58 protein-coding genes and 1 tRNA gene (1 of these 59 running past the window's edge) are annotated in these 55760 nt (G+C 65.6%); 31 read left to right on the top strand and 28 right to left on the bottom strand.

Going from position 1 to position 55760, the window contains the following annotated elements; translation table 11 throughout:
* On the top strand, positions 1 to 242 hold the 3' end of the coding sequence (rpoD, locus tag AUL39_RS08935; RefSeq protein ID WP_082667352.1) for an RNA polymerase sigma factor RpoD. The gene continues 1147 nt to the left of window position 1, outside the view; 242 of the gene's 1389 nt are visible here — the last part of the coding sequence; its start codon lies off the left edge, out of view; the stop codon is at positions 240 to 242.
* Between the two features lie 239 nt (positions 243 to 481).
* Here the strand turns inward: rpoD and AUL39_RS08930 are convergent, their stop codons facing one another.
* Positions 482 to 1249 (bottom strand): YaaA family protein, encoded by a 768-nt coding sequence (locus tag AUL39_RS08930; protein ID WP_059055812.1) that lies wholly within the window; start codon positions 1247 to 1249, stop codon positions 482 to 484.
* 433 nt (positions 1250 to 1682) lie between these two features.
* Here AUL39_RS08930 and AUL39_RS08925 point away from each other — a divergent pair, with 433 nt between their 5' ends.
* The 15 genes from AUL39_RS08925 (at position 1683) to AUL39_RS08855 (ending at position 15258) form a co-directional block, all read left to right on the top strand.
* Positions 1683 to 2150, top strand: coding sequence for a pyridoxamine 5'-phosphate oxidase family protein (locus AUL39_RS08925; RefSeq protein ID WP_059055467.1), 468 nt, complete (start codon positions 1683 to 1685; stop codon positions 2148 to 2150).
* 48 nt (positions 2151 to 2198) lie between these two features.
* The gene (locus AUL39_RS08920) at positions 2199 to 2915 is read left to right on the top strand and encodes a DUF554 domain-containing protein (RefSeq protein WP_059055465.1); all 717 of its coding nucleotides are present in this window, start codon (positions 2199 to 2201) and stop codon (positions 2913 to 2915) included.
* A gap of 487 nt (positions 2916 to 3402) precedes the next feature.
* Positions 3403 to 4245 carry a biotin--[acetyl-CoA-carboxylase] ligase gene (locus AUL39_RS08915; RefSeq protein ID WP_059055463.1) on the top strand — a complete coding sequence of 281 codons (843 nt, stop codon included), beginning with the start codon at positions 3403 to 3405 and terminating at the stop codon, positions 4243 to 4245.
* 166 nt (positions 4246 to 4411) lie between these two features.
* The gene (locus AUL39_RS08910) at positions 4412 to 4999 is read left to right on the top strand and encodes a MarR family winged helix-turn-helix transcriptional regulator (protein WP_059055461.1); all 588 of its coding nucleotides are present in this window, start codon (positions 4412 to 4414) and stop codon (positions 4997 to 4999) included.
* Positions 4999 to 5976, top strand: a complete 978-nt coding sequence (locus tag AUL39_RS08905; RefSeq protein ID WP_059055458.1) for a beta-ketoacyl-ACP synthase III — start codon at positions 4999 to 5001, stop codon at positions 5974 to 5976. Before AUL39_RS08910 ends, AUL39_RS08905 begins: the two co-directional genes overlap by 1 nt.
* 108 nt (positions 5977 to 6084) lie before the next feature.
* Positions 6085 to 6318 carry an acyl carrier protein gene (locus AUL39_RS08900; protein ID WP_059055456.1) on the top strand — a complete coding sequence of 78 codons (234 nt, stop codon included), beginning with the start codon at positions 6085 to 6087 and terminating at the stop codon, positions 6316 to 6318.
* Between the two features lie 72 nt (positions 6319 to 6390).
* Positions 6391 to 7335: a nitronate monooxygenase gene (locus AUL39_RS08895; RefSeq protein WP_059055454.1), complete on the top strand. Its 945-nt coding sequence runs from the start codon at positions 6391 to 6393 to the stop codon at positions 7333 to 7335.
* On the top strand, positions 7323 to 8276 hold the full coding sequence (locus AUL39_RS08890) for an ACP S-malonyltransferase (protein ID WP_059055452.1): 954 nt from the start codon (positions 7323 to 7325) through the stop codon (positions 8274 to 8276). Before AUL39_RS08895 ends, AUL39_RS08890 begins: the two co-directional genes overlap by 13 nt.
* 2 nt (positions 8277 to 8278) lie before the next feature.
* Positions 8279 to 9049 (top strand): 3-oxoacyl-[acyl-carrier-protein] reductase, encoded by a 771-nt coding sequence (gene fabG, locus AUL39_RS08885; RefSeq protein WP_059055451.1) that lies wholly within the window; start codon positions 8279 to 8281, stop codon positions 9047 to 9049.
* Between the two features lie 62 nt (positions 9050 to 9111).
* Positions 9112 to 10359: a beta-ketoacyl-ACP synthase II gene (fabF, locus tag AUL39_RS08880; RefSeq protein ID WP_059055449.1), complete on the top strand. Its 1248-nt coding sequence runs from the start codon at positions 9112 to 9114 to the stop codon at positions 10357 to 10359.
* A 2-nt stretch (positions 10360 to 10361) separates the two neighbouring features.
* Entirely contained in the window at positions 10362 to 10880 is a 519-nt protein-coding gene (accB, locus tag AUL39_RS08875; protein WP_059055447.1) for an acetyl-CoA carboxylase biotin carboxyl carrier protein, read from the top strand.
* Between the two features lie 10 nt (positions 10881 to 10890).
* A complete protein-coding gene (fabZ, locus tag AUL39_RS08870; protein WP_059055445.1) occupies positions 10891 to 11316 on the top strand; it encodes a 3-hydroxyacyl-ACP dehydratase FabZ in 426 nt (141 codons plus the stop codon).
* Positions 11317 to 11322: 6 nt separating this feature from the next.
* Positions 11323 to 12660, top strand: coding sequence for an acetyl-CoA carboxylase biotin carboxylase subunit (locus tag AUL39_RS08865; protein ID WP_059055442.1), 1338 nt, complete (start codon positions 11323 to 11325; stop codon positions 12658 to 12660).
* Positions 12653 to 14389 carry an acetyl-CoA carboxylase carboxyltransferase subunit alpha/beta gene (accA, locus tag AUL39_RS08860; RefSeq protein WP_059055440.1) on the top strand — a complete coding sequence of 579 codons (1737 nt, stop codon included), beginning with the start codon at positions 12653 to 12655 and terminating at the stop codon, positions 14387 to 14389. The genes AUL39_RS08865 and accA overlap by 8 nt, the downstream gene beginning before the upstream one ends.
* On the top strand, positions 14386 to 15258 hold the full coding sequence (locus AUL39_RS08855) for a DegV family protein (protein WP_082667349.1): 873 nt from the start codon (positions 14386 to 14388) through the stop codon (positions 15256 to 15258). The genes accA and AUL39_RS08855 overlap by 4 nt, the downstream gene beginning before the upstream one ends.
* A gap of 278 nt (positions 15259 to 15536) precedes the next feature.
* Here AUL39_RS08855 and AUL39_RS08850 read toward each other — a convergent pair whose 3' ends face one another.
* Positions 15537 to 16433 (bottom strand): LysR family transcriptional regulator, encoded by an 897-nt coding sequence (locus tag AUL39_RS08850; protein ID WP_059055437.1) that lies wholly within the window; start codon positions 16431 to 16433, stop codon positions 15537 to 15539.
* Positions 16434 to 16592: 159 nt separating this feature from the next.
* Here AUL39_RS08850 and AUL39_RS08845 point away from each other — a divergent pair, with 159 nt between their 5' ends.
* From AUL39_RS08845 to AUL39_RS08810, 8 genes are all read left to right on the top strand, one after another.
* Positions 16593 to 17462, top strand: coding sequence for an AzlC family ABC transporter permease (locus AUL39_RS08845; RefSeq protein WP_082667375.1), 870 nt, complete (start codon positions 16593 to 16595; stop codon positions 17460 to 17462).
* On the top strand, positions 17452 to 17760 hold the full coding sequence (locus AUL39_RS08840; protein WP_059055434.1) for an AzlD domain-containing protein: 309 nt from the start codon (positions 17452 to 17454) through the stop codon (positions 17758 to 17760). The genes AUL39_RS08845 and AUL39_RS08840 overlap by 11 nt, the downstream gene beginning before the upstream one ends.
* 292 nt (positions 17761 to 18052) lie before the next feature.
* Complete coding sequence (locus AUL39_RS08835) at positions 18053 to 19264, top strand: MFS transporter (RefSeq protein WP_235810822.1); 1212 nt, start codon at positions 18053 to 18055, stop codon at positions 19262 to 19264.
* A 774-nt stretch (positions 19265 to 20038) separates the two neighbouring features.
* Positions 20039 to 21175, top strand: coding sequence for a tyrosine-type recombinase/integrase (locus tag AUL39_RS08830; protein WP_160327070.1), 1137 nt, complete (start codon positions 20039 to 20041; stop codon positions 21173 to 21175).
* A gap of 135 nt (positions 21176 to 21310) precedes the next feature.
* Entirely contained in the window at positions 21311 to 21901 is a 591-nt protein-coding gene (locus tag AUL39_RS08825) for a type IV toxin-antitoxin system AbiEi family antitoxin domain-containing protein (RefSeq protein ID WP_235810821.1), read from the top strand.
* Entirely contained in the window at positions 21894 to 22718 is an 825-nt protein-coding gene (locus AUL39_RS08820) for a nucleotidyl transferase AbiEii/AbiGii toxin family protein (protein ID WP_059055429.1), read from the top strand. The genes AUL39_RS08825 and AUL39_RS08820 overlap by 8 nt, the downstream gene beginning before the upstream one ends.
* A 261-nt stretch (positions 22719 to 22979) precedes the next feature.
* Positions 22980 to 23195: a hypothetical protein gene (locus tag AUL39_RS08815; protein WP_059055428.1), complete on the top strand. Its 216-nt coding sequence runs from the start codon at positions 22980 to 22982 to the stop codon at positions 23193 to 23195.
* Positions 23196 to 23613: 418 nt separating this feature from the next.
* Entirely contained in the window at positions 23614 to 24021 is a 408-nt protein-coding gene (locus tag AUL39_RS08810) for a PDDEXK family nuclease (protein WP_059055426.1), read from the top strand.
* A gap of 255 nt (positions 24022 to 24276) precedes the next feature.
* Here AUL39_RS08810 and AUL39_RS08805 read toward each other — a convergent pair whose 3' ends face one another.
* The 6 genes from AUL39_RS08805 to AUL39_RS08780 all read right to left on the bottom strand — a co-directional run bounded on the left by AUL39_RS08805 (position 24277) and on the right by AUL39_RS08780 (position 30921).
* Positions 24277 to 24564: a hypothetical protein gene (locus AUL39_RS08805; protein WP_059055423.1), complete on the bottom strand. Its 288-nt coding sequence runs from the start codon at positions 24562 to 24564 to the stop codon at positions 24277 to 24279.
* Positions 24554 to 25144: an AAA family ATPase gene (locus AUL39_RS08800; protein ID WP_059055421.1), complete on the bottom strand. Its 591-nt coding sequence runs from the start codon at positions 25142 to 25144 to the stop codon at positions 24554 to 24556. The genes AUL39_RS08805 and AUL39_RS08800 overlap by 11 nt, the downstream gene beginning before the upstream one ends.
* 182 nt (positions 25145 to 25326) lie before the next feature.
* Positions 25327 to 28509 carry a GIY-YIG nuclease family protein gene (locus AUL39_RS08795; protein ID WP_059055419.1) on the bottom strand — a complete coding sequence of 1061 codons (3183 nt, stop codon included), beginning with the start codon at positions 28507 to 28509 and terminating at the stop codon, positions 25327 to 25329.
* A complete protein-coding gene (locus AUL39_RS08790) occupies positions 28509 to 30020 on the bottom strand; it encodes an Eco57I restriction-modification methylase domain-containing protein (protein ID WP_059055417.1) in 1512 nt (503 codons plus the stop codon). Before AUL39_RS08790 ends, AUL39_RS08795 begins: the two co-directional genes overlap by 1 nt.
* On the bottom strand, positions 30013 to 30714 hold the full coding sequence (locus AUL39_RS08785) for a hypothetical protein (protein ID WP_059055415.1): 702 nt from the start codon (positions 30712 to 30714) through the stop codon (positions 30013 to 30015). The genes AUL39_RS08790 and AUL39_RS08785 overlap by 8 nt, the downstream gene beginning before the upstream one ends.
* 3 nt (positions 30715 to 30717) lie before the next feature.
* Positions 30718 to 30921 carry a YlcI/YnfO family protein gene (locus tag AUL39_RS08780; protein ID WP_059055413.1) on the bottom strand — a complete coding sequence of 68 codons (204 nt, stop codon included), beginning with the start codon at positions 30919 to 30921 and terminating at the stop codon, positions 30718 to 30720.
* A 275-nt stretch (positions 30922 to 31196) separates the two neighbouring features.
* Between AUL39_RS08780 and AUL39_RS11130 the strand changes: the two genes are divergently transcribed.
* The 3 genes from AUL39_RS11130 to AUL39_RS08765 all read left to right on the top strand — a co-directional run bounded on the left by AUL39_RS11130 (position 31197) and on the right by AUL39_RS08765 (position 33417).
* Positions 31197 to 31631 carry a ribbon-helix-helix domain-containing protein gene (locus AUL39_RS11130; RefSeq protein WP_160327068.1) on the top strand — a complete coding sequence of 145 codons (435 nt, stop codon included), beginning with the start codon at positions 31197 to 31199 and terminating at the stop codon, positions 31629 to 31631.
* A 125-nt stretch (positions 31632 to 31756) separates the two neighbouring features.
* The gene (locus tag AUL39_RS08770; RefSeq protein ID WP_153001612.1) at positions 31757 to 32875 is read left to right on the top strand and encodes a relaxase/mobilization nuclease domain-containing protein; all 1119 of its coding nucleotides are present in this window, start codon (positions 31757 to 31759) and stop codon (positions 32873 to 32875) included.
* On the top strand, positions 32872 to 33417 hold the full coding sequence (locus tag AUL39_RS08765) for a hypothetical protein (protein ID WP_059055406.1): 546 nt from the start codon (positions 32872 to 32874) through the stop codon (positions 33415 to 33417). Before AUL39_RS08770 ends, AUL39_RS08765 begins: the two co-directional genes overlap by 4 nt.
* Before the next feature lie 206 nt (positions 33418 to 33623).
* Here AUL39_RS08765 and AUL39_RS08760 read toward each other — a convergent pair whose 3' ends face one another.
* From AUL39_RS08760 to AUL39_RS08710, 12 genes are all read right to left on the bottom strand, one after another.
* Entirely contained in the window at positions 33624 to 34712 is a 1089-nt protein-coding gene (locus AUL39_RS08760; protein ID WP_059055404.1) for an ArdC family protein, read from the bottom strand.
* A 57-nt stretch (positions 34713 to 34769) separates the two neighbouring features.
* Positions 34770 to 34892, bottom strand: coding sequence for a hypothetical protein (locus tag AUL39_RS11570; RefSeq protein ID WP_268233403.1), 123 nt, complete (start codon positions 34890 to 34892; stop codon positions 34770 to 34772).
* Positions 34885 to 38307, bottom strand: coding sequence for a VaFE repeat-containing surface-anchored protein (locus tag AUL39_RS08755; RefSeq protein WP_082667346.1), 3423 nt, complete (start codon positions 38305 to 38307; stop codon positions 34885 to 34887). The genes AUL39_RS11570 and AUL39_RS08755 overlap by 8 nt, the downstream gene beginning before the upstream one ends.
* 8 nt (positions 38308 to 38315) lie before the next feature.
* Positions 38316 to 38840 (bottom strand): hypothetical protein, encoded by a 525-nt coding sequence (locus tag AUL39_RS08750; RefSeq protein WP_059055400.1) that lies wholly within the window; start codon positions 38838 to 38840, stop codon positions 38316 to 38318.
* A gap of 58 nt (positions 38841 to 38898) precedes the next feature.
* Complete coding sequence (locus tag AUL39_RS08745; protein WP_235810820.1) at positions 38899 to 39813, bottom strand: conjugal transfer protein TrbL; 915 nt, start codon at positions 39811 to 39813, stop codon at positions 38899 to 38901.
* 77 nt (positions 39814 to 39890) lie between these two features.
* The gene (locus tag AUL39_RS08740; protein ID WP_153001611.1) at positions 39891 to 40499 is read right to left on the bottom strand and encodes a hypothetical protein; all 609 of its coding nucleotides are present in this window, start codon (positions 40497 to 40499) and stop codon (positions 39891 to 39893) included.
* Positions 40500 to 40669: 170 nt separating this feature from the next.
* Entirely contained in the window at positions 40670 to 41632 is a 963-nt protein-coding gene (locus tag AUL39_RS11480; protein ID WP_235810819.1) for a glucosaminidase domain-containing protein, read from the bottom strand.
* A 749-nt stretch (positions 41633 to 42381) separates the two neighbouring features.
* Positions 42382 to 44880 carry a VirB4-like conjugal transfer ATPase, CD1110 family gene (locus AUL39_RS08730; protein WP_235810818.1) on the bottom strand — a complete coding sequence of 833 codons (2499 nt, stop codon included), beginning with the start codon at positions 44878 to 44880 and terminating at the stop codon, positions 42382 to 42384.
* Positions 44852 to 45274: a PrgI family protein gene (locus AUL39_RS08725; RefSeq protein ID WP_059055392.1), complete on the bottom strand. Its 423-nt coding sequence runs from the start codon at positions 45272 to 45274 to the stop codon at positions 44852 to 44854. The genes AUL39_RS08730 and AUL39_RS08725 overlap by 29 nt, the downstream gene beginning before the upstream one ends.
* A 9-nt stretch (positions 45275 to 45283) precedes the next feature.
* A complete protein-coding gene (locus tag AUL39_RS08720) occupies positions 45284 to 45526 on the bottom strand; it encodes a hypothetical protein (RefSeq protein WP_235810817.1) in 243 nt (80 codons plus the stop codon).
* A 58-nt stretch (positions 45527 to 45584) separates the two neighbouring features.
* Positions 45585 to 47351, bottom strand: coding sequence for a VirD4-like conjugal transfer protein, CD1115 family (locus tag AUL39_RS08715; RefSeq protein WP_059055390.1), 1767 nt, complete (start codon positions 47349 to 47351; stop codon positions 45585 to 45587).
* Entirely contained in the window at positions 47348 to 47962 is a 615-nt protein-coding gene (locus AUL39_RS08710) for a hypothetical protein (RefSeq protein ID WP_059055387.1), read from the bottom strand. Before AUL39_RS08710 ends, AUL39_RS08715 begins: the two co-directional genes overlap by 4 nt.
* A gap of 283 nt (positions 47963 to 48245) precedes the next feature.
* Here AUL39_RS08710 and AUL39_RS08705 point away from each other — a divergent pair, with 283 nt between their 5' ends.
* Positions 48246 to 48698 (top strand): hypothetical protein, encoded by a 453-nt coding sequence (locus AUL39_RS08705; protein WP_059055386.1) that lies wholly within the window; start codon positions 48246 to 48248, stop codon positions 48696 to 48698.
* A 257-nt stretch (positions 48699 to 48955) separates the two neighbouring features.
* The gene (locus AUL39_RS08700; RefSeq protein WP_201783942.1) at positions 48956 to 50020 is read left to right on the top strand and encodes a DUF4236 domain-containing protein; all 1065 of its coding nucleotides are present in this window, start codon (positions 48956 to 48958) and stop codon (positions 50018 to 50020) included.
* Between the two features lie 206 nt (positions 50021 to 50226).
* Here the strand turns inward: AUL39_RS08700 and AUL39_RS08695 are convergent, their stop codons facing one another.
* The 6 genes from AUL39_RS08695 to AUL39_RS08670 all read right to left on the bottom strand — a co-directional run bounded on the left by AUL39_RS08695 (position 50227) and on the right by AUL39_RS08670 (position 53143).
* On the bottom strand, positions 50227 to 51141 hold the full coding sequence (locus AUL39_RS08695; protein ID WP_059055383.1) for an ATP-binding protein: 915 nt from the start codon (positions 51139 to 51141) through the stop codon (positions 50227 to 50229).
* A gap of 31 nt (positions 51142 to 51172) precedes the next feature.
* Complete coding sequence (locus AUL39_RS08690; protein WP_153001609.1) at positions 51173 to 51571, bottom strand: hypothetical protein; 399 nt, start codon at positions 51569 to 51571, stop codon at positions 51173 to 51175.
* A gap of 44 nt (positions 51572 to 51615) precedes the next feature.
* Positions 51616 to 51891: a helix-turn-helix domain-containing protein gene (locus tag AUL39_RS08685; protein ID WP_059055378.1), complete on the bottom strand. Its 276-nt coding sequence runs from the start codon at positions 51889 to 51891 to the stop codon at positions 51616 to 51618.
* A gap of 57 nt (positions 51892 to 51948) precedes the next feature.
* The gene (locus tag AUL39_RS08680) at positions 51949 to 52170 is read right to left on the bottom strand and encodes a helix-turn-helix domain-containing protein (RefSeq protein ID WP_059055376.1); all 222 of its coding nucleotides are present in this window, start codon (positions 52168 to 52170) and stop codon (positions 51949 to 51951) included.
* A gap of 142 nt (positions 52171 to 52312) precedes the next feature.
* Positions 52313 to 52513: a helix-turn-helix domain-containing protein gene (locus AUL39_RS08675; protein ID WP_059055374.1), complete on the bottom strand. Its 201-nt coding sequence runs from the start codon at positions 52511 to 52513 to the stop codon at positions 52313 to 52315.
* A gap of 553 nt (positions 52514 to 53066) precedes the next feature.
* A tRNA-Pro gene (locus tag AUL39_RS08670) sits at positions 53067 to 53143 on the bottom strand.
* Between the two features lie 433 nt (positions 53144 to 53576).
* Here AUL39_RS08670 and AUL39_RS11655 point away from each other — a divergent pair.
* Complete coding sequence (locus AUL39_RS11655) at positions 53577 to 53753, top strand: helix-turn-helix domain-containing protein (protein WP_153001622.1); 177 nt, start codon at positions 53577 to 53579, stop codon at positions 53751 to 53753.
* Positions 53754 to 54063: 310 nt separating this feature from the next.
* Here AUL39_RS11655 and AUL39_RS11255 read toward each other — a convergent pair whose 3' ends face one another.
* Positions 54064 to 54213, bottom strand: coding sequence for a hypothetical protein (locus AUL39_RS11255; protein ID WP_160327065.1), 150 nt, complete (start codon positions 54211 to 54213; stop codon positions 54064 to 54066).
* Between the two features lie 142 nt (positions 54214 to 54355).
* Complete coding sequence (locus tag AUL39_RS11475) at positions 54356 to 54547, bottom strand: DMT family transporter (RefSeq protein ID WP_235810816.1); 192 nt, start codon at positions 54545 to 54547, stop codon at positions 54356 to 54358.
* A gap of 463 nt (positions 54548 to 55010) precedes the next feature.
* Between AUL39_RS11475 and AUL39_RS11250 the strand changes: the two genes are divergently transcribed.
* Positions 55011 to 55202, top strand: coding sequence for a hypothetical protein (locus AUL39_RS11250; protein ID WP_059055372.1), 192 nt, complete (start codon positions 55011 to 55013; stop codon positions 55200 to 55202).
* Positions 55203 to 55760 lie beyond the last annotated feature (558 nt).

Genomic DNA, 55760 nt, shown 5'->3' with positions numbered 1-55760 from the left:
CAGCGAGCGACTCCATGCTCCGCGAGCAGCTTGACCAGGTGCTCGACGGCCTTGCCGACCGCGAGCGCAAGGTCATCAAGTTCCGCTTTGGCCTTGAGGACGGTCACCCCCGCACGCTTGAGGAGGTTGGCCGCGAGTTTGGCGTGACGCGCGAGCGTATTCGCCAGATCGAGTCCAAGACGCTTGCCAAGCTGCGTCATCCCAGCCGCTCCGGCAGGCTTAAGGACTACATGGAGGAGTAGCGCCTCTCGCGTTTGAGCTGGTAGATGTATGTGTGGGCCGTCCCTTTGGCGGCCCGCAATTTTGTAACGCGAGTACTCTCTGCGCGGTTGCGGCGCGGACGGGTCGCCGGTCGTAGTGCCGCCGCCGGTAGGCCCTTTTTGATGCAAATTGCAACAACGCACGCTCTCCGGCGACAAATAGTCGCCGGAAGGCCCAGTTTGGCGACAAAGTCATTCAAAAGGGGCTCTCCGGCGACGTGTTACCCGCGCACGAACGTGAGCGTCTCGGCGTCGGAGCGGCTCCGATTCAAACGGTACCCTCTCTCCGAGAACCCCTCGAGCTGCTCGACCTTCTCGACCCCCTGCTCTGCGCACCACCGTACAAACGTTCCGCGTGCGGCCTTCGCCTCGGTTGCGCGCTGGACAACGCGACCGTCAGAGGCGCGAACCTCCCCAAAAACGCAGGTCACCACAGGTACGCCCGTGCGCTGCGCCCAAGGGACCACGGCCTTTGCGTACTCCTGCGAGGCAACGTTCACGATGACGTCCGTACCGCCGCCGAGGAAGGCGTTTATAAGTCGCCCTCCCCAGAACTCGTAGAGGTCTCGGCACCCGTCAACGGCAAGCTTTGCCTGCATCTCCAGGCGATATGGGATCACGCCGTCAAGTGGACGCAGAATCCCGTACATCCCGGAAAGGATGCGCAGGTGAGACGAGAGCCACATCAGCTCCTTCTCGGTCATGACCTGCGGGGCTAGGTGCTGGTATTGAATGCCCACGTACGTGAGTACGGAAGGGGAGAGTAGCCGAGGTTCTCTCGCCATGTCCTCAGGCATGGTGGTAAGCCGTTCCCAGTTGGGCCGTGCCAGTGTGTCGCTGCATCGCCAGACCCTGCGTGCGCCGTCGTAGTCAAGGGAACGCAGCTTGCGGGCCAGGTGCTGCGCGTCGGCGAGAAACGCGGGCCGAGTTTGGGCGAAGGGCGGGCCTTCGACTACGTCCATCCGCTTCGCCGGCGATATTACGAGCATCAATGCCATGCTGTTCCATTCCGTTGGCTGCCTAAGCCGGCCCGCAAGCGCGGAAAGACGAGAAAGTAACAAAGAAATATTCGAGGAACTGCCCTACGTTACACGATTTTTGAGTTTATTGCGCCGAACTGCCCTTCGTTATATGGGGTTTCTGGAGTTCCTCAAGTATGAGCGCCTGCATATTGTCCTTGCAAGTCTGATAACCACTATATGTTGTAGGCATCTACACGCCGACACTTAGGTGTCCTTCGAAATAGGGTGTAACGAAGGGCAGTTCGATGCAAAGAAACAGAAATTTGTGTAACAAAGGCGAGTTCGATGCAGAACGGAGCCCCTTTCACGCGCAATCTTGACTGCGCTCAAACTGATGAGCCACACAATGACGAATTCGCGCCGCGGGTTGGATCCCCGCGGCTTGCGGGAAGGCGGGGCTATGTTCAGGCAGATGAGACGCTTCAAGCAGCAGCTGGCGCAGGAAGAGTGCGAGAAGATCCTGCTCTCTGAGCGGCGTGGCGTCCTGGCGGTTCACGGCGAGGACGGCTATCCGTACGGCGTTCCCATGGACTACCTGTACGAACAGGGAAAGATCTACTTTCACGGTGCCAAGACTGGCCACAAGATTGATGCCATCAAGGCCGACAATCGCGTCTCGTTCACCGTCTTTGATCAAGGCGTGCCCGTTGAGGGCAAGGTTGGCCCAGACGTGCGAAGTGTCATCGTCTTCGGGCGCATCACGCTTATGAAAACAACCCCGGAGTCCCTCGAGATTGCGCGTCGCCTGGGCGAGAAGTACGACCCATCCGGCTACGTGGCCGACGAGATCAAGCGCACCGCCGAGAGGATCCAGCTGCTTGAGCTTTCCATTGACCACATGAGCGGCAAGCGCGTGAACGAGTCGTAGGTCGACATTAGGCGTGGCGAGTGAACAATCAGGAATCAAGGAGCGAACGTGGTTCTGGTAGGAGCCCTCATAAACGGTTTCGAGGCTGCAGTCGGCGGAGTTCTCGGCCTTTTCTTTAAGGGTCGGGTCTCGGAGCGCTTGGGGGACTTCCTTCTCAAGGGGCAGGGCCTTGCCGTCGTGCTGGTGGCCGTCCAGGGGATGATGCAGGGCGGCAGCGTTGCCATCGTTACGCTTTCGTTGGCGCTTGGCTCCGTGATCGGCCTGGGCATCGACATCGACGCGCGCATTCGTTCGTTGGGTGACTGGGCTCAGCGGTGCCTCAACCAGGCGTTTGCTGGTTCGAAGCGCCTTGGGAACTTCTCGGACGGCTTCGTCACGGCCTCTATCTTCACCTGTACGGGAGCCATGGCCATTGTCGGGTCGCTCTCGAGCGGCATCTTGCTTGACCACTCGACCCTCATCTCGAAGGGCGTCATCGACCTGGCAGTCTGCCTTCCCATGGCAGCGACTATGGGCATCGGCGTGCCCTTTTGCGGCGTGAGCCTTGTCGTCTACGAGGGCATCCTCTCCGTGCTGGCAAGCCTGGTGGGGTCCTTCCTCACCGACGCAGTTGTCACCGAAGTTGCCGTCACCGGCTCCACGCTGCTGCTTGCCGTGGGCACCAACCTCCTTGGCGTGACCGACATCAAGGTTGCAAACCTCATCCCTGCAGCGTTTGCCCCCATCTTTCTCGTCCCCGCGGCGATGGCGCTGGGGTTGATGTAGCCGCCGGGCCGCGCATTTGCGGCAGTGACGCTGGCTGCTCAGATGCTTGTTACCGGCACGTCTCGCATTTGAGAACCCAACTGGGCAAACGCTGCGGCCCCGCGACGAGCCGGTAACAAGGGGGCTTCTCGGCGCCGGCAATAAGAGGCTTCTCATATCACTCGTTGTTACCGGCACGTTCGTAGTTGCGGGCGGCTATCTGGGAAGATGACGCGGCGGTTCGACGAGCCGGTAACAAGGGAGCTTCTCGGCCCGTGCGTTGTTACCGACACGTTTGGCGTAAGATTGCCCAACAGGGCAAACGATGAGAACCTCGAACGGCCCGGTAACAACGATTCGCGACCCCAGCATCCCACGGAGTCTATTGGTATCTCCTAATCGGCTGCTGTATGAGCCCAGCTGGTGCATGATGGGTCAAAGGGACATAGATAAACTCTGGGGAAGGTCCGGTCGGTCGGAACAGAGGACCAGGGAGAGGGGAGAGCGCATGGCGAGAGGAACGGGGTTTCCCGCGGTCACGATTGTCGACGTGACCGAGTCAACCAATAATGACGTCATGCGCCTCGGTCGCGAGGGAGCGTCCCACGGTGCTGCCGTCGCCGCGCGCCGCCAGACCCTGGGCCGCGGCCGCAGGGGCCACGTGTGGGTCTCGCCCAAGGGAGGCCTGTACTTCTCGGTTCTGGTGCGTCCGCAGGTTCCGCGTGCGAGCTTCTCGGCCATCCCCGCAGCGTGCGGGCTTGGCGTGCTCGACGCGTGCCACGCGCTTGGCGCCCGGGACGTCGCACTCAAGTGGCCAAACGACATCATTGCGCTTACGGGCGAGAAGGACGGCTCCAAGCTGGGCGGAATTCTCGTCGAGGTGGGGGAGTCCGCGGCTGGCGCGTTTGCCGTGTGCGGCATTGGCGTGAACCTCACGCGCCCGTTGCGCGAGGTCATTCGCCCCGCCGCGGTCCACGACGGCATGGTAGGGGCGCTTCCGCCGGCCTACCTGGACGAGTGCCTTGATGGCACCGCGGCTAGTGCGGCAGGCGACTTTGAGGCGCTTGCCACGACCTTCCGAGACGCCGTCATCTCCCGCGTGGACGCGTGGGCGCAGGCGCTGGCCGCTCAGTCCCAGGCGGAAGGTCCGCTTGCGCCGCTCCTCGAAGACTACCAGGTGTCGCTGGCGCTTCTCGGCCACGCGGTGCAGGTTGTCTCGCCTTCGGGCGAGCTGCTCGGTGAGGGAACCTTTGCTGCCGTGGACGCGCTCGGACGCGCCTTTGTGCTCCAGGCCAATGGCCATGAGCTGCGCTTCTCCTCCGAGCAGGCCTCGCTCCGCGCGCGGGATTGATTTGCCGGGCAACGGAATCCCATTGCGGGGCAACGGGATTCCATCGTGCAGATTGCGTGAATGTGTCGGCATAACAGCGCATTGCGGAGAATTCGCTACACTGTAAATAATTAGTTAGACTAACTAATTAATTCCAACATCGTCGCCAACGCGATCGGGGGGTCACGTGGGCAAGTCGTATGAGAGGCACGCGCAGGAGCCGGGGCTCGCCGTCGCAAGCGGCCCGGAGGACGTCGACGTTAACGACGAAGTCGCCTTTGTCGCCGAGATCTCGCGCCTTCTGAGCAACACCTACGACTCGATTGACCGCCTTGAGGACCTCACGCGCCGCTCGCACGGTATCGACCTCTCGGTGGCCGAGCTCAACCTCATCGAGGTCGTTGGCCGCACGACCTTCCACACCGATGAGACCATCAGCGTCTCGGACATTGCCCGCGCGCTCGACATCAAGGTCCCCTCGGCCACCACGGCAGTGAACCGGCTCGTGCGAAAGGGCTACGTCGAGAAGTGCCGCGACCCCAGGGACGCGCGGCGCGTCAACGTGAGTCTCACCCGCCGCGGCGAGCGCGTCTTTAGGCTCCATGCGGTCTTCAACCGCCACATGTCCGAGGAGGTCTCGCTCGGCCTCACGATCCCCGAGCGCCAGGTTCTGCTCGACGGCATCCGCCGCCTCGAGCACTTCTACGCGGAGGCCCAGCGTGCCCAGCGCGAGGAGCTTGAGAAGATCCTGGCCGAGAAGGGCGGCGTTGCGTAATGTCCTACACGATCATCGGGACGGGCTCGGCGCTGCCCACCCGCAGTGTCACCAACGACGAGCTCTCCACCTTCCTCGACACCAGCGACGAGTGGATTCGCACACGCACGGGCATTCGCGAGCGCCGCGTCTGCACCACCGAGTCGCTCGACGACCTTGCGGAGCAGGCCTCGCGCAACGCCCTCGAGTCCGCGGGCATTGCCCCAAAGGACCTGGACCTCATCGTCTGCTCCACCACCACGGCAGACCACCTCATGCCCGCCGAGGCCTGCGCCGTGGCTGAGCGCCTGGGCGCCACCTGCCCCGCGTTCGACGTCTCGGCCGCGTGCTCCGGCTTTGTCTTCGCGCTCGACGTGGCAGACGGCTACCTTGCCCGCGGCCGCGCCAAGCGCGCGCTGGTGCTCTCTGCCGAGAAGTGCTCGCGCATCATGGATTGGACCGACCGCACCACCTGCGTGCTCTTTGGCGACGCCGCGGCCGCCGTGGTGGTAGAGGCCGGCGGCGAGAGTCCGCTCTGGACGCGCCTGCGCACCATCCCCAACGTGGCCGCGCTGGACGTGTCGGGAGTTGCCGGCACGAGCCCCTTTGACCCCACGCGCGAGGCCGCCAAGCCCAGCGCGCTCTCGATGAAGGGCAGGAGCGTCTACCACTTTGCCGTCACCGAGGTCACGCGCGAGCTGCGTGACATGTCCGCCGAGACGGGCGTCGCCCTCGCGGACATCGACCACTTCGTGCTCCACCAGGCCAACGAGCGCATCATCGATGCCGTCTGCACCCACTTGGGCCTCGACCGTGCGCGCGTGACCGTGAACCTTGCAATCACCGGCAACGTCTCGAGCGCCTGCATCCCGCTTGCGCTCGACGGCATGAGCCGCGCGGGCGAGCTTTCCCCCGGCGACCTCGTGGCGCTCGTGGGCTTTGGCGCCGGCCTCGACGTTGCCTCGACCCTCGTGCGCTGGGAGGCCAGCCCTAGCTAGCCCCGTCGCAAGTCCGCCGCACGGCGCGGCGGCACCTACGGTATCCCGGGCGTCGCCAGGCGCCCTCGTCCGCGCCGGGACCCCGGCGCCAGAAGAAGGAGAAGAACCATGGCAGAGTCCACTTTCGATCGCGTCGTCGCCATCCTCAAGGACCAGGAGGGCCTGGACGACGTCGAGCTCACCCGCGACACCAACCTCGCCGAGGTCGGCCTTGACTCCATGGCCACCGTCGAGGCCGTCATGGCCTGCGAGGACGAGTTTGGCATCGAGATCGACCCCGAGGCCAACCCCAAGACCGTCGGCGAGTTCGTCGACCTCGTCGATGGCCTTCTCGCCAAGTAGCACGGCCACCCCACGCGGGGGGAACGCACAAGAGCCGGGAGCGCCGGAGCCAAGACTAAGGACCAACCTCACATGATCAAGACACCCCTCTGTGACCTGGTGGGCATCGAGAAGCCCATCTTCCAGGGCGGCATGGCGTGGATCGCCGACGCGAGCCTCGCCTCCGCCGTCTCCGAAGCCGGCGGCCTCGGCATCATCTCGGCCATGAACGCGGGAGCCGACTGGGTGCGCGACCAGATTCGCGAGTGCCGCGAGCGCACGGAGAAGCCCTTTGGCGTCAACGTGATGCTCCAGAGCCCCTTTGCGGCGGACGTCGCGAGCGTCGTGGCCGAGGAGCACGTGCCCGTCGTGGTGACGGGCGCCGGCAACCCCAGCAAGTACATGGCAGACTGGAAGGCCGCGGGCGTGAAGGTGATCCCCGTGGTCTCCTCGGTGGCGCTTGCCCGCCTCCTCGAGCGCGCGGGGGCAGACGCCCTCGTGGCCGAGGGCGGCGAGTCCGGCGGCCACATCGGTGACCTCTCGACCATGGTCCTCGTGCCTCAGGTGGTCGACGCCGTGAAGGTGCCGGTCCTTGCCGCCGGCGGCATCGCCGACGGGCGTCAGGTTGCCGCGGCCTTCATGCTGGGCGCCGTGGGCGTCCAAGTGGGGACCCGCTTCCTGGTGGCGCGCGAGTGCACCGTGAGCCAGGAGTACAAGAACCGCATCCTCAAGGCCAAGGACCTCTCGACCATCGTGACCGGCCGCAGCATGAACGGTGCCGTGCGCTGCCTCAAGACGCCCTTGTCGCAGGAGTTCGCCCGCCGCGAGCGCACTGGCGCAACCCCCGAGGAGCTGGGCAAGTTTGGCGCCGGCAGCCTGCGTAAGGCCGCCAAGGACGGCAACTACGAGGAGGGCTCCTTCATGGCCGGCGAGGTTGCCGCCATGGTCCACGAGGAGCAGACGGCCCAGGAGATCGTCGACGACCTCATGGACGGCGCCGAGAAGTACCTGGGGGAGGCAACCAAATGGATCGCGTAGACACCGCAGCCGGGCGCCCCAACGTGGCCTTCCTCTTTGCGGGTCAGGGCTCGCAGAAGTCCGGCATGGGGCATGACCTCTACGAGGCAAGCCTTGCCGCCCGCACCGTCTTTGACGCGGTGGAGAAGGTCCGCCCCGGCACGCGCGAGCAGTGCTTCTCGGGCACCAAGGAGGAGCTCTCGCTCACCAAGAACACCCAGCCCTGCGTCTTTGCCGTCGACCTTGCCTGCGCCTGCGCCCTGCGCGAGCGCGGCATTGCGCCGGCGGCCGTGGCGGGCCACTCGCTCGGCGAGGTCGCGGCGCTGGCGTTTGCCGGCGCGTTTGACGTGGCTGCCGCAACGCGCCTGGTCCAGGAGCGCGCCCGCCTCATGACGGCGTGCTGCGACGAGCACCCCGGCGCCATGCGCGCCGTGCTCAAGCTCGACGCGGCTACCGTGGAGGGCCTCGCCGCCCAGGCACGCGAGGCCTGGCCGGTGAACTACAACAGCCCGCTCCAGACCGTGGTCGCCGGCTCGCCGGAGGCGTGCGAGAAGCTCGACGCCCTGGTGCGCGAGGCTCACGGCCGCTCGATGGCGGTTGCCGTCTCCGGCGCGTTCCACAGCCCGTACATGGCGGCGGCAACAGACGGCCTTGCCGCTTACCTTGCGGCAAACCCGCCGCAGGTACCGAGCGTGACCGCATGGGCAAACCTCACTGGCGATCCCTACGCGGACACGCCGGCCCAGATTGCCCAGACCCTCTCCGCGCAGGTCTCGCACCCCGTCCGCTGGGTGGACGAGCTCCATGGGCTTCAGGCTGCGGGCATCGACACCTTTGTGGAGGTGGGACCCGGCCACACGCTCACGGGCCTCGTGAAGCGCACACTCGAGGGCGTGACCACCTACAACGTCGAGACGCCGGACCAGCTCGAAGAGGTCGTTCAGGCGCTTGGGGAGGCGTAGCCATGGCTGAGAAGACCGCAGGGACTGGCGAGAAGGACACCCGCCGCGTGGCCCTTGTCACCGGCGGCTCGCGCGGCATTGGCCGCGCCTGCGCCGAAAGGCTCGCGCGCGACGGCTTTGACGTGGCCATCATCTACGCGGGCAACGAGGAGGCCGCCACAAGCTGCGTACGCGCCCTCGAGGGCCTTGGCGCCCGCGCGGCGGCATATCGCTGCGACGTGGCGGACGCCGATGCCGTCAAGGAGACGGTCGCCAAGGTCACCAAGGACTTCGGTCCCGTGTGGGCGCTCGTGAACAGCGCCGGCATCACGCGCGACGGGCTCTTTGCTCGCATGCGCGACGAGGACTTCGACCGCGTGCTCGACGTGAACCTCAAGGGCACCTTCAACATGGTGCGTGCGCTCGCGAGAAACTTCGTGCGCCAGCGCGGCGGCCGCATTGTGAACGTGAGCTCCGTCGTGGGCCTGCACGGCAATGCGGGGCAGGTCAACTATGCCGCGTCCAAGGCGGGCGTGGTGGGTCTCACCAAGTCTGTGGCGCAAGAGCTCGCCGGTCGCGGCGTCACCGCAAACGCCGTGGCGCCCGGCTTCATCGACACCGACATGACCGAGAAGCTCCCGCAGGAGGCTCGCGACACCTATGTCGCCCGCATCCCGCTGGGAAGGCTCGGCTCTGCCGAGGAGGTGGCCGGCGTGGTGGCGTTTCTCGTCTCCGACGCCGCAAGCTACGTGACGGGCGAGGTCATTCGCATCGACGGCGGGCTGTGCATGTAGGCTCTGCCTGCTGCTCGCGTTACCTGGGGCTGCGGCGGGGCCGCACGCCAGAAGGGGGAAAGATGGATCGCAGGGTAGTCATCACGGGCATGGGGGCCATTACCCCCGTGGGCAATACGGCCGAGGAGAGCTGGGACGCCCTTGTCGCGGGCAAGTGCGGCATTGGCACCATCACGGCCTTCGATACCACCGGCTTCCGCGTGAGCGTGGCCGCCGAGGTCAAGGACTTTGACCCGGTCGCGGCGCTCGGCAAGCCCGACACGCTCCACAACGACCGCAACGTCCAGTTTGCGCTCGTCGCCTCGGACGAGGCCATGAAGTCCTCGGGCCTCGATGCCGAGGGCGCCATCGACCCCGAGCGCCTGGGCGTCTACGTGGGCTCTGGCGTGGGCGGCATTGGCACCACCGAGGCGCAGGTCACCCGCTGCAACGAGGGTGGCGCGCGCAAGGTCTCGCCGTTTTTCGTGCCCATGATGATCGCGAACATGGCCGCGGGGCAGGTCTCGATTCGCCACCACGCGCTCGGCCCCACGCTGCCCGTGGTCACGGCATGCGCCACCAGCACAAACGCCATCGGCGAGGCGTACCGCGCCATCCGCTACGGCTATGCCGACGCCATTCTCGCCGGCGGCACCGAGGCGGCCATCGTGCCGGTCTCCATTGCTGGCTTCACCAACTGCCGTGCCCTCACCACCAACCCCGACCCGGCCACGGCCTGCCGTCCCTTCGACGCCAACCGCGACGGCTTTGTGATGGGCGAGGGTGCCTGCATCCTGGTGCTCGAGGAGCTGGAGCACGCCCTTGCGCGTGGCGCCAACATCGTGGCAGAGGTCTGCGGCTACGGCAACACCGCCGACGCCTACCACATCACGAGTCCCGACCCCACGGCCTGCGGCATCACGCGCGCCATCAAGCAGGCCGTCGCCGAGTCCGGCATGGACACAGACGAAGGTCTCTACATCAACGCGCACGGCACCTCGACCAAGCTCAACGACAAGACCGAGACCATGGGCATCAAACAGGCGCTGGGCGAGAAGGCCGCGCATGCCGCGCACATATCGTCCACCAAGTCGATGACCGGCCACATGCTGGGAGCCACCGGCGCCGTTGAGGCCATGGCCTGCGCCTGCGCGCTGCGCGACTCGGTGGTGCCGCCCACTATCGGCCTGGCCGAGCCCGACGCGGACTGCGACCTTGACTACACGCCCGGCCACTCGGTGCCGTTTGACGGCAGGTGGGCCATGTCCACCTCGCTGGGCTTTGGCGGCCACAACGCCGTGGTCGTGCTTCGCCGCTACGAGGGGGAGTAGGAATGGACACCAGCAGTTCTCGCGTGGACGCGCTCGCGCAGGTGATGCAGGAGCGCGGCCTGGCACGCATTCGCATCGAGGAGGGCGACTCCTCCATCGAGATGGAGCGCCCCGAGGCGTTCCCGGCTCCCGTTGCGGCCGCCGCCCCGGCTCCGCTTGCCGCTGCCGTCCCAGCACCGGCCGCGCCTGCCGCCCCGGCGCCCGCCCCGGCCGCAGCCGACGGCGAGGACGCCGCCCCCGCAGACGCGGACTCCACCGACGCCGGCAAGCCCCTCGATATGACCAAGGTCATCGCCGTGCGCGCACCCATGGTGGGCGTCTTCTACGCTGCCGCCTCGCCCGGCGCCGAGCCCTTCGTGCGCGTGGGCTCCAAGGTCAAGAAGGGCGACACGCTCTGCGTGATCGAGGCCATGAAGGCCATGAACGAGGTGACCGCCGAGGCAGACGGCGAGGTCGTGGACATCTGCGTGAGCGACGGCGAGCTCGTCGAGTACGACTGCGTCCTCATGAAGATCTACTAGGAGGCTCAAGATGAACAGGGAAGAGATCGAGGGCATCCTGCCGCACCGTCCGCCCATGCTGCTCATCGACGACTGCGAGCTGGTTGACGGTCACGCGGTGGGCCACACTCACGTGACGGGCGACGAGTTCTTCCTCCAGGGGCACTTCCCCGGCAACCCTGTGGTGCCGGGCGTGATCCTCTGCGAGATGCTCGCCCAGAACTGCTGCGTGCTTCTCGCCCAGGGCGGCGCCGCCAAGGACGCCACGCCCTACTATACGAGCCTCGACAAGGTGCGCTTCAAGCACCCCGTGCGCCCCGGCGACACCGTGGAGCTCACCTGCGAGATCACCCGCTCGCACGGCATGTTCCACTTTGCGCACGGCGTGGCAAAGGTGGGCCAGGACATCTGCTGCGTCGCGGACATGTCGTTTGCCCTGGTGCCCCAGAAGGACTGATGGCTCATGTTCCAGAAGGTCCTTATCGCAAACAGGGGAGAGGTCGCCGTCCGCGTGATTCGCGCGTGCAAGGAGATGGGCGTCAAGACAGTCGCCGTGTACTCCACGGCCGACAGCGAGGCGCTGCATGCCACGCTGGCTGACGAGGCCTACTGCATTGGCGGGCCGCGCGCGAGCGAGAGCTACCTCAACACCGACGCCATCCTCACGGTGGCGCTTGAGTCCGGTGCATCGGCCATTCACCCAGGCTACGGCTTCCTCTCCGAGAACGTCGAGTTTGCGCAGGAGTGCAACGACCACGGCCTGGTGTTCGTCGGCCCCTCGCCCGAGGTCATGCGCCGCATGGGCGACAAGGACGAGGCGCGCCGCACCGCTCGCGCGGCGGGCGTCCCCGTGGTGCCTGGCTGCGACCTCCTCGAGTCCGCCGAGCAGGCGCGCGAGGAGGCCGAGAGGATCGGCTGCCCCGTGCTGGTGAAGGCGCGCGCGGGCGGCGGCGGGCGCGGCATCCGCAAGGTCGAGCGCCCGGAGGACGCGCCGGCCGCGTTCGAGACCGCAAGCGCCGAGGCCGAGGCCGCCTTTGGCGACGGCAAGTGCTACATGGAGAAGTTCGTCTCGCCCGCGCACCACGTCGAGGTGCAGGTTATTGGCGACAAGTACGGCAACGTGCTATCGCTCGGCGAGCGCGAGTGCTCAGTGCAGCGGAGAAACCAGAAGCTCCTTGAGGAGAGCCCCAGCCCGTGCCCGGCGCTCACCGAGGACGTGCGCCTGCACATGGAGGCCTGCGCCCGCGACCTCGCCCGCTCCGTGGGCTACGAGGGCGTTGGCACCATCGAGTTCCTGCTCGACGACAACGGCAACTTCTGGTTCATGGAAATGAACACGCGCCTGCAGGTGGAGCACCCCGTGACGGAGTTCGTGACTGGCAAAGACCTGGTCAAGTGGCAGCTCCGCGTGGCAGCAGGCGTGCCGTTGGAGTCCTCGCAGGAGGACATCCGCGTGACGGGGCACGCCATTGAGTGCCGCATCAACGCGGAGACCTCGGACTTCAGGCCGTCCTGCGGCGGCATTACGATGCTCCACGTGCCCAACGGCCCGTGGGTGCGCTTTGACTCCGCGCTCTACGTGGGCTGCGTCGTGCCGCCCTACTACGACTCGCTCCTGGGCAAGCTCGTGGTCTACAGCCCCACGCGCGAGGAGGCCATCCGCAAGATGCGTTCGGCCTTGGGCGAGCTCGTGATCGAGGGCGTGGAGTGCAACGCCGACCTTCAGCTGGACATCCTCTCGAACGAGGAGTTCCTCTCCGGGAACTACCACACCAACCTGATGGGGCACCTCTATGAGTAGCACGCGCGACAAGAGCGAGAACGAGCTCGAGGGGCCGGTCACCGAGGTCCCCATAGACGTGCCTCCCCGCATGGTGCTGGTGCGCTGCCCGCACTGCCGCCACGTGGTGGAGGCAACGGTCCTCTCGCGCGAGCTGGACGTGTGCCCGCGCTGCGGCCACCACATGCGCCTCTCGGCCAGGCGGCGCATCAAGCTCACCGTTGACGCCGGGAGCTTTGTGGAGTGGGACGCGGAGGTAGCTCCGCACGACGTGCTGGACTTCCCCGGCTACCAGGAGAAGCTCTCTGCCGCAAATGCCGCCTCGCACGAGCGCGAGGCCGTGGTGTGCGGCGAGGCCACCATTGGCGGCGAGCGCTGCGCCCTCTTTGTGATGAACTCCGCCTTCATGATGGGCTCCATGGGCAGTGCCGTGGGCGAGAAGATCACGTGCTGCTTCGAGCGCGCGACCCAGGCCGGCCTGCCCGTGGTGGGCTTCACGGTCTCCGGAGGCGCCCGCATGCAGGAGGGCGTGACCTCGCTCATGCAGATGGCCAAGGTCACCAATGCCGTGCGTCGTCACGGCGACGCCGGGCTTCTCTACATCGCTGTGCTCACGGACCCAACCACCGGTGGCGTCACGGCGAGCTTTGCCATGGAGGCAGACATCTGCCTGGCCGAGCCGGACGCCCTTGTGGCCTTCGCCGGGCCGCGCGTGGTCGAGCAGACCACCCACAAGCGCCTGCCGGCGGGCTTCCAGCGTGCCGAGTTCCTTCTCGACCATGGGTTTGTGGACATGGTCGTGGCGCGCGTGGAGCTTCCTGCCACCCTGGCGTACCTGCTCTTCCTTCATGACCGCGCGGCCTTGGGCGACGTCTCGCACGAGGTGCCGCAGTGCCCGGCGGCCTTCCCGGAAGAGCCCCGCTGGCCGGCGCCAAAGCATCCGCAGGCGGCTGTCGAGGTAGACTCCGTCACGCCGTACGACCTGGTCCGTCGCGTGCGCGACACCAACCGGGCAAGCGTCCCCACGGTAGCCGAGCAGGCCTTCTCGGGCCTCATCGAGCTTCACGGCGACCACCTCTTTGGTGATGACCCCGCCGTGATGGGAGGCATCGCACTTCTCGGCAGGCGCCCTGTGACCGTTATCTGCACGGACCGCGGCCGCACCACCAAGGAGCGCGTGGCCAGAAACTTTGGCTCGCCGGAGCCCGAGGGCTACCGCAAGGCGCTTCGTCTCATGAGGCAGGCCGAGAAGTTCGGCCGGCCCGTGGTGTGCCTTGTGGACACCTCCGGAGCATATCCCGGCATGGAGGCCGAGGAGCGCGGCCAGGGTGCCGCCATCGCCGACGACATCATGGCCATGAGTGGGCTGCGCGTGCCCGAGGTGAGTGTCATCATGGGAGAGGGCGGCTCCGGCGGGGCGATTGCCCTTGCCACGGCCGACCGCGTGCTCATGCTCTCGGACGCCGTGTACTCGGTGGTGAGCCCCGAGGCCTGTGCGTCAATCCTCTGGAAGACGCCCAAGCGCGCGGGGGAGGCTGCCGAGGCGCTTGGGATCACGGCGCCAACGCTGGAGCGACTTGGCATCGTCGATGGGGAGATCGACGCTGCTGGCCTGGGCACGCCCGAGTTCGCCGCGCGCCTTGCGGCCAGGCTCCGCGAGGAGCTTGCCGCGCTTGAGGGCAAGGACGGCGATGAGCTTGTCTCGGCGCGCTATGAGAGGTTCCGTCGGATGGGGAGGTTCGACGCATGAGTGAGGACGTACCTGCTAGACCCATAGGAATCGTGTGCGACAGCTCCGCCCCGCTCAAGCGGGCCGAGGCCGCGGCGCTTGGCTGCACGCTTGTCTCGATGCACTATCAGGTGGACGGCGTGCGCCGCGCCGAGGTCTACGAGGGCGAGAACGACGACTACGACACGCTCTTCCGCAACGGTAAGATCCTGGGCACCGAGGCGGTCTTCCAGTCCGCGTGGGCCAAGGCGTTCCGGCGACTCCTCGAGGGTGGCTCGGACGTGCTGTGCATCACCATGTCGTCGAGGCTCTCGGGAACGTACAGGAGCGCCAAGGAGGCCCGTGCGCAGCTCATAGCTGAGGGCTTCGATGGCGAGAGGATCGCGCTGCTCGACTCGTGGACCACCTCGGGCGGGCTAGTCTTTCTCGTCCAGCGCGCGCGGCGGCTCATCGTGGGCGGCGCCACGCTCGAGGAGACCCTCTCCGAGCTTGAGGGTGCGCGTGCGCGGCAAGGAATCGTCTTTACGGTGCCGCGTCTCGACGTGCTCAAGCGGTCCGGGCGGCTGGGCGCCACACGGCGCGCCGTTGCCGGCAAGCTCGACCGCTACCTCATCATGATGCTTGACCAGGGCGGCATTCGCGACGTGGATGTGGCGCACGGCACCACGGCCGTGGCGAGGTCGCTTGTTAAGCAGGTGCCCGAGGGCGCGCGCGACGGGCTGCTCATCGTGACCGGGTACGGCAACTCTGCAGCTACCGGCGCTGTGGTCGAGTGCATCAAGCGGAGGCTCCCGCAGGCGGAGGTCTCGGTGCGTGACGGCGGTCCGGTTGTCTCGCTGCACCTGGGCGTGGGCTCCGTGAGCCTTGCCTGGGACGTGCCGGGGGAGTAGAGGCGCTCGCGAGCAAAGCCGGGCCGGGACCCTAGAACTGATGCGGTTGCGCGTTGTTACCGGGCCGTGGCGATGCCCGGGTGTTTTCCCAGATAACAGCAAAGGCTCCTTATCGTGCCGGTAACAACGCCACTGATGCAACAGCGCGTTGTTACCGGCCCGTGGCTTCTGCCAGACCTTATCTGCGAAAACGCTCGCGAGCAAAGACGGGCCGGTAACAACGAACGCGCGGGCGCCAGGGGGCGTGCTTGCCGGCCCCACCCCAGCCCGCGGCGCGGCTACCCCAGTTCGCGTATGAGGTATTCCGCAAAGCGCCGCGCCGCCAGCGGCAGCGTGGCAGAGTTGCGCCAGCCCAGCGTGATGGTGCGCCGCGGCTCCTCGCGAATGGGCCGCACCACCACGCCGGACTCAAAGCCCACGAGCATCATCTCGTAGAGGATCGTGACGCCCAGTCCCTGGCGAACCATGGCGAGAATCGAATAGTCGTCTGTGACCTCGTAGCACACGCGTGGCGAGAGGCCCGCCTGCTCAAACGCGTGCAGCGTCACGGATTCGCGGCCCTCGTCTAGGAGTATGAACGGCTGCGTGGCGAGGTCGGCAAGCGTGAGCTCGTCCTTCTCGGCAAGCGGGTTTTCGGGAGGCACCACGGCCATCATGCGGTCGGGGCCAAACGAGTGGGACTCCAGACCCGCGGACTCTGCGTCTGCCAGGTTGGTGAAGCCCAGGTCGCACTCCCCATTGCGCACCCACTCCGCAATCGAGGTGTACTCGCTCTGGCGCAGGTTGAAGCGGACGGAGGGGTACAGGCGCCTGAATTCGAGCATGGGGCGGGGGAGAAGGTTCCTGCTCACGCTGGTGAAGGTGCCAATCGTGATGGAGGCGCGTCCCAGGCCCTGGACCTCGCGCTGCTTCTCGGCAAGCGCTCGCTCGTCGCGAGCGACCGCCTGCAGGTAGGGCATGAACTGCTGCCCGTCCTTGGTGAGGGTGACGCCGTCGCGGCCTCGCTCCACAAGCGTGCACCCAAGCTCGCGCTCCAGGGCCTTGACCGTCTGCGAGACGGCGCTCTGCGTGTAGCCAATGCGGTTGGCGACCTTGGTGAAGCTGCCCTCCTCGACAACGTCGACAAAGACTGAGTAGCGAGAGTAGCGTGCCTGTGCGTCCGGCTGCTGAGGCATGTGCGGCCCTTTCTTCAGTTGTTTCCTCGAGTTTCTAGTTATTAGTATAGCTACTCAACTAATTAGAATCATTCGTTTTACTAATAACTAAATCTGTTGCTTAATGTGCTCAGAACGCTTTGAGCGGAGAAGTCCGAGCAGGTTTGGCGGGTGATTCTTGTGGAGTTTGCAGAGACGAGAAACGCGTTTGCCACGGGCGCGCTTGCGAGTGGCGAGCGTCGGGCCCACCGTGGGGCGGGGCTTCTCGCCCGCCATGGCGAGGCGCTGCGCGAGGGTGTTCGCGACGGCGTTCCCATTGCCCTGGGATACCTGGCCGTCTCGTTCTCGCTGGGAATCGCCGCCCGCAAGGTGGGGCTCGATGCGGTGCAGGGCTTCTTTGCGAGCCTCTTCAACAACGCGTCGGCAGGGGAGTACGCCGGCTTTGCCGTGATTGGCGCAGGCGGGTCGCTTCTCGAGATGGCCGTGGTGATGCTTGTGGCCAATGCCCGCTACCTGCTTATGAGCTGCTCGATGGCACAGCGTTTCTCGCCCAAGACGCCGCTCATCCATCGCGTGCTGGTGGGTTTTGACCTCACCGACGAGCTTTTTGGCATCGCGATTGCGCGGCCGGGCGTGGCCGACCCGTACTACAGCTACGGCGCCATGGTCGTGGCGCTTCCCGGATGGGCGCTTGGCGGCATGGCGGGCGTGATTGCCGGCAGCGTGCTTCCCGAGCGCGTCGTGAGTGCGCTTTCCGTGGCGCTCTTTGGGATGTTCCTTGCCATCATCATCCCTCCCGCGCGCAAGAGCCGCGTGATTGCGGGGCTGGTGCTGGCCGGCTTTGCTACCAGCGCTTTGTTTGCATGGACACCACTGCTCTCGGGAGTCTCCGAGGGCACGCGCACCATCATTCTCACCGTGGCGCTCTCGGCGCTTGCGGCGGCGCTCTTCCCGGTGGACGAGCAGGACGGCGGTAGCGAGAAGGCAGGAGACGCGGACTCCGCGATTGCGGTGCCTGCTCCAGAGGGGGACGCCTGCCGTGCGGCCTAGCATCGTTGCCTATCTTGCGGTGATGTCGGCGGTCACGCTGGGGACCAGGATCTTGCCGCTCACGCTCATCCGGCGGCCGATCACCAACCGGTTCCTGCGGTCGTTTCTCTACTACGTGCCATACGTGACGCTTGCCGTGATGACCTTCCCTGCGATTCTCTCTGCGACGGATTCGCTGCTTGCCGGTGCGACGGCGCTGGTCGTAGGCATTGTGGCCGCGTGGCTTGGGGCGAGCCTCCCGCAGGTTGCGGCTGGATGCTGCGGCGTTGTGTTTGCGCTGGAACTGCTGCTCGCGTAGGGGGCGCGTTTCGGTGCCGTGCTTCAGCCCTGTTGGCTCCTCAGCCCCTGCTGCTGAGAAGTAAATCGACATTTTCCTTCCCCGATTGGCCGATTCTGTCCAAATTGTTCTCAACAGTCACCGATGACACTGACGATCTGCCAGAATCGCAGGTCTCCTGAGCTTGCACACATGTGGCCGTTTTGCTCAGCCATGCCCTAACTGCTTCCCACGCTCTCCCAACCGCCCATACTAGACACCTCACAACTAATACGACTGCAGGCACCAAAACGCTTGAAGGGCTGGAAGCATAGTGGGTTCAATCAGCAAGACGCAGGGGAATGACGACAAAGTTACGCGCGGTCAATGGCTGGCGCTGGCGGGACTGGCAGTTTCTGCTTTTATCTTCAACACCTCCGAGTTCATTCCCATTGGCCTTCTCAGCGACATCGGCCAGACCTTCTCGCTCACCGAGGCCCAGACCGGTATCATGATCTCTGTCTACGCGTGGGGCGTGATGCTCTTCTCGCTGCCGCTCATGGTCTTTGCGTCGCGCTTTGACTTCCGCCGACTGCTGCTGGGACTCATCGCCATCTTTGCCACGGGCCAGTTCCTCTCGGCGATTTCGCCCACCTACGTGCTGCTCATTTGCTCGCGTCTGGTGGTGGCCACGTCCCATGCGGTCTTCTGGTCCATCGTGATGGTGGTAGCCGCGCGCGTGGTGAGCCCGCGGCATGCCTCTGCGGCTATGGGCGTTGTTGCCACGGGAAGCTCCATCGCGCAGATTTTTGGCCTGCCGCTGGGTCGCGCAATTGGGCTTGCGCTTGGGTGGCGCATGACCTTTGCCGTGGTGGGGCTGGTCGCGGTTGCAAGCTTTGTGTATCTTGCCGTGGTCTTTCCGCCGCTCAGCGCCGGCGAGAAGTTCACGCTGGACAAGCTCCCCGAGCTCTTCCGCAATGGGCCGCTGGTCTCGCTCTACGTGGCAATCGTGTTTCTCGCCACCGGGCAGTACGTGGCATACAGCTACGTCGAGCCGTTCCTTTCGCAGACGGTCGCCCTGAGCGCGCAGGGCGTGACGGCGGCGCTGGTTGTGATTGGCGCCGCCGGCTTGCTGGGCAGCTATCTCTTCTCGCGCTTCTACGACGGTCACAAGAAGGGCTTCATCGCAGCGTCGCTGGTGGGGGAGACGCTTGCCCTACTGGCGCTGCTACCTGCGGCGACCTCGCTGGGCGCCACCGTTGTCGTGCTTGTGGTGTGGGGTGCGTGCGAGATGGGCTTCTGCGTGGCTCTGCAGTCGATTCTCATCCACATTACCGAGAAGGACCAGGCGTCGGTGGCGATGTCGATTTATTCTGGGCTCTTTAACCTAGGCATTGGCGCGGGTTCGGCCATTGGCGGCGCTACGGTGACGCAGCTGGGTGTGGGTGCCGTTGGCCTTGTGGGCGGCGCGATTGCCGCTGTGGGGACCGCAGTCACCGTTGGCGTGATGTTCACGCTGATGCGCCGGAAGGGTGTGCGGGGGTAGCGGCCCCATTGGACTTCCGGTTGGCAGCAGTTTTGGTGAGAATCCCTATGTGACTGCGACACAGTGGCAATTCGCTGACCTGCGGTTTATCAGACTTTGGATCGCTTTATACTCGGTGTATCCCCGAAAAATCGTAGCCCAACCGTCGATTGGCGCCATCGCGCGCCCGGGAGGCTCCTAACTCTCTTTCGGCGGCGCCGCCTTCGACGCGAATCCGGGTGAAAATGAAGCGAACCCGACCTGGCTCTCCTCACGACGGGTTTCGCGTTAGCTGCAGTCAAGCAAGCTCTCTCAGGCTTAACGTGCGGTCCGCACCAGAGGGATGGTGTCTGATGGTGTATTCAGGTATAAAAACGAAACAGGCCAGACGGCAAATATGCCGTCTGGCCTGTGCTTTTCTGGTCGGGTGGACTGGATTCGAACCAGCGACCCCTTGACCCCCAGGGCGCAATCCTTGATGAATGTCAATAGACACCAGAGGACACCACTTCCACAAATTGTGCTGTTTAACTGGGCATTTGCTGACCTTGACGAACATGAGGCGACCACAGCCCCCGTCATGTAAAGTCGTCCGCAGTACGCAAATAGTACGCCACGTACTATCCACGTACTGCACGTACTGCGACGGCCGCGGGCGGGCGCATCAAAGGTTCAAACGTTGATGGGGGCACGATGCCGAGGAATCTGAGCAATGGGTTCGTCTTCAAGGACGAGAGGTCCGGCCACTGGAGGGCCGCGATCAGCTGGCAGGACGAGGACGGCAGACAGAGGAGGATGACGCGAAACACCCCCGTCGCCTGCTATCCCGACAGGGTTAGCAGGAAGACCGGGAAGGTCACCAGGGACAACCGCGGGAAGGGCGCCGCCGAGGACTTCCTCAGGGAGTGGCGCGACGAGGAGGTCCGAAAGGACGAGGAGCTCTCCGGCACCGTCTCCTGCGAGACGCCGGTATACCGCTACGTCCTCGACTACATAGACATGAAGGAGTCCACCGGCAACATCCTCGCCTCCACGGCGGACGGCTACCGCTGGTACGCGAAGCACCTGCTGGGCACCGAGCTCGGCAAGACCCCCGTGGGACAGGTCACCGCGAGGCAGATCCAGGAGTTCGAGCGCGACATGGTGCAGGACGGCTACGGCGGCAACACCGTCTCGCACACCCACGTGCTGCTCAAGACCGCCTTCATCAGGGCGCGCAGGCTGGGCGACATCCCGTCGAACCCCTTCGACCTTGTCGACGCTCCCAAGAGGCCCACGAAGCCGATAAACTCCCTCGACGCCGCAAGCGTCCGGCAGCTCAACCAGACGCTCGGGAGCGTCGCCGACCCGTTCTCCACCGCCGTGCTCCTCGCGCTCATGACGGGGATGAGGCAGGGCGAGATATGCGCCCTCAGGTGGCAGGACGTCGACCGCGTGTCACGCAAGATCCGGGTCTCGCACGCGCTAACGAGGGCGAACGGCACCTTCGCGCTCTCCACGCCGAAGACCAGGAGCTCGGCCAGGACCATCCCCTACGGCGACGAGCTCGCCCGCGTGCTTGAGGCGAGGGCGCGCGCCATGCACGGCGAGCGCGAGGCGATGGGCCTCGACTGGGACGAGGGGCTCTTCGTCGTGGGCAGCGCCGTCACCGGCGCCTGGAAGAGCCCGATGGCGCTGGGGCAGGAGTGGAGGGCGTTCGTGAGGGTGGCGAGGCTCGTGGGCTCACAGGGCGAGCCGCCGAGGTTCCACGACCTCAGGCACACCTTCGCGACGATGGCGATCGGCTCCGGCGTGGACGTGAAGACCGTGAGCGCCATCCTCGGCCACTCCAACGCGGCGATGACCCTCAACGTCTACGCCGACGCGCTCGCAGACAGCAAGAAGGTCAGCATGGACCTCATGGGCAGGATCATGTCCGCGGGGCTCTCGTAGGAACGGGGTGCAGACGGCACCCATCGAAGCATCGGAAGCGGATTCGGGGCGGAAGCGAGTCCGATTGCCGCGGCGCGTGCGGATGCACACCCTGGGGCGAACGGAACGCCGATGGCGACTTTGGAGGATCGCATTATGGAGTATACGATCGAGGATGTGTCATATGTAGAGTGCTTTCGCTATACTATTGCCATGGCTAAGATAGACGACATATACGGGGCGGCCGACGACTACGGCCTCGTGACGTCCGCGGACGCGAGGGCGCTCGGCGCCTCCGACGCGGAGGTGGTGCAGTACGCGGCGCGCGGCAGGCTCGAGCGCGTGGCCAGGGGCGTCTACCGAGTGCCCGTGTGGCCCTACCAGGAGCAGGCACCCTACGCTATCGCCGTTAGGGCCGCGGGCGAGGGCGCCTACCTCTACGGCGAGTCCGTGGTGGCGCTCCTCGGGCTCTGCCCCACCGACCCGCGCGCAATCCGGGTGGCGACGCCCAGGAGGACCAGGCGCAGCCTCGGCGAGGGCGTGAGGCTCGTCTGGCGGAGGCACCCGGACCGGGTCACGCTGTACGAGGGCATAGCCTGCCAGGAGGCCGCCGACGCGATCCGCGAGGCGGCGAGGACCCTGGGACCCGCCCGCGCCGTCGACGCGGCGCGCGAGGCAGCGCGGATGGGCTACGTCACGCCGGCCGAGCTTGCGGAGATCGAGGGGGAGGTGGGCGCCCATGCCTAAGCGCCCGAACAGCATGAGGCACCTGGACGACGCCATCCGGAGGGCCTCCGGCGGCACCGCCGACGGCTACGTGCGCATGCGCACCCTCGTGGCCAGCGCCATAGTGGCACAGATGCTGCCCGACGGGGTCGTGAAGGGCGGAAGCGCCGTCAGGATGCGCTTCGGGTCCGGGGCCACGCGCTACACTACCGACCTCGACACCGCCACGGCGAGCGACCCGGACGAGTACGCTGCGAGGCTCTCCGATGCGCTCGCCGCCGGATGGGAGGGCTTCACCGGCCGCGTCGTGCGCCGCGAGCCCGCCACGCCACCGGACATCCCCGGCGAGTACGTGATGCGTCCCTTCGACGTGAAGCTCTCCTACCTGGGAAAGTCCTGGTGCACGGTGCCCCTCGAGGTGGGGTTCGACGAGATCGGCGACGCCGAGCGGGCAGACGCGACCAGCCAGGCCGAGGCCTCGGACGCCCTCGGGAGGCTCGGGTTCCCCGCCGTCGGGGACGTGGCCCTCATGGACCTCTGCTACCAGGTTGCCCAGAAGCTCCACGGGCTCACGAGCGGCGGCGACCGCGTGCGCGACCTCGTCGACCTCCAGCTCATCATGGGCAACGCCGACGTGGACCTGGCGCGCACGAGACAGGTCTGCGTGAGGCTCTTCGCCTACCGGAAGGCACAGGAATGGCCGCCCAGGGTCGTCGCCGGAGAGGGCTGGAGCGAGCTCTACGCCGACCAGGCGGATGGGCTCGACGTGTTGCAGGACTTCGCGGAGGCCATCGAGTGGGCCAACGGGCTCGTCGCCCGCATCGATGCCTCACGGTAGCGGGAAGTCGCAAGCGACCCAGTCCTTCAATACCAGTCGCCAGCCCCAGAATGCGAGCACGCCGCCACCGTTAGCACGGCGACGTCCAGACCACGAATCCGATTGACCGCCAATCCCGGCTGGTTAGAATGGAACCAGATGTCAAAACCCGATAGGGTTTTATGTGGCGGGGACGCACGAGCGCCTCCGCCTAATTTTTGCTCGAAGGCATCACTGGCATAGCCACCAAAACACATGGATACGAGACATGGAGTCGGGACGATGAAGTGGATCTATGATTCCGACGGCAACGCGGACCTCGAAGAGGTCGCGTTCGCGGAGAAGGGCATCTCGGCAATCCTGGAGAATGTCGACCTCTCTTCGGCGCCAAGTGACGCTGCGGACGCCGCGATGTGCCTCCTGGGGCGTTTGGTAAGGGAGCTCGCCGAGGCGACCGAGGCGCACTCCCATGCGGGAGGCGGCTTCCCTGCGCGGTAGGGTCATCCTCACCGTGCGGGCCAGGTGCTGCGTGAGTTGCAAGTCGGTCCCCACGATCCTGCGGGAGCGTGGGGACATCGGGCCGGATGTGCCCTTCCGACATCCGCTGCGCCGGGGACATCGTCGGCATCCCCTTTCCTCGCGGTCGTCGAAAGCGCCCGGCCGGCGCGGCAGCGGAGGTCGCCCCCGCGCCGGGTCGGTGCAGAAGATCGCCGCACTTCCGCGCCAACACCTCCAATCCCTCCCTCGCCCAAGACGCTGGCACAGGGAGCAAGCACCTCTTCCCGCTCCCCGACGGCCCGCGCGACTGGTCGGCGCCGCGCCACGCCCGCAAGGGCGCGCCGCCCCGCCACGCGGGCCTTGCCGCTCGTTGGGCGAGGGAGGGCAAAGGGCCTTCCCACGTCCTAGGGAGGTCACCATGACCGAGAAGACAGAGAGCGCCGCAGCAGTGACCGAGGAGAGTCTCGTCGCCACGTGCGAGGGCGTCGTGAGAGACTACCTCGCCCACAGGGGATACGAAGTCCACGCGGGCGACGGCTGGTCATGCGACTGCGAGGACGCGCCAATCGTGGCCACGGACGGCGACGAGACGGTGCTCATAGCGGTCATCTCCGGCTACGAGGAGGGCTCGGCCAGGATGCCCGAGCTCAACGTGGGAGCCGCCGAGTTCGCGATAATGAGGCGCGCGTGTCTGCTCTACCTCGCGGACCACGGCGACGTGGACGCGATACGCCACGACGTCGTCTCCATCGTCGTGACGGGAGAGCGCCAGGCGAAGCTCCGCCACCTCATTGGCGCCTGGCAGTGGGCGGAGAGGAAGGATTGACCTAGGACGTCATAACACAGACACCGCTCACGGCAGGAAGGCGACCGTTCGGGGAAACCCGGGCGGTCGTCCCTTTCCTGCCGCCACGGCCGCAGCCAAGCCCTCCCGCGGCCGCCCTCCCCGCCGTCAGGAACACCTAGCGACGGCGGGGAGGTAAAAACAAGAAGTCATGTTTGTATCTCACACTGACCGAAAAGCTAAATGTGCTTCTCAAGTATTGCTTCCATTATCGCGATCCAATCGAGAATTCATTGTTTAATTCGCTTCATGCTCAACTGCCTCGAGGCTCGCAAGCACAGACTGGTATTTACTTTTATCGAGGGCGATGGCGTCGATAAAGTCTTTACTAGCTTCAATAAGAATCTCTCTAAAACTCTTTATATCGAAACCGTCGTAACCACACTCGACCTTGATGTCATCAGGACTGAATTGATCCATTATTGAAACGATGGAGCTTACTAGCCCCTCTATGTCAGGCGCATCGCTCTGTAAAGTTATCTCATGCCCCGGCATCAGTGTTACCTTAATCTCTCTAGTCCCCATACTTCACCAGCCTTCTCTTAACAGCGTCTTTTCCGCCATCGAGGATGAGTGATGCTCTGTCGAGTATGTCATCGTATTCAAGAGCCCCATAGGCATACTTGAAAACTCCTGGCTGTGGCTGCTCTGCCACGATTACATTCTCAGCATCTGCATTTATTACTATGTTTGCGTCGTGCGTAACGACTATCACTTGTCGTGAGTGTTTCAAATCCTTAAACCAGCCCCGGATCTTACTGTAAATCGTCTGGTTGTCGACATTGTCCTCCGGCTGGTCGATGAGCAGCGGGAGATTCGTATCCTTGTGAACGATGTACTCGAGAAGGATATTTGTTTGCGTGCCAGGAGACATAGTCCTGATATCTCGGTACATACCATGTCCGTCGTCGAAGCATATTGAGGAGCTCTCAACGTAATTTAGCTTGAAGCTGACCAAGTCACTGTAAAGTTGCTCCCAGTCCGACCCCTTCTTGTAGCCATCCTCATCAAAGCAGAACGATTGAATGAACTTCCAGAGGTTTTTGCGTGAGCACTTTCCCTGCCCAGAGAGTGCGAGCTTCCGGCTGTTAATTGTTCTTACCATAAAGTCGATTGGGTGTTCTACGGAAAGTTCCCGCACGAATTTGAATGCGTTCTTACTCTCACCATCCGCAAATCCGCATTGCTCACAATGAACGCTTGCATTGCGCAAGACGTTACATTATCTTCTGAAACATATAGCGCACCTTGCTTGCCATACGAGCAAATGTGAGCATCCTTCATCTGTTACCCAATCCTCAACAAACCCTGGTAGAACGATCCGGGGAACACGAATCTCCGCGACGGCTTCTTCTTATGGTTGTCGTTCTCAAACGACACCTCGATGTAAGAGTCATCCAAGCTGACGATTTGGCCATAACCGAACGCCTTGTGGAACACCGTGTCGCCAAGATCCAGGCCGTTGAGCTCAGCCTTTGTGACAATGGGGGTAGGCTTGACGGGCTCGAACGATTCTTCGGGGTAGCCCTTGAGCCACCAGGCGGCGCGGCCGCCCGTCGCCCTCCCCCCATGGGAGCTGAGCTTGAACCCCGCACCACGCTCGTTGAGCTTCTTTACGAGTGCGGACGCCGCTGCGGAGTCGATGACCCAGAGGCAGCCATCGCCCTCCCGTCTGTCGAGGTATTCCAGCCCGGCATCGTCAAGTTCATCGTCAAGCCAGTCGCGCCTTGCATCCCCCTCGCCCATCGGAGTGAAGCTTGCCGATGGCGCGCCGCCCTTCGAAAGGGTGGGATTGGCCTTGTCAGTCGGCTTCGTAGCGACTGGCGAGGTCGTGTGTTCGTCCGTTGTTCGTGCCTGCTCGGTTGCGGAAGCCTTCGACAGCCCGTTGGGCTCTACCATTGACTCCTGCTGGGCCATCTCCATGTACTCGAAGTCAGAGAGGGTAGTATCGAAGAGACCGACCCTCTCGCCCTCGTGGCGGTTCACGCCCGCGTAGGTGAGGGAGGAGTCCTCGTAGCGGCGGAACTTGTAGACCGCATCGTTCATGAGGGCGTCGTTGAAGACCCCAAGCGACACCAGGAGCTCGAAGTCCTTGACCGTGAGCCCCGTCACCTTCTTGAAGAGCCCAGGCTCCAGCTGCGTGATCACATCCTTGAGCGTCTGCTCGCGGTAGTCCGTGAGGTACATGAAGACGGGGATTCGCGTCGCGAACTTGATGAGCTTTTCCTGAATCTGCTTGCGCTTGCTCTTGAGCTCCTTCTCCTCGGCGGTCATCTCCTTCTGCTCCTTGGACGTGAGGTTGTCCTTCTCGCGCTTGGCCTTCTTTATGGCCTCGGAGCGGTTGATGATCGTCTCGATGTCCTGGTTGAGGTTGCGGAAGCCCTCTATGCTCATGAGCGCCTTCAGCGCGTCTTCGTTGCCGAGGATACGGCGCAGGGTGTCGTTGTCTACGTTGACGAGCAGCGCGCTCTCCCAGCGCCGTGCCAGGAGCGTCGCTGAGGTCCCGGCCATCGCGATGTCGAGGATGTCGGCGGCGCTCACGGGGCGCATGGCGCTCCCGTCGTAGGCGAGGACCGGCAGGAAGTTGATGAACTCGCCGACCTTCTGCTCGGGCCCCTCGTTCTCGTCCACCTTGAGGCGGCAGCTGTAGTCGGAGACCATGCGCAGCGAGCGGTCGAGCGCGAAGTCGAAGACGTAGCACTCCTTCTTGACGATCTGTGTCTTCCCGGAGTCATCCGTGACGGTCCAGGGGGACTGCACGCGGAACGCGGCTTGGAAGTACGTCTCCGGGCTCTTCATGTTCGTCAGCATGAATATCCCCGTCCAGGGCTTCACGGTGACGCCCGTCGTGAGCTTGCCGCAGGTGAGGGTGATGGTCTGCGAGTTGAGCGGGTCGGCCATCGACTCGCGCACCTTGTCGAGCGCCGCCTCGCCGACTCCTGCCTCGGGTCCCGCGCAGACGTTCACCGTGTAGTCGTGGAAGAAGACGTTCTGCGGCTCGGCGAGGAGGTTGCGCATCGCGTAGCAGCTGTTGACGCGCGGCAGGTACCAGAGCGTGTGGTTGAGCACGCGAAGGAGCCGCGTGTCGGAGTACGGGAGGGCTGGCTTCTCGGCCCCGAGCTTCAGGTCGTCCACCGCCGAGGGCCTGTAGGCCCCCCGGATGAGGTCGAGCCACTTCTGGACCGAGTCCTTGAGCACGAACTCCGCCTCGTCGCCCTCCCCCCTGGCCTCGAAGAAGGCGTTGAGGTCGAAGCCGTTGTACTCGCCGCCGAGCGCAACCCTGCGGATCTCGTCGGGCATCTGGTAGGTGAGCATGACCATGCGCGGCAGGCTCTCGTAGGGGTTCGGCCGGCCGGGGTGCTCGCTGGGCCACGCCTCCTTCGCCGCCTGCTCGTCGGAGTAGGTCCAGTTGAAGATCTGCTCCTCGATGAACTCGCCCGAGTTGAGGGCGCGGAAGGGCGTGCCGGAGAGGAAGAGGTAGTAGCGGGTCACGATCGGCAGGTCGCCCTCGTCCATCTCGTTTCCGGTGTTCACCTTGCCGACGCGGGTGTCGATGTCCTCCTGCGTGTCCCGCTCGTCCTCGTCCTCGGGCTCGAAGAGCGTCTTGGAGTTCTCGTTCCACGCGCCGAAGTGGTACTCGTCGAAGACGACGAGGTCCCAGTCCTCCTCGCGCACCCACTCGTGCTGCGGCTTGATGCGCCCGGAGCGGTCGCGGCCCAGGAAGTCCTGGAAGGAGCCGAAGCAGACGATCGGGCGGGACTTGTCGGCCGCCTCGTACTGCTCGGCGATGTCCGGCCTGCTCGGCTCCTTTGGGCGGCTGATGAACTGCCATCCCTCGAATTCGACGTGCGTGGCGAGGTCCTCCTCCCACGCCGCCTGGACCGCCGGCTTGAAGGTGAGCACGAGCAGGCGCCTGAAGCCCATGTCCTTGGCGAGCTCGTAGGTGGCGAAGGTCTTGCCGAAGCGCATCTTCGCGTTCCAGAGGAACTTGGGCGTGCGCGCGCCGCCCTCCTTCTCGATGGAGCGGAAGTAGGCCTCGGTCTTGTGGACGGCGGCCTCCTGCTCGGGCCGCATCCTGAAGGTCTGCGTGCGCCGCTCGACGTTCTCGGCGCGGTCGCGCACAGCGACGTAGGCGGCCCTCACGTCGTCCACGGTGCAGCGGAACCACTCGGTCTTCTTCCCGTCGCGGTCGCGCAGGCGCTTGAAGCCGTTCTCCTCGAGGTTGGCGTGCACCTCGTGGTCCAGAAACACGGTGCCGTCGTCGCGCATGGCGGGCGCGGTGAACACGACCTCGTAGGGCTTCTCGCCGGGCTTGAGCGTCGGGTAGTGCTCGTGCATGCGCTCCTCGATGGTGCGCCCGGTGTAGCCGACCTTGAGCAGCCCCTTGAGCTCGCGGTTGTGCGGCTCGCAGTAGGCGTAGATGATCGGCTGGACGTCCGGTCGCTCGGGGAAGAAGTCGTTAGTGGGCATCAGTCCTCACCCGGGTTCATTTCCTTGATGTGGTTCTCGATGTATGCGGTCTCCTGGTCGTCTAGGCTAAACTCGTTGTAGAGGTCGACGTCGGTCCAGCTCCTCGAGAAATCGAGGTCGGGCACGAACATGAAGGACTTCTTGTTGACCATCTGCGCGGAGGCCACTTGGCTGATGAGGAAGCGTGGGAACTTGAGCGCGAGGTATGCCATGCAGTTGCGGGCCTCCGCCTCGGTGTCGAAGGTCTTCACGACGATATACGTCTCTGTGCAGACCTCCTTGGGCCCGAGGACTTCGAGGATGGAGAGCACGCGACGCATGCCCTGGGCGTCGGTGCCACCGGCGTGTTCATAGACGACGCGCGACACGATGACCTTCCACTTGTCTATCCATTCCTGTCCGGCCGTGATTGCGGTGCGCTCGATGGGCCCCCTGCCGTTTCTCCAACGTAGCGTGAGGTCGCCCCTGCCAGTGGGCTGGGCGAACGTGCGCAGGCCGAAGGGCTTTTGGCTGCTGACGTAGGCGCTAAGGAACTTGCTGGTATGTGCCGTAACCTTGTCCACGATGGAAACGGCTTGGTTGGAGCGTATGAGGATGTCGTAGCGGCCGAGGTCGCGCTCCTGCTCGTCTGCCTCGCCGTTCTTCATGTTGATAACGGCGCAGTCGCCCTTGTAGTCGCGCTCCCACAGGAAGTAGGAGACGCCGCCGGACATGTCGACGCCGGGGAAGCACTCGTTTGCGTCCTCGTAGTCAACGAGCTTCCTGATGTGCCGGTCGTTGAGCATGTCCTTGCGGTAGGAGTCGAGGCCGCGCCCGCCGGAGAACCAGCGGGAGGGCGTAATCATCACGAGGAAGCGGGGGTTGAGCTTCTTGGCCTGCTCCACGAACTTCTGGTAGATGGGCATGGCAGAGGCGTTGTTGCCGCCATCGCTTAGCTGATAGGGCGGATTTCCTATGATGACGTCGAACTTCATGTGCAATACCTCTTCAGGATTGTCAATGTGAATGAACTCGTATGCGTATTGCTCAAGCGACGGGTCCCTGTCGTATTGCTGTTGGGCAGCACCGCACCAGACGCAACGCCCGTCACGCCAAGTGTGCTGGACATTCTTGAAGCGAATGTTGCCCTCAGGGCCGTCGAATCGGACGACGGAGTACTTGCTGTTGGGGTACTTGGAGCAGTACAGGCTCCTCCGCGAGAGCAGGCTCGTGAGCTCGGTGATGGCGATTCCGAAGATCTGCCTCTTGTAGATGTGGTCGAGCCGCTCCTGGAGATCGGGGTACTCGTCCGCCAGCCCCTCGATGAGCCGCTTCGCGATCTCGCGCAGGAACACACCGGACTTGCACGCGGGGTCGAGGAAGGTCGCGTTCGGGTCGTGCCATATGTCCTCGGGCAGGAGGTCGAGCATCTGGTTAGCGAGCTCGGGCGGGGTGAACACCTCGTCGTTGCTGAGGTTGGCGAGGCAGCTAAGCACATCTGGATTGTAGGTGCTCTCGAAGAGGCTACTCATAGCTCTGCACCTCGTAGAAGCTCACGAGAGGGTACTCACGGATGGGCTTGGGGATGAACGACTTCGTCTCCTCGTCGTACTCCCAGTCGACCGCTGGATTGTTGCCTGCTCCGAAGAGCGAGCGCGTCTGGCCCTTATCGACGTTGCCCTCCAGCATCTCGTCGAGACGGAAGTCGCGGCGCTTCACCTTGTCTCCCAGAACGACAGACCACTCTGAGAATATGATCGGCTCGTCGGTGTCGTTGCCGGCCGCGTCGACGGCCTTGAGGCTGAGCGCGTTGCCGTTGAGGATGTTTCGCTCGAGCACGAATGCAATCGCATCAAGGAAGGCCTGGTTCTGGCTCCCCTTGGACACACGCGCATAGCGACTCCCGACGATCCCATACAGCCTCTTGCGGCATGTAATCGTGTTGTCACGGAGAAGCTCGACACCGTAGATGCTGCCTACCGCGATGAACGCGTATCTCTCCCACTCGGGGAGCGACCTGCGATATCGCGAGTCGACCACGTCCAGTTTTCTTCTGAGCACCTCGGAGAGGAAGTTGCCGTCGCCACAGGCGGGCTCGAGGAACCGCGAGTCAATGCGCTCGGTCTCCTGCTTCACCATGTCGAGCATGGCGTTGACCTCGCGCTCGTTCGTGAACACCTCGCCGTGCTCCTGGACGCGCTCCCTTGACTTGACCTGTCCTGCCACCCTCTAGTCCCCCTCGGAGAGTTCGTTGATGATGCACGAGCGGATGAATGCCGAGAAGCTGACGCCCCTGAGGCGAGCGGTCTCCGCCGCTGCGTCCTTGAGGTTCCTCGGGACCCTTAGCGTTATCGGCGTAGGTTCGCCCTCGGAGAGATAGTCCATCACCTGAGTGGACGTGGCGCCGGAATCGACGAGCTCGGAGTACTTCATGGCTCACCCCTCGCAATTAGCGTGCAAAATGCAATAAATGTAACTACATTCTAGCAGTTTGCCCCTATCCGTAAACAAGCTTCTCCGGGGACAGCAAGTAGCCCATCCTGTACACCCACGGTGGCCAGGATGGACGCGGCGGACGGCGCGGACAGGCTGGCCGCGGAGGCAGCCCCGTTGGCGCAGACTGGCGTCTGTGCCCCGGGGGACGCCCCCGCGGGCAGAACCGTCCGACCGTCCTTTCGCTCTGCGGGGGATGCCCCGCGCCCCTGGGGGTGACCGACTTGAGCCGAGACGCCATGCCGAACCGCCTGAACGTCCGCGTGTCCGACGAGGAGCTCGAGGCCCTGCGCAGGGCCTCCGCCGAGCTCTCCTGCTCGAGGAGCCAGGTGGTGAGGCTCCTCATCCACTGCCTCGCGGACGGCGGGGCGCGCATGGGCGTCGGCACCGTCGCCTTCGACTACGAGACCTCGCACGGCATCGTGAGAAACCTGCGCTCCATAGGGACGCTCTACAACCAGTCCGTGGCCGCGCTGAACACCATCGCCAAGGTCGCCCGCGAGTCGCCGGACGAGGTGGCTGCCGAGGACGCGCTCGAGACGCTCAGGGTCGTGGACGCGGAGATGACCTACGTGGCGGACTCCATCGGGTGCCTCCGCGAGGACGTGGCGAGGCTCTCCGACAGGCCCGCCGTCTTCCTCTGGAGCTGACGCGCATGCCGGCGATCAAGGCCATATCGGGGCACACGGGTCTCGCAGCCGCGAGGAGGTACCTCGAGCGGGACGGGAGGGCGCTTGCCAGAGACCTGCTGCACTTCTCGCGGATCGACGAGGCCGTGCGACAGTCGGGGCGCGGCGTGGACGACTTCGAATGGGACGTGGCCATGGACGAGACCAGGCGCGCAAACGGCAACGACGCCCCCTGGCGCGGCAGGCCGGCCAGGACCTACAAGCACTACGTCCTCTCGCCCGACCCGCGCGACGGCGTCTCGCTCGCGGACCTCAGAGGGCTCGCCGTGCGCTGGGCCGAGGAGAGCTTCCCGGACTTCCAGGTGGCCATCGTCTACCACGACGACAACGAGGGGCGCATCCCCCACGCGCATGTGATTGTGAACAACACGAACCTCGCCACGGGGAACAGGCTCCGCGACCCCGACCCCGGCCTCCTGAACGGGCGCCTCCAGGCGATCGCGCGGAACATGGGACTCTCGCACTTCGAGGGCAGGATCGACGCAGGGCACCCTGACACGCGCAAGCGCGCCTCGCGGGAGAACTACCAGAGGGTCCACGTGGGACGCGCGGAGGCGGAGCTCTCCTCCAGGGGAGCTTACTCCTGGGTCGCAGACATCCGGTCGAGGGTCGACGTCGCCATCGCCTCCTCCAGGACGGAGCGGGAGCTGCTCGGCAGACTCTCGCGCCTGGGCGTCGAGGCGAGCGTCCGCGGCGACGGCAGCGACTGGACCTTCTCCCTCGCAGACCAGCCCTCTAGGAGGGTGAGCGGAACGCGGCTCGGCACCGACTACCGCCGCACAGACGTGCTCACGAGGCTCGCCGCGCGACGCGGAGAGGCGCTCCTGCCGGACGGGTCCGTCGTGAGCGTTGAGGAAGCGGCGCGCCGCGCCATCGAGCTCAGGGACTTCTCCGAGCTCAGGGGACTCTCCTCCGCCGTCGCAGTGATCGAGGAGACGCGCGCACGCTCCGTAGAGGAGCTCGTCGCGGCGGCCGAGCGCTGCGACGAGCCCGGCGTGAGGGAGCGAATCGATGCCGCCGCCGCGCTGGCAAGGGAGTACGGCATGCTGCCGAAACGCAGGGAGGCTGCGAGGCGCACCGGGCACGCGCAGAGGAAGGACGCTCGCAGTGGCGTGCGCCAGAGCACCCAGAACGACGAGGGGCGCACCGGCCGGCAGCAGCCGGAGCTCGGGCAAGACCGCCGCATGGACGGGAGGCCGCGATGAGGGTAACGGTGTCATTCGTGGACGGGCGCCTGGAGGAGTTCGACTCCGACAGACTCACACGGCCGGACCCGCTTCCCGGGAGGAGCGTCCTCTCCGACCTCGTGCTCTCGCTGGGGGACGACGGCATCTGGCTCGAGCTCGACTACTACGACTCCCAGGGCGTCGCGGAGGGTGAGGCGCTCAGGAGGCGCCGCGGATGGCGGGCGCAGCTCGCGACGCCAAAGGAGCTCGGCTCTGTGTCCAGGGTGGACGTCGACGGCGCAGCGAGGTGGCTGAGGGCGGGAGGCGGGCTCGTTGACGTGTCGCGCCTCGATGACGTCCGCGCCATGCTCGATGACGGCCCGTCCGACCTCCCGGCGCTTTCCGCCTGGGCGTACCGTACGGGCCTCTCGATCCCGGAGGTGGCGGGCGACGACCCGCGAGATGCCACGGAAAGGGTCTGCGCTTGGATGGGCGTGCCTGCCGGGAGCCTCGAATTCTTGTCGCGCGTGCGTGCTACGGTCTCGCAAACGTCGGATCCCGGATTCGGAGGTGCGTCATGAGGCGGTTCTTCTCGGCCCTGGGCAGGATCACGCTCGCCGTTCTGAGGGGATTCCTGCGCGTCCTCATCTGGGCGCTGAGGCTGGCGCTGCGCGCCGTGTTCTGAGGGCATGCCCCTATTTGCCTGGCCTCGCCCCAGACGGTTGGTCCGGGGCGCTCCCAGATGGCCTCAGATGGCCTTACAGCAGCTCGTCTACCTGCTGGTTTACTACTTTGCCCTCATGTCCTCTGGTGTCATGTCCCACGCAGCGAGCCTTTCCGAAGCCTCCCTTGCGGATCCCGCCCTCTCTGCGAGCGGCGTCTCGTCCCTCGCGCGCGGCCGCAGCCGCTCGTCCCTCGTCCTCTCGTACCTGCCGATGACGAGGTCGGAGGCCCGCGAAGCCTCCGAGGCGGCGCGGGCGAGCGCGGATGGGTCGTCCCTGATCTCGTCCAGCCACGACCTGAGATACGCCGCGTGGTTCTGCGTCCAGGTCTGCACCGACCCTCCCTTCGCCACAGCCGACATGTCGAGCCCGGCGTCCGCGGCGGAGAAGGCGCTGCCAAGCTCCGCGACCAGCTCCTCGAACGCGTAGGACTCGTGGTCGGTCGGGAGCGGCCTGCCGAGCTCTCCCGCGGTCGAGTGGCACATTTCATGCATGAGCGTCCTGCAGAAGCCCTCGGCCGACTCGAACTGCCCGCGCAGCGGCATGGTGATTGCGTCCTCCGCGGGGGCGTAGAAGGCGTCGTCGCTCCTCGTCTCCCTCACGGGGCACCTCGACGACGCGACGAGGTCGTCGGCGACCCTCCAGGGCTGCGACCTCGGGTCCGACGCATGCGGCACAGGGAGTGGCGGGACGCCCTCAACCTGGCTCGCGTTGAAGACCCAGGCTCCTCTTCCCCTCAGGAACTTCTCTCCGCAGACGTCCCCCTCGGTGATCTTCCCCGTCGAGACGAGCTCGAGTGCCCTTTGGACCGTCACGACCGACTGCCTCCCCGCGCGCACGATGCGCACGTACCAGCTCCAGAACTCCACCGTTGCCTGCGCCCGCTCGCCGCGCCGCACGTGCCAGCCCGCCTCGCGCGCCTGGTTGTACGTGATCCACCTGGGATCATCGAATCCGCAGCGTGCGGACGCGGCGGCGAGGGAGAGCCTGTTGATGCCCCTGTATCGCGCGCCGGTCGCGGCGTTCCTCGCTGACCAGCACCTCTCCCATCCCGCGTACCACGAGAGGCCTTCCTCCTCCATCGCCCTAGCCAGCGACTCGACGAGCCTCGCCCGCCCCTCGGCGAGCGTGTCCTTGCCCTTCTCCCCGCGCATCTCTTCCTCCCTGTGGAAGACGGGGCGGCCCCTTCGGGACCGCCCACTGTGCCGTGCCTATTCCTCTCCACACCCGTCGGCGAGCCCGGCCGCCCTGCATAGCGCGAGGGCAGCGACTGCCGTCGCCCCGTTGAGCACGCCGAGGACGAACCAGGCGAGGCCTCCCAACTGGCTACTCATCGTCCTCGCCTCCTCCCAGCGGGTCGGGTCCGCTCTCTGGTCCGCGCTCGATGCGCATCTCGGACTCGTCGTGGGCTTCGTGGCGTCTCAGCGCCCTCGCGCCCGCGAGGGAGAGCCCGGCGGCGGCGCAGAGCCCCGCGATGGGGGCAACCGGGATGCCAGCATCACCGGTCTTCGGCAGACCCTCGCCGCCCTTGCTCTCCTCCTCATTCGGGGTCTCGGGCGGGGCCTCGGTGATGGACACCGTCTGCCCCTCGTCCTCGAGGTCGGCGTGCGTGGCCACGGTTTTCCCCTCGTGCGTGATCGTCTCGAAGGCGACCACGTCGCGACCCGCGAGCGAGCTCCCGTCGAACTCGAACGTGACGTCCGTGCTGCCCGACGTCGCGTCGGCCGTGAAGGTGGCGCTCGCCGTGACGGGCGTGCCGTCGGCGTCCCTGACGGGTTCGCCGGTCTCGCCGTCGACCAGGGTGCCGTTCACCGTGTACTCGCGGCCCGCGACGAGCCCGAACCACTCGACCCTGTCGGTGATCCTCACCCGCTCCGAGGCCGTGGCCTCGTGGTCGCCGTCGTCGGCGTCGGTCGCCGTCGTGTGGATGCCGGGGAGGCTCACGGTCTGCCCCTCGTCGGAGAGGTCCGCGTGCACGGCGACCACCTTGCCGTCGCGCGAGAGCTCCTCCGTGCAGACGAGGCTCCCTCCCTCGAGGCCGGTGCCGTCCACGTCGAACGCGACCTCTGCGGTGCCGGTGGCCGACTCGGGCGCGATCTCCGCCTCCGCGGTCGCGAGCTCCTTGCCGGAGTCGCGGTCCACGAGCCTGCCCGTCAGCCTGTAGGTGGCGCCGGGAACGAGGTTCGAGTACGCCACGGTGTCCGTGACCTTCTGCCCCGGTGCCGCGTCGATGACCTTGTCGCCGTCGGAGGCGTCGCAGGCGGTCGTGCGGATGCCCGGGAACGTGACCGTCTGGCCCTGGTCCGAGAGGTCCGCGTGCGCCGCGTACTCCCTTCCCCCGAGCGAGAGCGTCTCGAACGCGACCACCGTGCGCCCCGCCAGGGCGGACCCGTCGAAGCTGAAGGTGACCTCGGCAGTGCCGGACCCGGACTCCGGCGTGAGCCTGGTGGTTGAGGTCACGGCCCTGCCGTCCGCCCCTGTCACGGCCTCGCCGGTCTCTCGGTCCATGAGCGTGCCGGTCAGCTCGTACTCCCTGCCTGGGACGAGGTTCTCGTAGGCGACCTCATCGGTGATGGTGACGTCGCCGTCCGCGGCGGCCTCGTGGGATCCGTCCTCCGCGTCCGTCGCCGTGGTTCCGATGCGGGGGAAGAGCACGGTCTGGCCCCCGTCGTCGACGTCGGCGTGCGCGGCCACCGTGGTCCCGCCCTGGGACAGCTCCTCGAAGGCCACGACGGAGCGGCCCGCGAGCCCCGAGGCGTCGAGCTCGAACGTGACCTTCGCCTTCCCGCTCGAGAGCTTGGGGACGAGCTTCGTCTTCGCGGTGACGGGACTCCCGTCCCCATCCGTTACCGCCTCGCCGGTCCCGCGGTCCACGAGGGTGCCTGTCAGCTCGTACTCCTGGCTCGGGACGAGGTTCTCGTAGGCGACCTCGTCGGTGAGGGTGACCTTCCCGGCCGCCTCGGCGAGGTGCTCTCCGCCCTCGCCGGTGAGCGTGGTGGCGATGCGCGGGCCCTCGTCGTCGTCCATGGTGCCCAGGTCTACGGTCGTGGCGTCGCGCGATACCGTGACGGTCATGCTGACGAGCCTGAGGCCCTCGTTGGCGGAGCAGCGGAGCTCCTCCACCGTGTAGGTGTCGTAGGGCAGCGCCCCCTTCGAGTCGTCGGGGGCCGTGTCCTTGCCCGTGGCGCCGCTGAACCATACGCCCGCCGAGGCGTCCCAGGAGCCCTCCGCCGCCGAGTCGTTGGCGTTGGTGCGGCTCGTATGGGCGTTCCAGGAGGCCGCGGTGCCAGCCTGGCCGTTCTCGTCGGTGACGATCACGTGAGACTCGCCCGTGGTGGCAGAGGTGATCCGGAACGGGACCCCCGAGAGGCGCCGCATGCTCCCGGACTCCGCCTTCACGAGCTCGAGGTCGCCCCGGCGTACCTGCTCGGATACGGTCGGCGCGGCGTAGGTCGAGACGCGCTCGGAGGTGCCCTCGGCGGTCACGTGCGTCACGAAGGTCCCGACCGAGGCCTTGTAGCCCTCTGGTGCCCTGGTCTCCCGTATGGCGACGGTGCCCAGGGGGACGACGGCGTTCCCGGACGCGTCGCGGTAGAGCTCGTCGCCCGTGGCGGACGAGAGGTCCGCGGTGCCGTCCTCGCCCGTGGTCACGGTCCAGGTGCGCGTTGCGTCCTCGGGGAGGTCTCCCTCGTCGTACTGACCCGCGTAGAAGCGGACCTCGAACTCCGCGCCCGCGAGGCTGGCGGCGCCGAGAGGGGAGGCCTCGCCCGTCTCGGCGTCGGCCTTGGCGAGCACGAGACCGAGGGGGTTCGTCTGCGGCGCGTCCGTCGCCGTGGCCTTCGTCGTCCTGCCCGCCTCCACGGAGAGCGCGATCACGTCCTGCGAGAGCGCGTACCCGCTCGCCGGGGTGGTCTCCCTCGCCCAGTAGCTCCCGGCGCGCAGGCCCTCGACCGAGCCTCGGCCGTCGGCGTCCGTGGTGATCGTCGCGACTGCCTGCGTGCACGCCTCGTCCGAATAGACGGTGTACACGGCTCCGGCGAGCGAGTAGCTGCCGTTGCCGTCGGTCACCTCGTGGTTCGACGAGGACTTCACAAGCTCCACGCCGCCGGTGGGGACCGACGTGAGCAGCATCCGCTGCCTGTCCGTGGTCGCGAACCATACCGTGCCGCACCGCAGGCTCGCCCCGCCCGACGCCTCGTAGGCCTCCGCCTCGCGGCAGAGGGCGACGCCGAGCTCGTACAGGTCGAGCTTCTCGGCGGAAAGCCCCTGCTTGCCTAGGTCGTAGCCCCGGTGGTACCAGATGGCCATCTGGGTGACGGCGCGCGCCTCGCCGGCCGAGAGCGCCCTGCCCCCGATGGTGGTCTGGTTCGGGTATCCGTTGGCGACGATGTAGCCGAGGACGGTGTCGGCATCGCCCTCGCACGTGTATGTGACCTTCCCGAGCCCGGGGCCCTCGAGCTCCCCGTCCATGCAGTAGGCCACGCCGGATGCCGACGCGTCATCGGTTCGCTGGTAGGCTCCGAACGTCTTCGCACTGAACGGTCCCACGTCGCCCGACGTGTCGTTGTAGAAGTAGGCCGTGTCGCCCGTCGCCGCGTGCGCGACCGTGGGCGCGAGCGCCCCCAGCAGCTGGCCCAGCACGAGCGCGACCGAGAGCGCCAGGGCCTGCATGCGCCTCGCCCCTCCGTCGCGTCTCCACGCCTTCAGGGCGCGACGGGCCGACCGGGCCCTCACCTTCATGGTTTTCATCTCTTCTCCTATCTTTCCTGTGGGTTGGTGGCGCCTGGTCTCCCGATCGCCTCGGAGGCGGCCCGCGCGCCCTGCGCCCGCTCAGAGAGCCCATCCGTGCCGTCGTCCCGGGCCTCCGTTCGGTCGCGCCCGTTCTGCTCGTACCACCTGCGCCGCGACTCGACGAGCGCCAGCCTGAGCCTCGCGGGGTCGACCTCCGCGAATTCCCTCTGGCTGCCGCCCTCTCCGTCCGGCATCGGGCTGCCGTCCGCGTCGAGGACGTCCCGGCTGAGCCTCACGACCCTTCCGGCGGGCAGCGGCACGTCCCTCCAGTGCTCGTCGTGGTACTTGGAGTGGTTCGGCTCGACGTACCTCGGGTGGAACTGCCAGCCGCCGTAGTCGGTGCCGTCGACCACGGTCCCGCTGGGGAGGGTCACGGTGTTGAGGACCCTCTCCTCGCCCGTCTCGCGGTCTGCGTACTCCGCCCTCCGCACGAACCTCTCGTGGAACGAGAGCCAGACGCGCCCCCTTCGCTTGCCTTCCGGACCTTCCATGTCCTTCCTCCTGTTCTCCTGCCTCCGGGGCCTGCCCCGGCCGATTGGCTCTGCTCGGCTACCCGCCCAGGACGTCCCTGGCCCAGGAGCCGCTCTTCGTGAGCGAGAGGATCAGCAGCACGCACATCGCGAGGTACTGGAGCGCGTAGCTGAGGCCCCCGACCACGGTGTCGACGGCGGCGCCCGCGCCGGCGCTCGCCGCGTTGAGCCCTCCCAGCACGACCGGGAAGGCGATGAGGGTGACGGTGATGATGAGGCCGGCGAGGCACACGGAGGCGAAGCTCCTGAGGTACGCGACGCCCGCCTGGCGCGTGTCCTCGAGCCCCAGCAGAGAAAGAGGGATCGGGCTGAGGGCAGCCATGAGGTAGAGCTGGATGGCGCGGGCCCACGAGACGACGAGCGCCACCACGTAGGCGACGATGACCACGACCCAGCTCACGAGCGCGACGACGATCATCGCGACCAGGGCGGGGACGCTGTCCTCGGTGGTGACGATCGAGACCTTTGCGAGGTCCATCGCGCCGCCGGACCCGAATGCCGAGGTCGTCCTCGTTATCGCTAGCCGCGCCACCTCGTAGACCGCGCGCATGAGCTCGAAGGAGTTCTGCACCAGGAAGAGGCAGACGGCGAAGAACACGAGCAGGAAGACGACCTCCCGCACGGCCGGCATCGAGGCGTTGCCGTCCATGCGCTGGGAGAGGTGGATGAGCTGGACCGTGAAGACCATGCTCAGGACCCCGCAGCCGATGGGCAGGACCGCCGTCTTCCACACGCCGCGGGCGATGTCGAAGAGGGTCACCTCGCCCGCCGTCCCCAGCATCCTGTCGAAGGGCTTCGAGAGGACGCCGTCGACGCCTATAGAGGCCAGCACCTTGGCCTGGGCGTCGAAGATCCAGTTGCAGGTGTCCCGGAGGACCCCGCACATCCACGAGTTGATGTCGTCGCCGATGGACGCCCACGCGGGACGCGGCACGAGGAGGGCGATGCCGACGGCGAGCGCCGTCGCCATGGCGAGGCGGAACGCGCGCCTTGTCGTGGTCCCGTCCATGGCTAGCCCGTCACCGAGAAGGCGCCGTCGGCCCACGTGACCGAGAGGATCGTCCTCCCCGGGTCGTCGCAGGTGAAGGTGGCCGTGACCGAGCCCGTCCTCGTGTCGAGGTACACCTCTCCGTCGAACGCGGCCTCCGAGGCGCCGGGGACGTGCTCGGACGCCCAGAGGGAGACGGCGAGGTCGAGCGCGTCCTCGCTGCCGCCCACGAGCGAGAGGTAGGCGTCGTCCACGTCCGTCACCCTCACCTCGCCGTCCCTGGGGGCAGGCACCCAGTCGAAGGCGGTCTGGAGCTGCTCGCAGGTGAGCCTCTCGTCGTCCCCCTCGCCCTCGATGGTGACGGTGGCCTGCACAACGGTCCCGTCGGCGCGGGTGACCGCGAGCCCGCAGCTGCCATCGCCGTCGGATGTGACAACGTAGGAGGACGTGTACGTGTCGGTGCCGTCCGTCTCGACGAGCCTGCCGCCCGACGCGGTCATCCTGAGCGACGCGTCCTCGGCGCCCATCCACTCGCGCGACTCGAGCTCGGCGGCGCAGGACGTCGCCTCCTCGGCGGCAGCGCCCGCTCCTCCCTCCTCGGCGTCCCCGGAGGATCCCGTCCCGGGGACCACCTCGACCCATGCCGTGGACCCCCCGGCATCCCGCGGGTCCGAGCCGGCCGTCGGCTCGCTGGTTCCCGCGCAGGACCGCGCGGCCCCGGCCCCCAGCGCGACCGCGACGGCGCCCGCCGCCACCGCTGCTACTGCCCTGTGCCTCTTCTCCATCCTTCTTTCCCTCTCTGCTAGAACCTGACCGCGCACGTGAAGCGTCCGATGCCGGTTCCCACGCGCACGTGGTCCCCAGGCTGCGGCGCGTGTATGTAGGAGTCGCCCCCGACGTAGATGGCGACGTGGCCCGGCTTCCAGAGGATGTCGCCCGGCTCCGCCTGCGAGAGCGGGACCCTCGTCCCCGCCCTCATCTGCGCCTCGCTCTGGTGTGGTATCCGGATCCCCGCCTGCGCGTAGCACCACTGCGTGAGCCCGGAGCAGTCGAGCGCCTTGTAGGGCGTCGACCCTCCCCAGACGTAGGGCGTGCCGAGCTGCGACTGCGCCGCGGCGACGATGGTCGCCCCCTTGCCCGAGGCCGCGCCCGCGGGCCCGGCCTCCCTGAGCTCGTCGGCGCTCATCGAGTCGAACCGCCGGAGGCCGTAGGCGTCCATGGCCGCCTTGAGCGAGTCCACGTAGGAGGAGGACGTCGCGTAGCCGGCGTCCTTGAGGCCCTCCGCCATGAGGTCCGAGTCGCGTCCCTCGATCGCCCGGCGGATCTTCTCGTTGCCCGCGTACCTCTCCGACTGCAGCAGCACGCGAGAGCGGAAGCGTATGCAGTCCTCGCAGGACCTGAACCTCGTGAAGGCGTCCACGACGGTTACCGGGGTACCGCCGTACTCCTCCCGCGTCTGCCATGACTCCTTGCCCGCGACCTCGGGGCAGGAGGCGAAGCTCGAAGCCCACTTGATGCCGAATAGGTTGTTGTCCCTCGTCGCGAGCCCCGAGAGGTGGTCGCCTGCGCCCGACTCGACGATGATCTGGGCGAGCGTGCAGCCCGCCGGGTGCCCGTACTCCTCCTGACACTCGAGGGCCGTGAGGACCATCGAGTAGGTGACGTAGGGAGGGAGCCCTTCCACCGAGGCCCGCCTCGAGGCCTCGTTGTCCCAGAACCCGAAGAGCGAACCTATCGCCTGCGAGAGCGTCGCCGCCACAAGCACCGCGACGACCGCTCCGGCGAGGATGCCGGCTACGGGGACGGCGGCGGGCGCGCCCGCCGCGTACGCAGCCGCCCTGTCGGCGGGGGCCGGTGTCGTGCCTGCTGCCGTGCCCTGTGCGGCCATGCGCGTGGGCGCATCGCCTCTCGCACGTCCTCCGCGTCGCGCCGCACGGCGCGCCCTTGGAGATCCGGGTCGGGACGCGGCCCTCCCGTCGAGCGCGGAGAGCCTGGACCGCGCGCCGTGGCGTCGGGGTGCCTCTGACGCCGAGGCGACCGTCCGAGGCGCTGCCTCGCCCTCTTTGGTTTCGCGGGCGCACTGCACCGTCGTCGCTGCCATCTGCGGGTCGGCACCCTCCACCGGGCCCGAGGGCGCCGGAGGCCGTCCCTGGCACCCCTCGCCGCCCTCGGCTGCCCGAACGCCCCACCTGCCCGTCGCGAGCGACGTGCGCCGGGCCCTCGCGAGCATCGGTCGTGATGCCATGGAGGCAGGACGCGAGAGCGCGTCCGTCCCAAGCTCCTCGTCGGACTCGCCGAACGCGTCGCGCGACGCCGTGCCGGACGCGCGGCGCAGCCTGGCTGCCCGTCCCATCGCTGCCGCCCGGCGGCCCTTGAGCTCCGACAGGGCGGCGTCGCCCTCGTCGTGCGCGATGCCGGCGCTCACGGCGTCCGTGCGCCCCTCGAACGCGACCGAGGAGGCGTCCGCCACCTCGCGCGCTACGGCGCCGCCGCCCGCCTTTCCCTGTCGGGCGCTCACCTCTCCGCCTTCCGAGTCGTCGCCTTCCTGCGGCGCCGCTTCGGCGCCTGCTCGCTCGGCTTCGTGTTGAAGAGGTCGTAGAGCGCGCCCCTGGGGAAGTCGTCCTTGATGGGGACGCGCGCGCCGCCGGCGACGAGGAGCCCCTCGCCCGGCTTGATCGACTCGTCGATGTAGCGCGACTCCTGCTCGGAGAGCCCAAGGAGGTCGACCCACGCCCTGCGGTCCACAGGCGACTGCTTGTGGAGGAGGATGAAGTCCGAGTTGAGGACCATGTTCCTGGCCTCCTCGTGCTCCAGCATGTAGACCGAGTTCTGCGTGATGCCCGTGGCGACGAGGCCGAACTTGCGCCCCTCGGCCCAGAACCGCGAGAAGTACGAGACGATGGCAGGGTGCTCGAAGAGCGACTGGACCTCGTCGATGTAGAGCCACGTGGTGACGCCCCGCTCGTAGTTCGAGTACATGCGGTTCCGCACGGACTCGAGCGCCGTGAGCATGCCGAAGGTCCTGAGGTTAGAGGTGAGGTCCCTGAGGTCGATGTCGACGATCCGGTTCGAGAGGTCGACGTCAGACTCGTGGCTGAAGAACGACTGCGCTCCCACGGCGTAGCGCTCGTAGCGAAGAGCGATGTCCCGCGCCTCGCGCTCCTCCTGCGCGAGCAGCTTCTCGTAGAGGTCTCCGAGCGTGGGGGTCCCGCCGTCCCCGGAGCGGCCCTCGTAGCACGCCTCGACGCAGCGAGCGATGATGGACTTGTCCGCCTCGGGGAGCCCCTGGCTCCCCTCGGACATGGTCGCGGCCGAGAGCGCGAGGAAGGCGTCGATCTTGAACGCCCGCTGGGCGCTCGGGCTGAGGTCCGCCACGTCGGTGAGGTCGAAGGGGTTGAGGTGCGAGTCGGAGTCCGGCCCGAGCCTTATGGTGGTCCCGCCGCACGGCTCCGTCACAGCGGAGTACTCCCCGGCGGGGTCGAAGATGATCACCTGGTCGGTGGGATACGCGAGGATCGTGTTGAGGATCTCGCGCTTCGTCGAGAAGGACTTGCCGCTGCCGGGCTTGCCGGCGACGAACCCCATGGGGCTCGCGAGGCTGCGCCTGTTGCAGATCACCAGGTTCGAGCTCTCCTTGTTCTGTCCGTAGTAGCCGCCGCCCTCCTGGTTGAGCTCCTGCGTGGCGAAGGGCATCTGGATCGCCACCTCCGCGGTGGTCATCATCCTGCCGACCTCCACGCGGTTGGCGCCGAGAGGGAGCACCGAGTTGAGCCCCTCCCTCTGCCGGTAGTCGAGCGTCCCGACGTCGATCGAGTTCGACCGCGCCGTGCGCATTATCTGCTCGACCTGGTTGCGCAGCGCGTCGCGGGTGTCCGCGTAGGTGTACACGAGCCCCGTGTATCGGAAGAGCCGCTGGTTCTTATTCTGGAGGTGGTCGAGGAGGTCCTCTGCCTCGGCCTTCGAGTACTTGAGCTCCGAGGGCAGGATGTCGAAGTCGTAGCCGCGCTTCACGGCGGTCATCTGCTCGTCGATGATCTCCTTGTCCATCCACGCCAGCCGCTTCTTCACGAAGGCAATCGCGCGCGACTTGTCCATGCCCCTCACGTGCAGGCTCACCGCGAGCGGGATGGGCAGGTCCACGATCTCGGCCACGCACCGGTCCGAGAGCTCAGAGCCGAACGAGCGGAACGCGAGCGTCTGGCACCACTTGCCGTCGATCCTGAGGCACGTCGCGGAGCCCTCGGGCTTCGCCTCGATGCAGTTGGGGCACGCGAGGTCCTTCGCGCGCAGCCCTGAGGTCGCCCCGAGGGCCTCCCACCCAGCGGCGGGAGGGTTGCCAGGGCGCAGCAGCTCCGCTATCGCGCGCAGGCGAGCCGGGCCGTCGAGCGGCATGGCGTCGCAGCGTATCCTCTGGAGCGACTGCGTCACATCACCGCGGATGCGCGCGAGCCTGGGCACGGCCGACTCCACGTCCCTCGCCCCCACGGAGAACGTGATGTAGCGGGAGCGCACGAGGTTGGAGACCCCCTCGCGCATCTTGTCGTTGAGGATGCGGTTGTACTCCTCGGCGAGCGCGGCGGTCCTGCCGCTCTCCGCGAAGAACGAGCGGTGCCCAATCTCCTCGGCGGGGATGGGCGTGTTCACGACCGAGAGCTGGAGCGCCACGTCCTCGCCGATGGAGTCGAAGAGCTGGCACCACGCCGAGAAGACGGACTCCTTCGCCTCCCTGCGGGCGCTCTGGTAGCTGATGTCGGAGAACTCGAGGGTCTGCGAGAAGAGGCCGGGGTCCACCTCGCAGATGCCGTCCGCCCACAGCGAGTCGAAGCCGACCGCGCCGTACACGTCACGCGCCGCGCGCAGCGACCTCCTGCGAGCGGCTGCCCTCTCGCTCGCCTCGCGGTCGTGCTCCCTGAGGTCGCGCTCGGCTGAGCCCCCGCCGGATATCATCAGTGAGAGCCTCTCCCAGGGGCCCGCCTTGGGGCCGCTACCGCCCTGCTTCCCTGCTCGGCTCACGGAGCTCCGCCCCCTTCCTCCTAGAGTTCCTCCTGTGCCTCCTGGTCGTCCTCTGCGCCATCGGCTCCGGCGGCGCCGCGAGCAGGCACGACGTCCCGTACGCGAGCACCCCGTCCCAGGTTGCGTGCTCCCAGAGCATGGGGGCAAACTCCTCCGCCCTCATCCCGTGCGGCCGCCAGAAGCCCAGCAGCCAGAACGGCAGGGACGCGCACATGACCGGCAGGCTCGCGTCGGCGGGCTCCACGCCGAGCGCCGCATAGAGCGCGGAGGCCGTCGCCACCGAGGCGGCGAGGCCGCCCGCGACGCACAGCAGCGTCCTCAGGCTGAGCTTGCCTACGACCTTCTCCTGGTACTCGCCTATGTCCTTGTGGACCGCGACCGAGAGCGACGCCATGGCAGCCCCCTAGGCCGGGAGCCAGGACGTGTCGAGCATCCCGAAGTAGACCGAGGCGGCGATGATGATCGCCCCGCCCGCGATGGTCGATATGGCGCTCGCGATCTGCGCGCCGCCCTGCTGCTCGCGTATCGCGAGGCCCAGGCTCACGGCGCCCCACACGACGAGGAACCCGCCGAGGAACGAGACGCAGCCCGAGACGAGCTTGATGATTTGGTTGAGCAACTTGCCCTCCGAAGCGTAGGGGTCCATGGTGGCGGCGTTGTCTCGGCCCGGCGCCGCCGCCGACTCGCCGGGCCGCCCGGTCATTTCATCGCGACCACCCCCCGCGCCACGCAGGGTGCCTCCTGGGGTCGTACTTCCTGTCCATCACCGGGTCCGCGCCGGCGATGAGCACGATGGCCTTGCGCCTGTCGAGCCGCGCGAGCTCGGAGGGCTGTATGAGGTCTCGCTCCGCGGCCTGCCTGCTCTGCGTGGAGCTGCTCGAGGAGCCCCTGCTCTCGCTCGCGCCGATGACCGAGACGGTCTGCTTGCCGACCTTCTCGGAGATCCCCCTGTTCGTCTCGTTGGAGTTGCCGCCCAGGAAGAGGGTCGTGTCGCAGCAGTCCACGATCGTCTGCGCAGACTCCCCGTAGCGGGCCTTCAGCTGCGAGAGCGACTGGAGGATGACCGAGACGCCGATGTTCCTAGAGCGGACGACGGCGATGGTGCGCTCGAAGTCCGGGAGCCTCCCGATGTTCGCGAACTCGTCGAGCACGAGGTGGACCGGGGTCGGGAGCGACCCGCCGTGCACCCTGAGCGCCCGCTCGCAGAGCAGGTTCGTCGCCTGCCAGACGAGGAGCGCCAGGAGGAACGAGAACGTCCCGTTCGTGTCCGACGTCGTGGCGAAGATGGCGACCCTGCGGCCAGGCTCGCCCATGAGGTCGATCCCGAGGTCGTCGCCCGAGAGGACGCGCCGGATCTCCTCGCCGCCGAGCGGGGCGAGGCGCGCGTTGCAGCTGATGATTATCGACTTGAGCGTCCTGCCGGCGGCGACCCTGAAGGCCCGGTAGCGGCCGAGCGCGAAGTCGTCCTCCGGCGCGAGCGGTTCCGCGACCCTGACCCACGCCACGCGGGTGCCGCCCGTAAACGAGCGCGCGCCCTCCTGGCGGGGACCCTCCTCCCCGGCGACGCACCGCTTTCCGGTCTCGAGCTCGTCGAAGAGCACGTCGAGCGGGCTCTTGTAGCCCTCGTCCCCCTCGCTCGCCGACGCAAGCGAGAGGAGCGTCATGAGCCCCGGAAGGTTCCTGTCCGCCTCCGGGCAGTGCCATACGAGGTAGGCGACGAGAGCGCTGTACAGGAGCCTCTCGGCGTTCTCCCAGAACGGGTCCGCCGAGGACGCGCCCTCCCTCGTGGTGTTTGCGATGATGCAGTCGACGACCTCGAGCACGTCCTGCTGCGTCCGCACGTAGGCGAGCGGGTTGTAGCGGGCGGAGCGGCCGAAGTCCACGGTGTCGATCCTCGCGACCTCGTAGCCGGCGGCGCGCAGCGCCGGGCCCAGCTCTGCCTCGAGCGTCCCCTTGGGGTCCGTCACCAGGAGGCTCGCGTTCATCTGGAGGACGTTGGGGATCACGTAGGAGCGGGTCTTGCCGGACCCGGACCCGCCGATCACCAGGACGTTCCGGTTGCGCTCGAACCTGGGGTCGTGGTCTGCCCTCGACATTGCGAGGGACACGCGACGCGTCAGGATGATGTTGTTCGCGGGGTCCCTGCGGTCCGCGAAGGCCCTTGCCTCCCTGGGGCTCGCCCACCTCGCGCTGCCATGCTCCTCGCCGCTCCTGTGCTCCCCAGCGAGCGAGAGCCTCCTCGCCCAGCAGAGCCACACGCCCGCGGCGCAGGCGAGCCCTACGGCGAGCGGCAGCGGCTCCGCGCTCGGCGCCGCGTTCCCGGCGAGCACGCTCGCAAGCGCCTCCCGCGCCGCCAGCCCTGGGTCGGTGGGCGCGCCCGCGGGGGCTGCCGCCGTGGCGACGTCGCCGATCGCGAACGCGGCCGCCGAGAGCCCTGCCGCAACCACGGCGCCAGCGCCGCGCGCCCTCACTTCGACCTCGTCTCAGCGCGGTTCTGCTCCGGCGCGCGGCCGCGCTCCGCGTCGTGCGACTGGACATCGGATGCCCTTCTCGCGCGCTCCGCCCTGTCCTTGAGGGGCTCCCTGTCGCGGTCCGCGGCGCGGGACCTGTCGTCCCGCACCTGCTCCTGGCGCATCCGCTCCGCCGCCCTGCTCGCCGCTTCCTTTGTGTCGGAGACGAGCTGGTCGAAGGCGGACGCCACCGCCGGGGCGTCCGCCGTCTTGAAGACGAGCCAGGGCGTGCCGCCGTCCTCCGTCATCCCGTGCCATATGTCGTTGGCGGCGAGCTTGGCGTCCACCGCCGAGACTATCCTCTGGCCGTCCTCGAGCGCGGCGAACTCGGACATGTCGAGACGGGCGAACCTCGCGTCGGTCCGTGCCGCCTGCGGGGCTCCGCCCGATGGCCCGGGCTTCGCGCCTATGGCGTCCCTGGCGTTCTCCAGAGCGGCCTCGAGGCGCCCTATCGCGTCCTCGACGGCGCGCTGCCCCGCAGCCCCGCCGCCGCGGCGGTACCCCTCCATGCCGAGTCGGAGCGCCCAGTCGAATATCTGCCGGCCGGCGTCGTCGCCGAAGTCGTCTGCCATGTCCCCTCCATGGCGGGCGGCTCGTGGACGGGCCGGCTCGCGCGGCCTGTCTCTCTCGTCGTATGCTGGGTGCCGGTTGCGGCCCGCCGCCTACGATTCAATGCGAGGCGGCTGTCCGTATGGGCCGCGTTGTCCGCGGTGGCCGGCTAAGTACCTGCTGCCGGGCCTCTGAATTGCTAGCATCTTATGGCAGGCAGGTTTGGCGCTACCGGAACCGCCGCTTTATATACGCGCCGCGGACCTCGCCCAAGGGTTCCGAGTGCTCGATTACTGGGAGCGTCTCATGGAGTGGATAGGAATCGATTCTCAGATGGCCGCAGACGCCATGATGGAGCGTCTCGACGGAATGCACGACTGGTACGTCTCGGGGTTTTCATACGACCCGTTGGGCAGGGCTGGCGGTACGGATTTGAGTCTAGGCCGCTTCAAGACCGAGACGGACTCGCTCGTAGTCGGCTTCAGGTACGATTCGGAATCGCGCGACGGGGTGTACCCAGAGTTCGAGATGATGTTCCAGGAGGTGTACCAGCTCTCCTTCTCCTCCAACAGAGACCCCGACCCGATATACGAGGCAACGCTCAGGAAATCAATCCAAGGGGTCTGGATCTTTGCGGATGACTCGGGACTCACCGACAAGGAGATGGACGACGAGCGAAGCTGCCTGGGATGCTTCTGGGTTCGCTGCGGTGCCGTGTTCTGGCGTCCCCTTACCTTTCCAGATGCCGAGGACTGGTAGTACCAATGTGGTAGGGAGAGCTTTGCAGAAGACAGCCAGAGCTCTGTGTCGAAAGTAGACTTAGAGCTGAACTACTTCCGATACTTCGGGCCATCACGATAGGCCCAGTTCTCATACATGATGCGCATGCCATCGATCCGGCCCAGAGCAAGGTCTCAGCGACATGGGCCAATATGCCTAACTACACCAAGGTTATCAAGTTCGCAACGGCATGATAAGGTCTTGGTTGGGCTTAAGGCTGACCCCGCAGACATGCGGTGATTGAGGAGGAATGTACCTTGGGTGTGCGTTTTCGGAAGAGCGTCAACTTGGGCGGAGGATTCCGCGTCAACGTCAGCAAGAGCGGCATCGGGTACAGCTGGGGCACGAAGGGCTACCGCTACACGAAGACAGCGAAGGGCTCCTCGCGACGGACGTACTCGATACCGGGCACTGGGCTCTCGTACGTCAGCGAGAGCGGCAAGAGTAAGCGCCCGAGCTCAGAGAGCCACGCCCGTGGAGCAAGCCATTCGCAGCAGGCGGAGGTTTCGAACGCCGTAAGCACGGAGAGCGTGAATGCTGGCGACTACCAGCCGGCGGAGTACGAGGAGCTGCTGGCCCAGATGAGGAAGGCGCAGAGGCTCGATTACCTCAGCTCTTGGCTGATCGCGACGATAATCCTCGCAGCCCTCCCGCCCTTCATCCTCACGGCGTTCGCTGGCGCCGTTCTCAAGATTGTCGTCCGCTCGAAGATGAGGGTACCGATGGAGTACTCGTTCGACGACGAGTCACGGGCCGCCTATGTAGACCTCTCCGCGATCTGGATGAGCCTAAACAAGAATAACAGGTTCTGGCAGACGGTCTCCGAGACCAGCCTGGACAGGAAGACGAGCGGCGGGGCGGCGCGCGGCGTCAAGAGGATTCCGGCCAGGGCAACCAACAAGCTGCCGTTCTTCGTGGAGTCCAACGTTCAGCCGTTCGGCCTGAAGCTGCGCAAGCAGCGCGTCTACTTCCTGCCCGACAAGGTCCTCGTCGTCGCGAGGACAGACGTGGGCGCCATCAGCTATGCGGACCTCGACATGGACTTTGGCATGTCACACTTCGTGGAGACGGACTCTGTCCCCAAGGATGCGAAGGTCATAGGGCAGACGTGGCTCAAGGTGAACAAGAACGGGACACCCGACAAACGCTTCAAGAACAACAAGCAGGTGCCTATCTGTGAATACGGAAGCGTGCTCGTGACGTCGAATTCGGGTCTGCACATCGAGCTGATGTGCTCCAACAGCAACACGGTCAGCGAGATGCGCACATCTGCGAAAAAGTTTGAGACTTTCCTACGGTAAAGCAGATCACCGACATGAGACAGTGAGGAATGGAGCAGCAACTTCAGATGAATCTGAGGCTGCTTTCATAAACGTTGGGCTTTGAATGGGCCCTGTGTCACAAACGGTGACACAGGGCCAATTTCTGCTGGCAGATGTCAATCCGCCTGTTGCACAAGCTCTTCTCTGTGGTTCACTGAACAACGGACAGGAACATCGACAAGCCGCTACCTGAAATTGTCGAGCTTTGATCGTTTCGCAACATCACATGTCCTTTGCATAGTCTGCATCCCAAGAGGTTTCCAGGCGTCCCCCCTCAGGTCCGGCCCCGAGAGCGTCACGTCGGCGCACATCGCGGCGATTCGAGAGACTATCGCAGCCGCAGTCTCCGCCTCGCCGGTCGACGCGAGCCTTGCCCTCAGCTGTCCCAGCGTGTACTGCGACGTGATGACGGTCGGCCTCATTCCCTCGTATCTCGCGTTGACGATGGTGAACAGCGTCATGAGCGACCACCTCGAGCTCGACTCCTTGCCCAGGTCGTCGAGGACGAGCATCTCGCACGAGGCGTACCTCTCGAGCGCCCTTTTGCTCGAGCCTCCTCCGTCGAAGGTCTCCCTGATGTTCGAGAAGATCGCGATAGCGGAGGTGAAGACGGTCCTCAGACCACGGTCCGAGGCGGCGATCGCGACCGCCGCGGCGTTGTGGGTCTTCCCCGTGCCGACCGGACCGTGGATGAAGAGCCCGTCAGAGGTGGACCCGGAGATCGCGTCCGCATAGGCGATGCACTGGGCCTCGGTCGGCGCCGCACGGCGAAACCTGAGCGGGATGCCCGACCTATCGAGCCTTCGCTCCCTCTCCATCGCCCTCTCTTCCAGGATCCTCTGCTCCTCCTCCATCCTCTCGCGCACGGACCCGTCGCATTCGCAGGGCTCGTGCGACACCCAGGCAATGCTGCCGAAGACGGGGATTCCGAGCGGTCGGAGCTGCCTCCCGCAGTGCGCGCACCTCACGGGAGGCGGTGCCTCCCGTGCGAAGCCCCGTGCAATCGCCTCCTCGGGCGTTATGAGTACCTGCGGGCGCGTCTCCCTTCCGTCACGTCCCGTGTCCGCGTGGAAATCGCCCATCGAGCCCACGATGCCCACCCCCTCTAGGAACTCTCCTATGAGATTCGTTCTAATCGTCTTTTCTATCTATATAGGGGCGGACATTCTGTCCGCCATCATGGCCAGGATGTCCGGAGTCACGGACAAATTGTCCGCCCCCGGGCGCCCTCGCGGACAATTTGTCCGCGTCGGCCCCGCGCTCCACGAGCTGAATCGCGTCCCTGACTGCCTCCCTGCGCAGGACGAACGCCCTGCCCCTCGCGCACTGCGCGGGGCAGTCCGCCTCGGCTATGAGGTCCCTCGAGAGGAGGCTTCCCAGGGACCTTCTGACCTGCCTCTCTGACATGTTCAGGAACTCCGCGCAGCTCTCGGCCGACTCGAAGTAGGCGCCGGTATCCTCCTGGCAGAAGCTGAAGACCCTGGCGTAGACGAGGAGGTCGGACCCACGAAGCCCCAGCCCCTCCGTCATGAACCGATACACCGTTGCGAACTCGCCGGCCGAGTGCCCCCGCATCACGCTTGGCCCGTCTGCTTCTTCGCGGCATCGCGTACGAGCTGAGAGTTCGACTCGAGCCAGTCCATGAGGTCCTCGCGGTGTATGAAGCAGTTCCTCTGCTGCCCGAACAGGATGCGGAAGGGGAGCGGGTCATCCTCGCGATGCGCCAGCTCCCTGATCGTCCTCTCGCTGATGTGCAGGAGGCGGGACACCTCCTCGACGGAGTAGTACTCCTTGTAGAGTACGGCGCTGCGGCTGCCTTTGATTCCACGCGAGCTTGTGGTCTGTCTCATCTCTGATCAGCTCCATTCGAGACGCCGCGCGAGACCGACCGCAGACGGGAACCGGGCCTATTTGCCATCCATGCCGAGCCAGCAGGACATCCTGCTGTCCCTGCCGAGCGTTCTCATGAGCTCCGTCCTGTCGATGCGCCATTGGTTGCCGACTTTGACGGCGGGAATCTTGCGGTCTATGCAGAGCCGCCTGACCGTCCTGGCGGAGACCCGCAGGATCCTTGCCGCCTCGTCCGCCGATATCATGTCCAGGTTGCTTCCGATTTCCCGACGAATCATCCGAACCCCCTTGCCCCTACTAGGCAGCGAGGATACGAGGTGACGGCACGCCCCTTCAGGACGGGCCCGCGGCCAACCTTCCGTAAGCTTCCACAACGGCGGCCTGCGCACAAAACGCACGACGCCGCTCCCAAAGGCGGCGTCATTGGTCCAGCATCCCGACCAGCTGGGCGATCTTCCTCGGCGAGTAGTACCAGTTGTGGCCGAACTTCTTTGCTGGGATCTGCCCGTTATGGACCATGCGCAGGACCTGGCGCTCGCACAGCCCTAGGTACCGCGAGACCTCCTGCGTGCTGAGCGGTCGGTTCATCTGGGAGAGGTCTGGTGTCTGCTCTTCCTGCATGCGTGTCGCCTTCCCTCATCTGGTGTCACCTCCCATCCTCCGATGGAGCGTGACGCCCTTGGGTTACCTGACGGTTCGTATGCTATCCGCTGGTGTCGGCACCTCTGGCCGCGTTGGCCGACCTGTCCCCACTGTCCGTATCGGCCGCAATGGCCCGGAGTTCCCCCAGGGCGCCACGATTCCTACACATGCGCCCAACTCCGAGGATACCCAAGGCCGGCTGAAAGTTCGTATGCTGCGAGCATAGTCGCGGACATTTGTCTCCAGGCGAGCACCCTTGCGGAACCGAGGGGCCGAAGGACGGGCGGATTACACGCGTGAAGGCCAGCGGGAGGGGTTTCTAGGGCAGACGAATCGGCACATTACTGATGCGATGATCTTGCACGAAGACGCGTACCGCGACCGTTCACCGAACAGTTTCTCACGGCGAGAGAAAAGACAAAAATGGACTTCAAAAGAAACGAGGGACACGGTTTGCAGTACGTAAATAGTACGTCAAATAGTACGTATAAGAAAAAAGGTCAGAGGCTTAAGCCTCTGACCTGCGGTTTCGTGGTCGGGTGGACTGGATTCGAACCAGCGACCCCTTGACCCCCAGTCAAGTGCGCTACCAAGCTGCGCCACCACCCGTAAATGCGAACCATCGCCCGCGCAAGTAAGAACTCTAACACGGAGTCGCCGGAGCTTCAACCACAATTATGAGGAAACAGGGATTTGATTGGTCTTTGCTCCACTCCCGCAGTTGTTCTCGCACGTCTCGCCCACTCGAATTACGCACGGTCGAAGTTCAAGTTTGTGGATTGCTGGGCTTTTGCTCATCTCAGCTCTTACCGTGCGTAGTTCGGACATCTGTCGAGGTGCCAGGTTTGGTGAACCTCTGGCGTCCCACCAACGAACAGTTTGCTGCATATCTGCATGGGGCTGTGGTAGTTACCGCAACGGACGATAAGCCGATAGCTGCAACCGATGAGCAACCGATAGGACAATCATCGGACAATAAACCAAGCGATACGACCGATAGACAACCGATCGCAACCGATAGACAACCGATAGGGAGTCCCAGATTGTGTCTTATCTCGCGAAGCAATGGCCATCGGGTGTGGCCGAAGTTGCCGACCTCCTTGGGTTGAGCAAGGATCGTACCCGCGCGATTCTCCATGGCCTCACAGAGACAGGTCTTATCCGGAAGCTGGGAGACAAGCGCTACACACGCTATGTCGTGACTGGTGATGCGCGATGAGGCTCAAGTTCAAGGTACAACAGTACCGCATAGCATGGCTTCGCGCTCCGCAACGGCAAGCCGATTTAGCCGGCCACCGCGGACAACGCGGTCCATGTGGATAGCCATCTCGCATTGAACCGTAGGTGGCGAGTAGTTTGGCGTCGGACAATAAAGTCAATTAATTGGACAATAAAGCGGGTGTCAGCCCGGGAGGAGAAGGCCCTGCTTGCTCTGCTTTCGGAGGACTCCTCCATCACCCAGACGAAGATGACGGAGTCCCGCGGCCCGTCGAGAATCACCCTGGGAGCCTGTGCCGCATCGTCGCCCTCTATCGCACCTGCCAGGGGAAGTACTGGATCGCCACGTTGCCCTCGCGCACCTCAAGGTGCTCCCCGCAGAAGTCACCTGCCATCCGGTGTACTCCGCTGACCCTACTCGCTAGGATGCTGTGGTACGCGTGAGCAACCTGAGCCGGCATGTCCCTTCCAAGAGATACATCGAGTTTATGCCGCACTCGTTGATGTGCCAGGTGCGGTATGCAATCTCGGTTATCGTCGGGACGTCTGGCATACTCCTCGCCTCCCAAGCGCCTATTCCCGCAGATGGTGTTGGCTGTCTCCCTACGCGGAGGTGAGCTTGAGTCCAATCACGCAGGCAACCAGCCCACTGGCAAAGGCGACCTGCAGCGGCGTGGCGCCCTCCTCGCCAAAGATGGCGGAGTAGGCAAAGGCCAGGGTTGCCCCAATGCCAACCCACACCGAGTACGCCACGCCCAGGGGAATGTCTCTGACGGCGTGCGAGAGCCCCAGCATGCTCTCAGGGCCATGGCAACGAAGAAGACGATTGTGGGGACGGGGCGCGAAAACCCGCAGACTTGTCGAGCGCGGCAGCCCACACGCACTCGAGGACGCCGGAACCAACGAGAATTGCCCAAGACATGGTGAAACCTCCTGACGAGAGGGAAGCGGATGTGCTGCCGTTTTTCCTTCCTGGTACGGCAGTGCTCGTCAGGATCCAAGAGCGTCGGATGCGGGCATTCTACCATGGCTTGTCGGTTGCGGGGGTGCTGACGTTGCTTGTCTGCTGAGTCGTGAACGACCTCTATTTGCAACTACATTTATCTGGCCGCTATACACGTAGACAGTCTTTTGCCGTCTCGGAGTCGCACCCCACTGTTGTGAACCCAGAATGGGAGATACTGCTGTCGAGTTGACGCTGCCCTCTGGTAGGTGAAAAGTGCGGGGTCATGAATCAAGGAAAGAAAGGGCTGATGCGATGGATGAGGATTTGAGGCAAAAGCTGAAGTCGTATTTCTCCGCCCCTGCAGACGCTTCGGTAACAATTAAGTTTGCCGGTTGGACCGATGACGACTTCATAAAGCTGGATGCCCTTGGGCTCCTGGAGCCACGCACACCAGAGGAATGTGAGAAATACTACGAGAATCGCAGCGAATGTATGGGCGAGTAGGTAAACAGCGGGCTTGACGACAACCTGCTAAGGATCTTCTTAATCCTTGGGGAAACAACTGGCGCAGTGGTTAACGCGACACATATTGATGACCGCATCGTATTGAATCGTAGACGGTGGTGCGCAATCGCTATCCAGCAAACCATGAGATTAGTAAGTCGTGTGATTTGCCTCTTCAAGAGGCTCACGTTATGAGGGATATGGCGGACGCTCTTAGCGTCAACGCCAGCCAGCCGATATCTGTCTATGCAGTATCTCTAATGAGTGGGTGTATCGCCGTAGCAGCGATGTACCGGGCAGTGTTCCATAACGAAGGCACTCGGTCGAGTTTTCGGTGTTGGTTGTACCCCGATTCCTGGAACAACTCCTTTGGAGACACGGTTCTGAGGCTCGAGCCCCTCGCCAAAGACAAGCACGCTTACATGGTCCAAATGTAGCCCGTCCTACGTCAATTTGTGGGTGTCGGTCATAATCTTGCTTACGCTGATGAAGGGTGATGAGGGAGTCGAGGCGATCGAACAAGACACCGATCTCGACTTGTTCTTTGATGCTCGGCAT

Source organism: Tractidigestivibacter scatoligenes, assembly GCF_001494635.1.
Classification (GTDB): Bacteria; Actinomycetota; Coriobacteriia; order Coriobacteriales; family Atopobiaceae; genus Tractidigestivibacter; species Tractidigestivibacter scatoligenes.
Note: the sequence above shows the minus strand (reverse complement) of the source record. Positions and strands in the feature narration are given on the sequence as shown.

Bases quoted from the DNA above. Each gene is read 5' to 3' on its own strand.
- AUL39_RS08765 (WP_059055406.1), top strand. From the start codon at position 32,872: ATGAGGGTAACGGTGTCATTCGTGGACGGGCGCCTGGAGGAGTTCGAC.
- AUL39_RS08930 (WP_059055812.1), bottom strand. From the start codon at position 1,249: ATGCTCGTAATATCGCCGGCGAAGCGGATGGACGTAGTCGAAGGCCCG.
- AUL39_RS11255 (WP_160327065.1), bottom strand. From the start codon at position 54,213: ATGCCGGCTCAGGTTGCTCACGCGTACCACAGCATCCTAGCGAGTAGG.
- AUL39_RS08915 (WP_059055463.1), top strand. From the start codon at position 3,403: ATGGCGAGAGGAACGGGGTTTCCCGCGGTCACGATTGTCGACGTGACC.
- AUL39_RS08905 (WP_059055458.1), top strand. From the start codon at position 4,999: ATGTCCTACACGATCATCGGGACGGGCTCGGCGCTGCCCACCCGCAGT.
- AUL39_RS11250 (WP_059055372.1), top strand. From the start codon at position 55,011: ATGGATGAGGATTTGAGGCAAAAGCTGAAGTCGTATTTCTCCGCCCCT.
- AUL39_RS08815 (WP_059055428.1), top strand. From the start codon at position 22,980: ATGAAGTGGATCTATGATTCCGACGGCAACGCGGACCTCGAAGAGGTC.
- AUL39_RS08680 (WP_059055376.1), bottom strand. From the start codon at position 52,170: ATGATTCGTCGGGAAATCGGAAGCAACCTGGACATGATATCGGCGGAC.
- accA (WP_059055440.1), top strand. From the start codon at position 12,653: ATGAGTAGCACGCGCGACAAGAGCGAGAACGAGCTCGAGGGGCCGGTC.
- AUL39_RS08795 (WP_059055419.1), bottom strand. From the start codon at position 28,509: ATGCCCACTAACGACTTCTTCCCCGAGCGACCGGACGTCCAGCCGATC.
- AUL39_RS08925 (WP_059055467.1), top strand. From the start codon at position 1,683: ATGTTCAGGCAGATGAGACGCTTCAAGCAGCAGCTGGCGCAGGAAGAG.
- AUL39_RS08690 (WP_153001609.1), bottom strand. From the start codon at position 51,571: ATGACGGAGGGGCTGGGGCTTCGTGGGTCCGACCTCCTCGTCTACGCC.
- AUL39_RS08865 (WP_059055442.1), top strand. From the start codon at position 11,323: ATGTTCCAGAAGGTCCTTATCGCAAACAGGGGAGAGGTCGCCGTCCGC.
- AUL39_RS08805 (WP_059055423.1), bottom strand. From the start codon at position 24,564: ATGGGGACTAGAGAGATTAAGGTAACACTGATGCCGGGGCATGAGATA.
- AUL39_RS08850 (WP_059055437.1), bottom strand. From the start codon at position 16,433: ATGCCTCAGCAGCCGGACGCACAGGCACGCTACTCTCGCTACTCAGTC.
- AUL39_RS08725 (WP_059055392.1), bottom strand. From the start codon at position 45,274: ATGGCGTCGCTCTCGGTCGCGGTCCACAAGGACATAGGCGAGTACCAG.
- AUL39_RS08780 (WP_059055413.1), bottom strand. From the start codon at position 30,921: ATGAAGTACTCCGAGCTCGTCGATTCCGGCGCCACGTCCACTCAGGTG.
- AUL39_RS08820 (WP_059055429.1), top strand. From the start codon at position 21,894: ATGCCTAAGCGCCCGAACAGCATGAGGCACCTGGACGACGCCATCCGG.
- AUL39_RS08825 (WP_235810821.1), top strand. From the start codon at position 21,311: ATGGAGTATACGATCGAGGATGTGTCATATGTAGAGTGCTTTCGCTAT.
- AUL39_RS11570 (WP_268233403.1), bottom strand. From the start codon at position 34,892: ATGAGTAGCCAGTTGGGAGGCCTCGCCTGGTTCGTCCTCGGCGTGCTC.
- AUL39_RS08760 (WP_059055404.1), bottom strand. From the start codon at position 34,712: ATGCGCGGGGAGAAGGGCAAGGACACGCTCGCCGAGGGGCGGGCGAGG.
- accB (WP_059055447.1), top strand. From the start codon at position 10,362: ATGGACACCAGCAGTTCTCGCGTGGACGCGCTCGCGCAGGTGATGCAG.
- AUL39_RS08810 (WP_059055426.1), top strand. From the start codon at position 23,614: ATGACCGAGAAGACAGAGAGCGCCGCAGCAGTGACCGAGGAGAGTCTC.
- AUL39_RS08750 (WP_059055400.1), bottom strand. From the start codon at position 38,840: ATGGAAGGTCCGGAAGGCAAGCGAAGGGGGCGCGTCTGGCTCTCGTTC.
- AUL39_RS08890 (WP_059055452.1), top strand. From the start codon at position 7,323: ATGGATCGCGTAGACACCGCAGCCGGGCGCCCCAACGTGGCCTTCCTC.
- AUL39_RS08705 (WP_059055386.1), top strand. From the start codon at position 48,246: ATGGAGTGGATAGGAATCGATTCTCAGATGGCCGCAGACGCCATGATG.
- fabZ (WP_059055445.1), top strand. From the start codon at position 10,891: ATGAACAGGGAAGAGATCGAGGGCATCCTGCCGCACCGTCCGCCCATG.
- AUL39_RS08900 (WP_059055456.1), top strand. From the start codon at position 6,085: ATGGCAGAGTCCACTTTCGATCGCGTCGTCGCCATCCTCAAGGACCAG.
- AUL39_RS08755 (WP_082667346.1), bottom strand. From the start codon at position 38,307: ATGAAAACCATGAAGGTGAGGGCCCGGTCGGCCCGTCGCGCCCTGAAG.
- fabF (WP_059055449.1), top strand. From the start codon at position 9,112: ATGGATCGCAGGGTAGTCATCACGGGCATGGGGGCCATTACCCCCGTG.
- AUL39_RS08855 (WP_082667349.1), top strand. From the start codon at position 14,386: ATGAGTGAGGACGTACCTGCTAGACCCATAGGAATCGTGTGCGACAGC.
- AUL39_RS08720 (WP_235810817.1), bottom strand. From the start codon at position 45,526: ATGGACCCCTACGCTTCGGAGGGCAAGTTGCTCAACCAAATCATCAAG.
- AUL39_RS08685 (WP_059055378.1), bottom strand. From the start codon at position 51,891: ATGAGACAGACCACAAGCTCGCGTGGAATCAAAGGCAGCCGCAGCGCC.
- AUL39_RS08790 (WP_059055417.1), bottom strand. From the start codon at position 30,020: ATGAGTAGCCTCTTCGAGAGCACCTACAATCCAGATGTGCTTAGCTGC.
- AUL39_RS08830 (WP_160327070.1), top strand. From the start codon at position 20,039: ATGACGCGAAACACCCCCGTCGCCTGCTATCCCGACAGGGTTAGCAGG.
- AUL39_RS08675 (WP_059055374.1), bottom strand. From the start codon at position 52,513: ATGCAGGAAGAGCAGACACCAGACCTCTCCCAGATGAACCGACCGCTC.
- AUL39_RS11475 (WP_235810816.1), bottom strand. From the start codon at position 54,547: ATGCTGGGGCTCTCGCACGCCGTCAGAGACATTCCCCTGGGCGTGGCG.
- fabG (WP_059055451.1), top strand. From the start codon at position 8,279: ATGGCTGAGAAGACCGCAGGGACTGGCGAGAAGGACACCCGCCGCGTG.
- AUL39_RS08710 (WP_059055387.1), bottom strand. From the start codon at position 47,962: ATGGCAGACGACTTCGGCGACGACGCCGGCCGGCAGATATTCGACTGG.
- AUL39_RS08895 (WP_059055454.1), top strand. From the start codon at position 6,391: ATGATCAAGACACCCCTCTGTGACCTGGTGGGCATCGAGAAGCCCATC.
- AUL39_RS08800 (WP_059055421.1), bottom strand. From the start codon at position 25,144: ATGGTAAGAACAATTAACAGCCGGAAGCTCGCACTCTCTGGGCAGGGA.